Below are 57,671 nucleotides of genomic sequence, written 5' to 3'. Positions count from 1 at the left end.
CGCGCAGGCTAAAAGCCGTTCGCGGTCAGCGCCCTGCACAGCCGCGAGTGACCAGGCTTTTTTATGAACCCGAATCAATAGTACCCCCGCAAGCCACCCGCTACGCCCTTGCGCACGGCAGCCAACCGGACTCACCAATCCTGATCATCGGGTGTAACCAGGCGGAGCATCCGCAGTAGGTAGCGGATGGTGTTGTCGGCGATGGTGTTTCACACTGAAGGCGAGACCGGCCGCGGCGCACGCGGCCATCGTCCGGGCCCAGGCACGGACGCCCATCCCACAGCGTCCGGGCCGCCCAGCTTCACCCCTCATCGGGGGATCATCGGCCGGCTCGAACCTAGCCTGCCGTTGGCTTTGAACGCCTACTCTGGCGCACGTCGGCCCCTCTGTGGTGGCGCAGACCCCTCGGCATTGCCCTTGGGCGTTCGTGGCATTGCTCGCGCGCGGGTCGACCTCGGCGTACACCGCCGCCGCGAGTTGAGAATCCAGCCCGCCCCGGTGAGACCGGGCGTCGGGCAAGGGATTTCGGAGGTGCGCCATGACAGCAACCCCACGCGAACCACGCGGTGACAGGCTCGTTCGCCGGCCAGGAAAGCGGCATACGACCGCACCCACCATCACCAGCGGTTCCGATGACGATGTGCCGGTGGTGCGCTGGCCGGAGCCGAGTCGGCTCGAATCGTGGTGGCACGCCGTCATGCACCCTGCCGCCGAGCCACCCACACCTACATGAGCAGGACTCGGTACGACGAACTTCGCGATCCACGCATTCTCGGTGGCCGCCGCCTACGCCGGCAAGGAAGTGCCAGAACCGTTGTGCCACAACGGTGTCGCCGCATGGTGCCGTCGAGCCCAGCGGTTCTGTTCGTTTCGATTCCCAGCCAATCTGGGCGTCCCAGCAAATTATTTGCGTACGCTTATGCGCTGGATCGATGACGAACGAAGGCGTCGCTGAACCAACCGGCAGAGGAGACGGGGATGGACCAGCAGCAGATCATCGCCACCCGGCGGGAGTTCCACGAGATCGATACGGACCACAACGGTTTCATCACCTTCGATGAAGCCATCCAGTGGGGTATGGCCCAGGACCAGGAAGTGCGGGAGGTCATCGAGCGCCAAATTCAGCAAGACCGGGTCTGGGCGGATGGGCAGGTCTCCTTCGAGGAATTCCTGCGCTACAAGAAGCTGACCGGCTACTCATAGCCCGCGTGCGAAACGGCGGTAGCTGCCATGACGGTCCGATTGCTGCTCAGGCCGGGTGGATCAGAAATGTCTGCGGGCCGATACACCAGCCGCCGAGCACGATGCACGTGCGCGCGGGACTGGGCGGCCATCGGCAAACCACTGCTCAGAGACGAAGCCGTCGCCACGGCCGCCGGTCTGTGCCGGGGCGGAATCGCGATGTCCAGCTGGCACGGCATGCCCCGCCCCGAGTGGCCGACCAGCGTCCGTCACCCAGCCTGCGCTGCGACTGGCAGGTGCTCCGCTGAACATCGGACATCCCTGGGCGTTTGAGTTCCTCAGCTGATGCGGCGGTGGATTTTGCAGGTGGCGTCTCGGGACAAGACCCGACACCGCGCGACCCGGCGCAGGTCGGCGTCCAACCGGCCCGCGGTGAATCGATCCGGATCCAGTTTCGTCGTGGAGATGGCGGGTACGCCTCGGCTGTGAGGTGACTGGTTCATGAGCGAGGAAAGGCAACCGTCCTCTTCGGCGACGTTGGGGCAAGCATCGAAAAAGCCGTGGCAGAGAAGACCACGGTGGAGGGCGGAGACCAAACCCGTCAACCTGGCGACGGACCTCCGCACGGTCGGCCTCGACCACAATCGGCTAGCGGCTCGGCGAGGTGAGCGATGGTCCCAGGTCTGCTGACCAGGCTGCCCGAGATGGGGTTCGACCTCGCGCTGGCGGCGCCGGCCGGAGTGTTTCGCCGGGTTCTTCCGACAGCTGGTGCCCCGATCCGGGTGGCCGCTAATGCGGTGAATGTTGGTGTGCGCACGGCTGTGCGTGCAGAGGCGGCGGTCTCCGCGACCGCTGTACGTGTCGGCCGGGTCGGTGTGAATGCGGCGACGCCGAGTCGGGGGTACTGGCGGGCCGGATCGCGGGTGCAGCTGCCGTTGCGGCCCGCCGCGGGGGCCACGGTGCGGAGCATGGAGACGGCGGCCAGACGGGTGGCGACCGCCCTGGCCAAACGTCCGGACGTCCTCGCCGCGTACTGGGATGGCGGGCTGGCCCGGCTGGTCGTGCAGATGACGCAGGACGCGGTCACCGAGCAGGTGGTGGATCGCGCGACCGAGCTGGCGGCCGGGCAGAAGCTGGAACGTCCGGACGAGGATGTTCTCGAAGCCGTCCACCCCGGTCACACCGGAGGCGTCCGCTCCGGGACGCTCGCCTTGGCCTGCGACGCCGTGGGTGTCACCGCGGCGCTGGCCGCCCGGACGGTGCGGCTGCGGAGTGCGCCGCCTCTGATCACAGCCGGGGTGACGCTATTGCGCGAGGATCCGCGCATACGGAGGATGCTGCGGCGCCGGCTGGGACGGTCGGCGACCGATCTGCTGTTGGCCGCGGCCAATGCCGCAGTGCAAGCCATAGGGCAGTCGCCCACCGCTCTGGCACTCGATGCCGCGCTGCGGGCGAGCCAGTTGGCCGAGGCCGTCGCCAGGGCGGCGGCCTTCGACGCTGCGCACGACACGCTCTGCGCGCCGGAGCGATTGAGCCTTGCCGACCAGCAGGCTGCCCGCCCGGCGCTGCGTCGGTATCCGGGCGAATGGTTCCGGGAGCAGGCGGTCACCGGAACCGCATCCGGCGCGGCCGCAGCATTGCTGGTCACCCGAGATGTGCAGGAGGCGGCGGAGGCGCTGCTGGCCGGGAACCCGAAGGCTGCCCGTTACGGCCCGGCGGTCTTCGCCGCCACCGTGTACACCGAGCTGGCCCGGGAAGGCGTCCTGGTGCGCAATCTCGACCGGCTGAGACAACTGGAGCTGGTCGACACCGTGGTGCTGCACCCGGAGGCTCTGCGAAGCACCCGGCGGACGGTGCTCGATGTGAACACGAACGTTCCCGACTGGGAACACGACACGTTGTGGCAGGCCGCGACGGCGGCGTTGCAGGCGGGTGGGGAACTCGACTTGCGGCCGGTACCCGACCAGGGCCGGTTCGCCGAGACCGGTTTGATGATTGCGTCCGATCGCGGCAGAGACATCGGCTCCGTCCTCGTCGGCTGGGAGATCGACCCGCTGGCCGAGGCCGCGCTGGACGCGGCCCGCCGGGCCGGGCTGTACGTCGTGGTTCAGGACGACGGCACGCTCGGTGACTTCGGTGCGCTGGCCGACGAACTCGTGGGCGCCGGACGGCCGTTGGCCGACGTGGTGCGGGAGCTGCAGGGCAGTGGACGGGTCGTTCTGACGGTCGCTCACGTTCCCGCCGGCGAGACCGGGACGCAGCGGCAACTGGGTCCGGAGGGCGCCGATGTGCTGGCAGGCCTGATGCGCAGTGACATCGCCGTCTCGCTCACCGACGAGCGCAGCGCGGTGGTGTGGGGTGCGGACGTGCTGTTGCTGCACGGCCTCACCGGGGCGTGGCGGATTCTGGCGGCGATCCCCGCCGCGCGCAGAGTCGCGAACCACGCCAGGATCTTCGCCGAGGCGGGCGCGGCGCTCGCCGGGCTCATGGTGGTGACCCGGGGAGCCCGTTCCAAACGCCTCACCTTCCCGCTCGGTGTTCGGCTCTCTCCGGTGAATGCGGCGGCCGCCGCCGCTCTCGTCTCGGGCTGGCGCGCCGCGGTCCAGGTCAGTACCGACCGCGCACCACATCCGCCGCCGCGGATCCCGTGGCACTCTCTGCAGCCCCAGGAGGCGCTGGCACGGTTGCGAGTCGTGCGTGCCACTGAGCCTGCCGCGCTGGTTGAGGCACGCAATTTCGTCCGCCGGGTCGCGCGCCTGCCCGTGTTCACCCCGGCGCGCCTGACCATCGGCCTGATCAGCGCGATCCGCTCTGAACTGCACGATCCGCTCACGCCGTTGCTCCTGGTCGGCGCGACTGCCTCGGCACTGTTGGGGTCCACCGTGGACGCGCTGATGGTGCTCGGCGCTTTGGGGGTAACCGCCCTGATCGGCGGGGTGCAGCGGTTCCGGGCCGAGCGGGCGCTGTCCGGGCTGAAGCGGGAGCAGCGTCGGAAGGCCCGCAGAGTGGCTGACTTCGGCCAGGGCGAAACCCGCACGATCGAAGCGGAAAAGCTGACCCCCGGTGAGGTGATCGAGCTCTACACCGGCGACGTGGTACCGGCCGATGCCCGACTGCTGGCGGCCGACGATCTGGAGGTCGACGAGTCCTCGCTGACCGGGGAGTCGCTGCCGACCCCCAAGCAGGTGGACGCCACACCCCAGGTACCGGTAGCCGACCGCCACTGCATGACGTACCAGGGCACCACGGTGGTCGCCGGCCACGGCCGCGCCGTCGTGGTGGGAATCGGCGATCAGACCGAGACCGGCCGGGCCGAGCATCTGGCTTCCCGCACCCCGCCGGCACCCGGCGTGCAGGCCCGCCTGCACAAGCTGACCAGCGCCGTACTTCCGTTCACCCTGCTCGGCGGTGCAGCCGTGACCGGCTTGTCGCTGCTGCGCGGTCGGCCGATTCGCGAAGCCGTCCGGGGCGGGCTGGCAGTCGCGGTGGCTGCCGTCCCGGAGGGCCTGCCGCTGGTCGCGACCGTCGCGCAACTGGCCGCGGCCCGACGCCTCAGCCGTATCGGCATCCTGGTCCGCACCCCGCGCGCGCTGGAGGCGCTCGGCCGGATGGACACCATCTGTTTCGACAAGACCGGCACGCTCACCGAGAACCGCCTGCACGTGGTACGCCTGGCCACCCCGGACGGGATCGAGCACCCAGCCGACTCCACCGACGCGGCCATGCTGCTCCACGCCGCCGCGCTGTCCTGCCGCACCCCCGACCACGAGGCGGGCATCCACGCCCACGCCACCGACGAGGCGATCCTCGCTGCGACCCCGCCCGGATCACCTTGGACGCCCGTGGAGGTCCAGCCCTTCGAAGCCAGCCGCGGATACGCCGCCGCCGTCGCGGTCGATGTGACGGGCGCCCGGATGCTGCTGGCGAAAGGCGCGCCGGAAGTCATCCTGCCCGCCTGTGAAGACACTGCCGACGACACGAAAGCGCAGTCCCTGGCCAGCAGCGGCCTGCGAGTGCTGGCCGTGGCCGGCCGACGGCTGGCGCGCGGCAACGAGGCCGCCGATGTGCTCGCACAACCACTGGCCGACCTGGACCTGCTGGGCTTCCTCGCCCTGGCCGACACCCCGCGCCGCAGCTCCGCACCGCTGGTGACCGATCTGCGCCAGGCAGGCATCCGGCCCGTCATGCTGACCGGCGACCATCCGCAGACCGCCCGCGCGGTCGCGGTCCAGCTCGGCTGGCCAGACGATGTCACGGTGGTCACCGGCGACGAGCTGGCTGCCCAGGACCGGACCGGCCGGGCGCGACTGCTGCGAAACAGCGACGTGGTGGCCCGCGTCGCACCCGAGCAGAAGCTCCACGTGATCGAGGGACTCCGGGAAGCCGGGCGCGTGGTGGCCATGGTCGGCGACGGCGCCAACGACGCCGCCGCCATCCGCACCGCCGACATCGGTATCGGCGTCGCCGTCCACGGCTCTGCGGCGGCGCGGAACGCGGCCGACCTGGTGATCACCAGCGATGAGCTGACCGTGCTGGTCGATGCCGTCGCCGAAGGGCGGGCGCTGTGGCGCAGCGTCGCGGACGCGATCAGTGTGCTGATCGGCGGCAATGCCGGCGAGATCGGCTTCTCCGTGCTCGGCACACTGCTCTCCGGCGCGTCGCCGCTGTCCACCCGCCAGATTCTGCTGGTCAACCTGCTGACCGACATGTTCCCGGCGATGGCGCTCTCGGTCACCCCGAGAGATGAGACAGACCAGGACGAAGTCACCGTCGACAGCGGCCGCGTCGGCATCGCGGAACTCGGCGACCCCTTGACCCGTCAGATCCGCCGCCGCGGGATCACCACGACGCTCGCCGCCACGACGGCCTGGCTGATCGGCACCCTCACCCCGGGCTCTGCGCGTCGAACCAGCACGATGGCACTGTGCGGGGTCGTCGGTGCTCAGCTCATCCAGACCGCGACCGGACGACGACGCAGTCCGCTCGTCCTGATCACGGTCATCGGCTCGGCCACTGTTTTGGCCGCCCTGATCGAGACACCGCTGGTCAGCCAGTTCTTCGGCTGCACGCCGCTCGGCCCGCTCGCCTGGGCCGGGGTCACCGCCGCAATGGGCATCGCCACACTCGGACCGCGCCTGAACCCGATGTTGGAACAGCTGGCACGATCACTCACTCCGCAACAGAGCTGACCTATCGACACCAAGACAACGACCCGCCAGGAGTTCGATGCGCCACACGGATTTCCTGGATCAGGCGTGATCAGGGTTCGGTAGCAGCGGCCCGGAAGCAATGAATCTAGGTTTGACCAGCAGCGATAGTGCAATCCGCTCCGAGTTCGGTTATTACCCGTCTGTCGTTGGTGAGACGAGGGCAGTGTTCATGCAGGCCGCACACCGGTCGTCGTCGCTGCCGCAGCCGGCCGCTGGTTGCGGTTGGGCGATCTGGGCCAGGACACCTTCGATGTGGCACGGCGCGCAGTGGAGGTAGGTGGCGGCGACGGGATGCTGTCCGGGTCGAGTAGTTCCGATTCCTGGTGGCTGCTGGCGTGATCGTCGCTGTGGCCGGTGGCAGCGCTGTGGCTGTGCGCGATCTCTGCCGTCCGGTCCACACGCTCTCCGGCGTGGGCATGGCCGATCGGGAGGAACGGCAGCGGGGTCGGGTCTGCGGGCCGATGGGATTCGATGACACCGAGATAGCGGGTCAGATCGGCCAGGCTGGTGAGCTGGGGGTGCCCATGCCGGGTGCCGACGAGCAGGATTTCGACCTGGCAGTTGGAGACGGCGTCGCTCGGATGGAAGCGGTCCAAGACGACCACGATCGTGGTGGCGGGTTCCAACCCTCGGCTCAGGTTGGCGAGGCCGACTTCGGAGGGTGGGTAGCCGAAGGTGAGTTGGTGCGGGCCGGAGTGTTCCCGGATGAAGCTCCAGCCGCGAGCGCGCAGCAGAATGTCCAATCCCGCGAACGTCCGCATGTCGGCTTCGGGCACCGGATGGCCGTATTCGGTGCCCAGGGCCTGCGTGACGCTGGCTGGTGGGTAGGGGCGGTGCCAGATCTCGGCTTGCAGTGCCGTGGCGAACTCGGTTTGCGCTCCCGGCGTGGTCGGTCGGGCATCTTGCGTGGATCGCCGGACACGCCAGCGTGTCGCCTTCTTGCCTGCCTTCTTCCCTTTCCCCATGGACATGGCTGTCCATGCTCGCAGTCCGAACACACGAGCCGTGGGCTGACACGCCCAGCGGATTTGGTGAAGCTTGGTGACCGGGTGTATCGCACGTGCCACGCCTGCGACCGCCCGGCCCGGTAGGTCCGGTCAGAACTCCTACCTCATGCCGAGCGACCGAGTCCGGCGTGCGGCAGGCGAAGCACGAGGACGTGAGACACCGCAGACCCCTGACCGTCGTTGCGCTCGGCTCACCTCCGATATAGCGGGGGTTGATGCTCGGCGGCCAGCGCGCTCACGACGTCCGCGCCCAGGTGCGTGGTCCTGGGTCTGTCCGGTCGGAACATGAGCGCGGCGAGCGCCTTCCTTGATCGGCACGCCCTCGGCCCGATGCAACCGACGGTTCTCGACATAGCAATCACTCCGTAAAAGTCAACCCACTACGACGTTTCATCGGCAACACATGGGCAAAAGCCATAGGGCAGATTCCGGCAAATGTGAAGGGGTTGGGCACGATGTCACTAGGGACCCTTCTCGCGATCGTCGTCCCCCTGGTCGTGGTGGCGATCCTGATCGCGGCAGCAGCTTTGCTTCTCGTCCGCCGTCATCACCTTCGAGAACGCTTCGGCCCGGAGTACGAACGGACCGTCGAGGGCGCCGACAGCCGATTGGCCGGCGAGCGCGAGCTCAGGACCCGCGAGAAACGCCATGACTCGCTGGATATCCGGCCGCTGCAGAGCAGCGTCCGTGATCGGTACAGCCGGGACTGGACGAACGTGCAAGGGGAATTCGTGGACCGGCCGGAGGATGCCGTGCATGACGCGGACCGGCTGGTGACGTCCCTGATGCGCGAATGCGGCTACCCGACCGAGGGCTTCGAGCAACAGCTCGAGGACCTCTCGGTGGAGCACGGCCGCACGCTCGAGCACTACCGGGCCGCCCATGACATCGAGGCGCTCAGTACCCGACACAAGGCGACCACCGAACAGCTGCGGGGTGCCATGGTGCATTACCGAGCTCTGTTCGACGAGCTGCTCTCGGACGGCGGCCAAGCCCGTCACGCCCGGGCTTGAGCGGCCCAGATCCCCGACATGCCAAGGCAATCAGAGACGGAGGAGACATGCAACGCGACCACGTATCGGACTCGACCGAGGACGGTCTGTCCACCGAAGACCTTGCCCAGCCCCGCGGCCGGGCGACAGACGAAGCGTCCGAACCGCAGTCCGAGGCCCCCGCCTTCCCGGGCGAGAGCGCCCCGACGAGTGGCTCCGCTGAACCCGAATCCCAGGCAGCGGAGACAGCCGCGCCGACCGACGCGCCGACCGAGGAGGAAGCTCCGCAGCTCCTCACGACGGAGGACGAGGAAGGCTTCCGCGTGCGGTGGCAGGAGATCCAGAACAAGTTCGTCGACGACCCCCGTGACGCTGTGCACGCGGCCGACACTCTGGTCGCAAACGTCATGCAGACGCTGGCCACGACGTTCGCCGAACACAAACAAGAGCTCGAAGGGCAATGGAATCGCGGTGAGCAGGCGGACACCGAGGATCTGCGTATGGCCCTGCGTCGCTACCGATCGTTCTTCAACCGCCTGCTCACGACCTGACCCTTTCCGCAGTTCAGGCCACCCGGCCGATCTGCGGGGGAACCCCGGCAGGTCGATGCCCGGATATGGCGAGGACCTCGACCGCCGATACCGAGGCCCGGAGCGTCTATCGGAGGCCGTGGACCTCGGGCCAGGCTTGCAGCGGGTCGCGGGAGTACCAGTGCCCGTCCCATTCGCGCCCTGCGTCGCAGGCGGCGTGGAAGTCCTCATCGTCGGGCAGCTCGGGGAAATAGGCACTCAGCACGGGCCTGTCGGTGTGGAAGCGGCGGGCTCGTTCCACGCACCGTGCGGCTTGCTCGGCCTGATGTGCCCGCTTGAGGATCCGCTCCTCATCGCCGTAACCGTCGTCGAGGGGATAGTGCAGCTGAAAGTAGAACCGAGCGATCTCGGGGTTGCGGTCATGGACCCAGTGGATCCACGCCGGGACCGCCGGCGTCGCCAGGGCCCGTTCGGCGAATCCGCTGCACGTGGTCGAACCCTCCGGGTCCCGCCGCGCGGCCTCGCTGACCCGGGTCACCGAAGCACCGTCCATGGCCACTCGCTTACGCCGATTCCATTTCATAGCGAGCGACTCTAAACAGTCATGGCGTGCATGAAGCGCTGCGACACTACCGCGATGCAACCGTGCGAACACAACCGTGCGATCCTCGGCCTGTTCGTTCAGTTCCGAATCAGGAGAAGCGCCAAGGTCATTCGTCGGTATTGCGTGGTTCCGGACCGGTGAAGTCGCGTATTCGGCTGTCTCCGATTGTGGTGTATCGCCCGGGCCTCAGGAGGCCCGGTCGAGGCTGCCTTCCGAGTTCTGTCCTCGGCAGCCATCCACTCGGCGGTGCCCGATGGCGAGATCGGATCAGCCCGAGAGGTGAGCGGCCGCAGCCTGGGTCAGGGCGTGTCCAAGGCGGTTGCGGGGACGCCGTAGGGCAGGAACCGCACGCGACGGCGTTCATCGGTGTTGTCGCGATGCGCACGCAAGGCCTCGAGCTCACTCGGAAAAACCTGCTCGACCCTGGCCTCGCCGGCGTCGTCGATGCTGTAGATGACCCACACTCCGCTGCCGGTCTCGCCGGTGGTCTCGCCCTCCGGCTGCGGTGGCCGCGTCCGCCCCGGCTGACCGAACTGACCGAGCAGCGACGCCAGCGTATTCACACCTGCGCGATCGATGTACTCGCCGGCCTTTCCGAGCAGGTCGCGGAATTCGATCCCCACCTCCCGTAACGCGCGCTCGAATTCTTCTGGATCGATCCCGAAAGGCCTGTCGGCTGCCATCACATTGCTCCTGGATACGAATTCGGCGGTACGTCTTCAGTGTCCTCGCGCACCCCCGGGTTCGCCACGCCTGGCCCGACGCGGCGAACTCGTCTCACGGGATCGGCTGTGCCAGACCGCGTGTCTGCAGGGGAAGGAATGCACCGCGCCACGACCTCCGTCCAACTGGCCGCGCTCGTGGTGACGAGTGAACGGCCCGGTCGGTCGATCCGCCTGTTTTCGTTCGAATGCGCCGGGTAGGCAGAGATTGGAAGCACCCGAGCGAGGAGGTCCCATGAGCACCGTTACCGCATCGGCCGATGTGCACGTACCGCTGCACACCGCCTACAACCAGTGGACACAATTCGAATCGTTTCCCCAGTTCATGGACGGTGTCGAACGCATCGATCAACTCGACGCCACCCACACCCACTGGAAGGTGAAATTCGGCCCGGTGGAACGAGAATTCGACGCGACCATCACCGAACAACACCCCGACGAGCGCATCGCGTGGCACTCCGACAGCGGCCCGTGCCATGCCGGCGTGGTCACCTTCCACCGCATCGACGACCGCACCACCCGCATCATCACCCAGATGGACCTCGACCCTGAAGGATTCATCGAAAACGTCGGCGACAAAACCGGCCTGCTCGACCACCGAGTCAAAGGAGATTTGCGCCGATTCAAGGAATTCATCGAAAACCAGCCGCACGAGACCGGTGCCTGGCGCGGAGACGTCCCCAGACCCGGGAACTGAAACTTCTTACCGATCGGACATTGCTTCGACCCGGCGCGCGCCGGTGATCGCGGTCGTATTTCCCGGCGCGCTGTACTCGTGCCGGGTGACCTGTCCCAGCCCCAGGCCTGCCACACCGTGATCGACAGTGCGGCACGGGAATTCGGACGTATCGACATCCTCGTCAGCAACGCCGCCTTTCAGACGAACCACACCGACTTGGAAGAGATCAGCGACGAGGAGTTCGACTGCACCTTCAAGCTCAACGTCGGCGCCTACTTCACGCTGGTGAAAGCAGCCTTGCCGCACATGAGTGCGGGCGCCTCGGTCATCGGCAGCTCTTCGGTCAACTCCGATATGCCTTCGCCTACGCTTGCCCCGTACGCCGCGACCAAAGCGGCCATCGCCAATCTCTCCGCCAGCCTGGCCCAGCTGCTCGGACCGCGCGGCATCCGCGTCAACAGCGTTGCCCCGGGGCCGATCTGGACGCCACTGATCCCCTCCACCATGCCGCCGGAAAAGGTCGCCGGATTCGGCGATGACACACCGCTGGGACGTGCCGGCCAGCCGGCCGAACTCGCTCCCGCCTACGTCCTGCTGGCCGGCGACGACGGAAGCTACATCTCCGGCGCCCGCTTGGCCGTGACCGGCGGACGGCCCATCCTCTGACGCCGCGAACCTGGGCGCGCATCGAACGCCGCCTTACCCAGATTGTCTGCGCCACAACGTAACCGGGCGGGGATAGGCCGCGAATAGCCCACGTGCGCTCACCTCGTCCTCACCATCGGTACCAGTGTCTGTGGGCTTCGACGTCATCGGCGCTGGGGAAGACGAACCCGAAGATCCAGAGCACCAGGACGGCGACCGCAACCCACCACAAAGCTTTCATCGCGAAACCTGCTGCGAACAGAAGCAATGCGAGCAGGAGCACAAGCAGTGCAATAACCATTCTTTTGCCACCTCCTGCCGACCGCTTACCCGATTACACCCCTCGCTAACAATCGGGCAATCCGTCCGGGAAGCCTGTGGTCTCGAAGGTGTCACGTCTCGAGCGGCGGCCCTGGCAGACGTCGCACTGGATCTGTCCAGGAAGGTTCAGGTGCAGGTCGAGCGAATCGGATCTGGATGGTTGGCGGCACGGCCGCGCTGAGACCAGAGGATGCCTCGACCGCGGTGGGTGTTCCCGAGGCGACCTCCTGCTGGAACCGGGATCCGCGGTCGGTCGCGGCGTCGACCGGCGCGTGAGCAGGCCGGCTCTGTGTCGTGTCGATCTCGGCGTCGAAGATCGCGTGAACACGATGTGTGTTCAGCCTCAGAAGCGTTGGCATGCAAGCCATCGAGGGCATGCGCCCATAGGGCCGGCCATGGTGGGTGGGCGGAGTCGGTAACAAGTTCGCCATTGGTCGGCCACGATCGGGCACCGACCGGTTATGCCAGTGGCCTGTTGGGTGTGTGCTGAGGTGTCGGCGCAGCACGCGACCCGAGTGTCCGAGCCGATACGAGGGTCGCGCCCCACGTGCACTTCCGCGACGCTGGGGCGAGACCCTTGTCCATCTGATCGCGATGGTTGGTTATGGGGATCGAATCCAGGAGGGCTTCGCTCGTGCGTCGGTGGCGGGCGGTTTCTGGCGGCGTTCGCGTGTTGTTGGCGGCGCCGGACGACAACAGCCGCTGGAACAGCGATCGAGCCGGTCGCCCGGTCCATGACGGATGGACGCGCCGCAGCACGCACCGCCGAGAGCGGTGAGCAGGGGCTGGCGACCGGTCTGCGGGCAGAGAGTCGGTGGCGGTCTGGTCAGCCGAGGTCTCCGGCGGCGGCGCGTTCGGCACGGTAGGCCAGCAGGTGGTCGAGGAATGGGTGTGGGTGTTGTCGCCGTAGTGCTGCCAGGGACGGGGTGTCGGTGGTGTGGTCGGGGGTAGCGGGCAGGGCGAGTTCCTCGAACAGGACTTGTTGGAGTTCGCGTTCGGAGTAGAGGTCGACTTCGTGGCCGGCGAGCTGCCAGGCCGCGTGCTGATGACGGGTGCCGGTCTCGTGCTCGGGCGGTATGGGCGGCCAGGTGGAGGCTGACCGTGTCACGCTGTCGGAATCGGTCATGACCGACATCATGGTCGCGCCCGGGCCTGGCTGGGGTCTGGACACGCCGTGCGGGACCGTTTGTGCTGGTGGTCGGATCCTCGACGGGTCTAGCGTTGGCTCGATGGCGAGCAGGGACATCGTGGTGAGGGTGGGCGAGGACGACTGGCTGGCGCTCGACGATGCGGCCGAGTGTGCGGGGATGAGCGTGGAGGCCTATGTCTGCTGGGGAGTGCGGTTGCTGGCGCTGCAGGCACGGCCCGGCGGCGCGAAGCGGGAGGCCGCTGCCGGTGGCCCGAGAACGGGGCGGCGTGCATCCGTGCATCCCGAGGAATCGGAGTCGGCTGTGTGGGCCGAAAGCTTCGCGCAGCGTTTGTCGGGTCGCGCCGACCGGTGTTCCCCGGACACCGAGTTGTGGCTGTAGCGCCACCGTGCCGATGCCGGTGGTGCGTGCTGTGATCAGCTGTGGTGAGGGGCGTGGTGGGTTGCCTGTGCCAGACGCCAGCCCCGGCTTCGGCAATCGGGTGGCAACGGCGGTAGGCGGTGGCCCTCGACATCGGTGCTGAACCGGTGTCCCCGACCGCAGGCGCATTCGTAGATGCCGCTGACCGGGGTCTTCTGACCGGGGTGAAGGAGCTGCGTTTTCTCGTTCATGATCAGGGCATACCCGGGACGTACCGCTTTTACCGACCCTTGCCGCGCAGGGCTTCCCCCTCCGGGTCGAGGTACAGGGTCAACTCGGACCTACCCGCGAGTTCCCCGACAAAATACGCGCCCGCGACAGCTCGAGCGATTCCAGACCCCGCATCCCGCGCCGCATATCTGCCACGTTTGCCCGCCTCGCGCGACGTGTCGGCAAGATCGCACCGTTCAGGATGAGAGGGTGCGCTTTTCCACCGCGTCGAGCAGCATGGCGAGCGCGACCGCGACGGTGGCCTCCAGCACCGCCGTGGGCTCCCCGCCGAATTGCTCATGGCGGGCCCACTGCCCGGTGCCGGTATCGATCGCCAGCCACACCGACCCTGCCGGTTCGCCGTCCTGGGCGCCGGGACCGCCGACACCGGTCACGGCCACAGCGACGTCGGCTCCGAGCAGCGTCCGCACCGCTCCGGCCATCGCACGTGCAGCGGTCTGCGAGACGGCGGGCACCTCGGGAACTCCGAGCAACTGACGTTTGACCTGTGTGCTGTAGGCCACGACCGCGCCGCGCAACCAGCGCGCGGACTCCGGTGCCGCGCCCAACGTCGACGACAACTTGCCGCAGGTCAACGACTCCGCGATCGCCACCGTGCAGTCCGACCGGGCCGCGGCGGCGGATAGGCGTTGCACGAGGACACCGATCTCAGCCATCACCGCACCAGTTCTCTCGTGTGCAAGGCGGCCGGATCAGCGTCTGGCTCACGACGGTGGCCCAAGCCGTCGATACCGCTCACCGGGCCGCCGTGACGCAGCCTCTGACGGGTATGTTTCGGCATCGGCGCACTCCTCGGCGGCGGAATGTAGCTGTGGATCGGCTACCCGTGCAGCGCGTCGCCATAGCGACCGGCTGGGGATCCGCCGTCATAACCGCCGACGGGGCCGGTCGGTCCGACCGCGGCCTCGTGGTTGACGAGCAACCTCGCCCGTCAATGCCCTTCCGGATCAGTTGGTTTGCAGGTTCCCTGCGTTTGGTGCGCCCGCCGTGCGAACCCGTAATCAGCCGCGCCGATGCGAGCGCCACGCCAACGATGCCGAGGCCGAAAACGAATGAGACCCGGCCAGTTCCGCGAATCCACGATGGATGCACCCGGATAGGAGCGCTGTCAATTCCCCTCTTCGGTGCTTGTTCGGCGCCCTTCGTAGGGCGGTACGGCCGGTTCCGCATCTTCTGGAGGAAGGGTCCCGGTCGAGCCGACGTTTTTTTCCGTCGGGTTGTGGTCGCGTGTTGAAGTGACTTCTTCTTCGTCGATCGTGCCGGCCGGGCGATCTGCCGATCCGCCACCCGGCGTATCCGACCCGGTGTCTCGCGAGCCTTTGACTCCGGGTTCCGATTGGGGCTCTTCAGGTGGATGTTCGCTGGACATAGCTGCATCGTCTCCTTCAATGGATTCAATAGGCCGGCAGCAGAACCAGAAACAATATGGCTATCTCCACTACCTGCTGTCTGCCGCTTACCCACATGCATGAATCCCTAACGGGGCTCACGCACAAGACGGCACCCGGGCCGGTATGCCAACGGGCGTATCGGACTCGCTCTCGCTGACCGCGCCATCGAGATGCGACGCCGTTGGCCGAACGCCTCCGACTGCCCGGATCGACGAACACCGGATCGGCGCACATCACCCGACCCGGCGGGGCAGTTCATCGCCTGCGTGCGGTGGATCGGCAGTCGGGTGAATAACCGGATGGACTCCGGGTACGCGAGCCAAGTCAGGCCGGTTGTTTCGGCGCCGGTGTGATCGACGGAGCACGCGATGTGCGGAGCCGGATCGAGGAGGACGGATGAAAGCCGTGACATGGCAGGGATTTCGCAAGGTATCGGTCGAGAACGTGCCCGATCCGCGTATCGAGGAGCCGACCGACGCCGTCATCCGGGTGACGTCGACCGGTATCTGCGGCTCGGATCTGCACCTGTACGAGGTGCTCGGCAGCTACATGAGTGCCGGCGATGTTCTCGGGCACGAATCGATCGGCATCGTGGAAGAGGTCGGCTCGGCGGTCACGAATCTGGCCGCTGGGGATCGGGTGGTGATTCCTTTCCAGATCAGCTGTGGTCACTGCTTCATGTGTGACCAGGGTCTGTCCACACAGTGTGAGACCACGCAGGTTCGTGAATATGGTTGCGGTGCGGCGCTGTTCGGCTATTCGAAGCTCTACGGCCGGGTTCCCGGCGGGCAGGCCGAGTATCTGCGGGTACCGCATGCCGAGTCCACCCACATCACGGTGCCGCCCGACCCCGACGACTCCCGCTATCTGTATCTGTCGGATGTGCTGCCGACGGCGTGGCAGGCGGTGGAATACGCCGCAGTGCCCGACGGCGGCTCCGTCACCGTGCTGGGGCTGGGTCCCATAGGTGACATGGCCTGCCGGATCGCCTCGCACCGGGGGTACCGGGTGATCGGAGTCGACCGTGTGCCCGAGCGATTACGCCGGGTATCGGAGCGCGGCATCGAATGCATCGATCTCTCGACCGCGGATCGATCGGTCGGCGCGATCATCCGTGACCTCACCGACGGCCGCGGCACTGACTCGGTGATCGACGCGGTCGGTATGGAAGCACACGGGTCGCCGCTGACGGCGCTGGCACAACGTTCAGCAGCGTTCCTGCCGGATTCACTGGCGCAGAAGGTGATCGACACCGCCGGCATCGATCGGCTGGCGGCATTGCAGACCGCGATCGATGTGGTCCGGCGAGGCGGGACTATCTCGCTGGCCGGTGTGTACGGCGGCATGGTCGACCCGATTCCGATGCGGATCCTGTTCGACAAGCAGATCCAGTTGCGCATGGGCCAGGCCAATGTCCGACGCTGGGTACCGGACCTGCTGCCGTTGCTCGATGACGACGATCCGCTCGGAGTCGAAAACTTCGCTACGCATCGGCTTCCGCTGAGCGCCGCGGCCGACGCCTACCAGATGTTCCAGCACAAGTCCGATGGCGCGGTGAAGATCGTGCTCGATCCCACTTCGGCGCTGGTGTCACCTTGAACGCCGACGCGAACCCGTGCCCGCCCGGGCCAGGATCGGCACCGACCATCTCGACGGCAACACCAGGCTGTGCGCCGCGCACTGTAGCGGATAGCCCTGAATCAGTCGTTCGGCTGTGACGACCAGCCGGCTCCTATACCGATATCGCCGGCGTCACAGCCCTCGGCGGTCACGATCCCGCCGAAATCCGGAGTGTGCTCTGCTCACGCATGCTCGACCGGCTCGCCGGATCCAATTCTCCGGCGCTGATCTGGGTCGACCGCGCCTGAAACCGGTCGCGCGGGCGGCCACCGTATATCTCGCGCCGCTGGCCGGCCCGGGACTGTACAAACAAAGGGCCTGACTCACTTCCGGCGGTGACGGAGAGCCTCTGACTGCACGATATTGCGGTGGCTGAGAACCATGGAGGCGCGACCCGCTAGATCGCCTCTACCAGGGGATATTTCCGAACTTCGTTGGATTCTCGCCAATTGCTACGGGCACCCCAGATAAAGTCGGCGATCAATTGCTCGGAAGAATCTGCCGGGGTTATCGTTGTGACGATGCCTGAGCTATTCGCCGTGCCGCGGATGTATCGGCCCGTATTTCCACCGCTGATCGATAGCAGTCGACCGAGTAATCTTCCACGCACGTTGCGCGGGGATAGCCATGGGGCGATCGAGTTGAATGGACCACCAGAAGGATCAGCAATGTTCGCAATGACCAGGCAAACGGTGGCTCGGGCCGTCCTCGCCGGTGCGATCGCGGTGGCTCCGGTCACCGCCGTGACCGTGCCGGCCCAGGCCGATGTGGTCACCAACTACACCCCCACCCCTGTCGATCAGCACTGGGACCACGGCTGGGAGAGTAAGCACTTCTTCCCGCCAGGCTGGGGATTCTTCCCTCCGGGCTGGGGAATCCCTCCGGGATGGTTCCACCATCTACTGCCGTTCGAGTTCTTCGATTGGGACTAGATCGGCGGTATCGAAGGCCGCGCGCACTCGCTCGGCCAGCGGATGTATCGCGGTGGGTTCCCGACGATATCGAAACCGAACCGCGGTGTGCGCTTGTGCGCGGCGGGTGGGCCCGCAAGCATGCTGCTGGGCCCACCCGCCGCCGGAAGGGATCGTGAAAATTCGGGGGTTTTGCCGCCCGGGGTTGGCCCCGGACCGATCGAAGTCAGAGGAGCTTCAGCAGGTGCAGGTCGTCGACGTACTTGTGGACAAGCGCGGGGGAAAGGTGGGGGATGTCGGCGTCGGGGCCGAGATCGGCCTGCTGCACGGCGACACGGAAGAGGCCGGCGGGGAGGACGGAGCCTCGGGTGGGTTCGGCGGGAGTGCGGTAGGCGTCCAGCAGCGGGAGGACGGATTGCTGGCGTTGCTGCTGGGGTAGGGCCAGCAGGGCGCTCTCGAAGCGGGACAGCCATTCGCCGTAGTCGTCGAAGCGCTGGACCGGGTGACCCTCGTCGATGAGCCAGTCGACGAACTGGTCCAGGGAGATGCCGTCGTCATAGGGGTTCAGCACATCGAAGCTCTGATAGCCGCTGGTGGCGCGGCCGCCGAGGGTGACGATCGCGTCGGCGGTGAAGTCGGCGGGCAGGCCGTCGTAGTGCGCCCGCTGCCGATGGCCGCCGGAGTCGGTGCGGTAGAACGACTTCGGCGCCATGCCGGTCACCAGGATGCTGAGCAGCAGCCGGGTGAACATGTCGGTCACGTTGAGCTGCCCGGCGTAATAGCTGTGCGCGAGGATCATGTCGGAGCGGAACACCGCCACCGGCAGCCCGAACCGCTCCTGCGCGTCCCGTAGTAACACCTCGCCGGCCCACTTGCTGTTGCCGTAGCCGTTGGCGTAGCTGTTGTCGAGTATCCGTTCCGGGCTCATCTCGCGGATGTCGCCGTCCTCGGTGAACCTCCCGGGCGGCACCTGGCCGGCCACCGCCACCGAGGACAGGTACGTGACCGGCTTGCGCTTGCCGGTCAGGGCCAGCCGGATCACCTCCGCGGTGCCGACGACGTTGGGGCCGAACAGCTGGTCGTAGGGCAGCACGTGGTTCACCAGCGCGGCGGGATGCACGACCATGTCGGCGGTTTCGGCCAGCCGCTGCCAATCCTGTTCCGTCAGACCGAGATTCGGGTAGCCGATGTCGCCGGGTAGCACCTGCAGCCGGCGTTCGGACAGCTCCTGGTAGTGCCGCAACAGTGCCGGATCGCCCGAGTCGAACACCGAGTCCAGCCGCGCGTGCGCCGCGTCCGCGTCCTTGCCGCGGATGATGCAGATCAGGGAGCCGTCGACGGCGTCCAGCCGCTCCAGCCAGCGCAGGCACAGGAACCGGCCCAGGTATCCGTTGGCGCCGGTGAGCAGCACGGTCCGCGGCGTCGTGGCCGCCGCCGGCAGCGCGGGCGCCGCCTCGAGCGTGCCGGCGTCGATGAACTTCTCCAGTGTGAGGTCGGCGGCGCGGATCCGATCGCCGGTGCCGTGCACCGAGACCGCCGTCGCGCGCCGCCCCGCGGTAATCTGCTCCTCCTCGATGTATCCGGCCAGCTGTTGCAGGTCGACCGCGGGACTGACGATCACGCCGACGGGCACCTGTATCCCGAAGATCTCCTGCAGCAGGTTCGACAGCGACAGTGCCGACAGCGAATCGCCGCCGAGATCGCCGAAGTGCGAGTCGGGCCGGATATCGGCGTCGGCGCAGCCGAGTAGCGCGCGCACCGCCCGGTGCACGATCTCCGGCACCGGCCGGTCACCGATCCCGCTTCGCAACGCGGTCAATTCGTCGGTCTGCTGCCGCTCCAGCTCCCGGTAGAGTTCCTCCAGCCGGTCCCCGTAGCGCTGCTTCAGCTTGGGCCGCAACAGTTTTCCGACACCGGACAGTAGCCCTCCGGCGCGGGTGAACGGGTGCGTCTCGATGATGATGTCGCGCGGTATCTCGTAGGAGGCCAGCCCGGCATTCTGCGCGATCTTCTGCAGCGACTGCAGGACGGCGGCCTTCAGATCGTCCGGATGCGCATGCAGTGCCTCGTCGGTGGGCACCACCACCGCGAGCACGTAGGCGCGCTCGCTGGAGCCGTACACGTAGATCTGCCGGACCAGCGCGCTGATCGCGTATACGGCCTCCAGCTGGGACACGGCGACGAATTCGCCCTGCGAGAGCTTCAGCACGTTGTTCCGCCGGTCCACGTACACCAGTTCGTCGGGGCTGATCTCGGCCATGATGTCGCCGGTGCGGTAGAAGCCATCGGCGTCGAACATCTCCGCGCTGAGCTCGGGCCGCTTGTAGTACCCGGGGAACATCGTCATCGTCTTCACCAGCAACTCGCCGCGCGGATGCGGCCGGTCGTCGTGGTGGTAGCCGAGTTCGGGCACTTCAGCGAGCTTGTAGTCCAGCACCTGGGGTCGGCGAATGTGGTTGTCCCGCATGATGATTCCGGCCTCGGTGGAGCCGTACCCGTCGTGCAGCGGCAGTTCGAACACGGACTCGATGAAGGCCCGTGTCTCCGCGGACAGCGGCGCGGTCCCGCAACTCATCGCCAGCACGCGGCCACCGAACTGCCGCTCCCGCAGGTCGATTCGCACCTCACGCTCGGCGGTGGTGCGATCGGCGCCGTCCGCGACGCGCTGTTCCACGTCGCTGACGAATTCCTGGAACACCAGATCGCACACCCGCGGCACGAAGGACACCTCGGTGGGCCGCACCAGCGCGAAATCGTCGAACAGGGTGGACATGTGGCTACCGGCGGTGAAATACGCGGTGCCACCACGCATCAGCGTGCTGACCACCTGCATCCGCCCCGCCAGGTGGCTCTGCGGCATGTAGTTGAGCTCGATCGCGGGCAGCGAAATGCTATCGGTGCCGATGCGGCTACGCCACATCGCGGCCAGCATCTGCTCGGTATACATCGCGCCTTTCGGGGTGCCGGTGCTGCCGGAGGTATAGATGAGCGTGGACAGCGGATTCTCGCCGGCGGCGGGCACGAACAACGGGGCGGGAGACAGGCTGCCGCCTCGGTCGAGCACGGTGTTCAGCTCGGCCACCACGATGGGACTGCCGGCCTGCGCCAGGCGGTGGCGGGCGCCCTCCATGGCGGCACGGTCGCTGTCGTCCTCGGGGTGGTAGTCGAAGACCAGCAGTTGCTGCGGAGCGGCGGTCCCGGCGAGCACCGCGTCCACGGCCCCGTCGAGCATCTCCACGCTGCTGGCGAGCACCCGCGGGGAGGTCTCGGCGAGGATCGCCGCCCACTGCGCGGGCGTCGCGCTCACCTGCAGTGGCACCGAGACCACGCCCTGCCGGGTGCAGGCGAAGTCGACAGTGATGTAGCCGGGGCTGGTGAACCCGAGGATCGCGACGAAGTCACCGGCACGCACCGGATACTGCGGGTCTCGGTGCCATGCGGCGGCCAGCGCGCCCACCCGCGACCACAACTCCCGGTAAGTCATGGTGTCGAAGCGCGGCAACAGCCGACGGACCCGGCGCCCGGCGGCGTCGGTGCCGAGTTCGGTACCGCGCATGCCCAAGGCCGGCCTCTCGGCATACCCGGCCGCGACGGTGTCGACCATCTGGGCCAGTCGCAGGCCGGGCCACCCGGCGGCGGCGATGACCTCCTCCGACGGCATGGCATCGCGCACCTGCTGGTCGGTGAAGACCTGGTCGATGCGGTGCTGCTGTTCGGTTTCCCACGTATGCGTCGCCATGGCCGGTCTCCCTGGGTCGTTCGACGGACTACAACAAGAGAAAACCTCTGGCAAATTCGAAGTCTAGTTCCGTGCCTCCGGCGCACGCCACGATCACGGTGGACTGGGCGAATACGCGGCGACATCGCGGGCTGGTGGTAACCGATGCAATCACGGGTACGTGGCGACGCCGCACTCCGTCGGCATCACCACCCGACACCTGGGCATCGCGAGCATCAAGGCACGGTTCGCCGACGCAATTTGGGGGTCGGTTACGCAAGGCTCCGTGCGTACCCCGGACCGGACGAGCTTCAACGATCTCCCACTGAATCCGCTGCCCGCCAACGTCTTTCGAAATTGCGTTTATCCGCGGGCAGTGACCCTTGGCGGCCAAATCTATAGCGGTACAAGTCTTTTCGATGTCTCTTGACAGCAGTCCGCAGTGTCGAGCAGCGGTATTTTGTTCCAATCTCGAGGGAGAACGTTTGGTTTGCGTGCCCAACGAGCTGTTGTCTCGTTTGGCCGGGTGTCGTCTGTTGTCGTTCGTGTTCGTCATGGACTCCGTGCAGCTGTGCTTCGACTACTCGTACATCTCCGAGGACAGGCCGATCCTCACGTGCGACGTCTTTCCGATGGTCCACACGGAAAATTGCCCAACTTCTGGAGGGCGAGGTCGGTTACGGGGACGCGCTGCGGTCGTTCATTTCCGAGCAAGTTGTCGCGACGGCCGAAGCGTTCGAAGCCGGTCTGCGAGTGGTATTTCCGCGTGGGGCGATGACGCTGCGGCCGACCTACGACGAACTTGCCGGCCCGGAGATCGCCACTCTATCCGGGTTCGTCGACAGAGCCCGGATGTGTTGGCGACCGGGCGAGGATGCCTTCGAGTACTTTCGCTGAAGCACATGGATTGCCCCAACGGGTGAGTTGAGGGCCCGTCCCCTTCGGAATGGCTTTCGGGTTGCGGAAAGCAGCCACAAGGCGATCGGATCGACAGGCAGACAAGACTTTTCGATCGCGCGTGACAGTGATCCGGAGCGAATCGAACATGCGATCCAGGCATTAGAACAGAGCAGCGCCGACCGACGCAACTGCCGCTACTCGGTCGCCCTGGCTGCGCACCAGGACTAAAATTTGGCAGGAGGCGGAGGGATATGACTCAATACCCACCTGATATCGAGATGATCGCCGCGATGCCTCGTGGCGGTCCGGATGCGTCTTGGCTCGACCGGCGACTACAGACCGGAAGGCTCGAGTACCTCGACAGATATGACGTGCCCGAGCAGCGCAAGCGCAGGATCGTTACGTTCCTCGATCGAGTCGGCAACGTGTTCGGCGACCACGATCACAACGCGCAACTGGTCGTCGGACGGCTCGACGGCCTCCGCAATCCGCGGGTGCTCGAATTGGGCGCCGGCCATGGCGAGCTGGCGGCACGAGTGCTCGACCTGCACGACACCGCGACGGTGACAGTGACCGACCTGGACCCGAAATCGGTTGCCGCGATCGAAGCAGGTCCCCTCGGCACCCACCCTCGTGCCACCGCCAGGGTCGCCGACGCGACCGCCATCGACGCACCCGACCGTAGCTACGACCTGGTCGTGTTGGTGGCTTCCCTGCATCACTTCCCGCCGGGCCTCGCGTACCGGGCCATCGCCGAGGCCACCCGTGTCGGGAGGAGATTCCTCGTCCTGGACGTGATGCGGCCGCCGGCGATTACCTTGGCCGTGGTGCCCGTGCTCACCCTCATCCCCGTGATCTTGATCGTGATGGCCTGCTCCTCGCCGTTCGCGGTCGCCCCGGTCCTGCACGACGCGTACATCAGCCTGTTGCGCTCCTACAGCACCTCGGCGTTCATCGCACTCGGCAGCGCGGCCGACCCCGCGATCACTGTCAAGTTCCTGCCGACGACCAAGGGGCAAGCAGCCGTGCTCTACACCAAGCCGTCGAACCCTCACTTCACCGGCCGCATGCTTCCGGTGACCAACCGCCACCGGCTTGCCGTCGGTGATGGCGCAGGTCCACGCCGTGCCAGGTGATCGTGCGGATTCAGGTGCACGATCGGGCTTCGGACAGCGCAACCAGGGGGCGAACCCGCACAACAATGGTTGCGTCGCGTAATTCGCTGGGAACTGCTGCAGCACATACACTTCCGCGTCCCGACAGAACCAGCAGCGGTTGCGCACCTCCGCTGACCGCGCGCTCAGAGAGGGTGACCTCGGCCTGGGAACCCATGACCTTGCGTGTCGCGCCGGCGCACATGGCGTCGCGTGCAAGTCGGCACGGTCCCGGCCTCGGCGGGTCGTTCGGCGAGCGCGGCAGATCCGCATTGAGACACTCAACCGTTGGTGCACAACATCTTTCACCTTTCGCCCTCGCATTCACGGGTCCGAAGCTGCGGCGACGGTTGTGCGTTCTCCCCGATTCAGTTGCAACCGAACCTTTCTCGCGCCATAGAAGATGGCTGGTTGGAAGGTGACGTTACCGGCCATCCGAGCCGAGATCGGGTGGGGCGTCCGGGGTTACGACGAGTCGGTCGGACATGGCGGTGGCGATGAACTTCGGGATGGCGGGGGCGAAGATCTTGAGGTAGAAGTTCATCCATTCGTGGCGGGAGCTGAGGAATGGGAAGTCGGTGGGGGCCATGTAGCGGATGGCGAGCATGGGGAGGGGGGCGTCCAGGGCGGGGAAGAACGGGTTGTGGAGGCCCGGGACGGTGCAGCCGGGGTAGAACTGGCCGAGCATCAGGCCCTGTTCGACGAATTTGGTTTTCTGGTCGTGCTGGACGGTGTCGATGTCGGTGTATTCGGTGAGGTCGGGGAAGACCGCGATGACGGCTTTGAGTTTGGAATCGGGTTCGGTCCGGGGTGGCAGGGTGGGAAACAGGTCGTAGAGGTCGGCGACCATTGCGGTGATGCGCGAGCGGTCGATGTCACGACCGGGGATGAATGCGGCCCACAGGGATCGCAGTGCGATGGCGTGGCTGGTGTAGGGGCAGACATGGCCGGGCCGGCCCAGGTCGGGGTGGGATTGGCACAGGTATTCGACCATCCACCGGCGCAGTTCGGCAAGGTGAGGTTGCAGGCCGTTACCGGCTGCCACATCAAGGTCGAACAGGTTGACTGGCTCGACGCCGGAACGTGTTCCGACGATTCGGTCGGTGTTCATGATCGGCTTGTCCTTGCTGGGGTTTGTGACTCCGTGGGGGCGGCGTGGATGGACCGGAAGTGCTCGGTGAGAACGAAACCGATGGCGCGGAGCGCATCCTGATCGGTCATCCGTTCGTGCTGGACGGGAATCCGGTGCTCGGTGATACGACCGGTGATGTGGTCGTTCCAGGCATGAGCGGGAGAGGACCCGTCGACGTGGTGGTCGGCGGCGCTGAAGTAGATCAGATCACCGTCGAACAGTCCCGGCCGATGGTTCCAGGTGAGGTCGATGAGCCGGGTGTAGTCGCGTTGCAGGCTCACGAGATGCTCGGAGGTCACCTCGGTGAAAAGTCCGCCTTGCCGGTGCAGCAACTCGGTCGCGGTCTCGACGGTCAGCTCCGTGTCGCCGTCCGGAACGGAGAAACCGCCGAACTCGGCGAGCATCGTCGACACGGAGGGGGTGGGACCCCGGAAGCTGTCGGCCGTGACGACGCGGGTGTCCATCATGGCCAGGGTGGCGACGGAGTCGCCGTCGCGGCGGAGCTGGACCGCGATCGCGTGCGCGATGGTGCCGCCGAGCGAGTAGCCGAGCAGATGGTAGGGGCCGTGCGGTTGGACGGACCGGATCTCCTGCACATAGCGGGCGGCGAGTTCGTCGAGGGTGTCGAAACTGACGGTGGGGTCGGACAGCGCGGGAGATTGCAGCCCTCGGACGGGACGGTCGGGATCGAGGTACTGCACGAGTCCGGTGAAGCCCCAAGCCAATCCGACCGCCGGGTGAATACAGAACAGCGGCGGATCGGTTCCGGCAGCGCGCAGCGGCAGCATCACGGCGAGCGCCCCTGCGAGATCATGTCCGTCGACGTCCTGCCCTGCGAGGCCGTCGCGGCGACCCTCGATGCGGCGGGCCAGCGATTGCGGCGTCGGATCGGTGAACAGCCACGGCAGCGGCACGGTGACACCGGTGGACTCCGCGAGCCGCGCCACCAGTTGGGTGGCGGCCAGCGAGTTGCCGCCGAGAGCGAAGAAGCCATCGTCGACTCCGATTCGCTCGACGCCGAGGGTGTGGCCGAAGGCTTCGCACACGATGGCCTCGAGCGGGGTGGACGGCGCCCGGAACCGGGCCCGACCGCGCAGGTCGGGTGCGGGCAGGGCGTTGTGATCGAGTTTGCCGGTGGTCGTGAGCGGTATCCGGTCGAGCGTCACGATGGCGGTCGGGATCATGTGGGTGGGCAATCGGGTAGCGAGATGCCTGGTCAGCGCCGCGACATCCGGTGTGCTGTGCGGGGCGGGCACCACATAGCCCGTGAGCTGGTCGACACCGTCGGGCCGGGTGTGGACGGCGACGGCGGCACGCGAGACGTCGGGATGGCTGCACAACGCGGTTTCGATGTCGCCTGGTTCGATGCGATGACCGTTGACCTTGATCTGCAGATCGCTACGGCCCAGGTACTGCAGTCTCCGGTCGTCGGTCCAGGTGACCAGATCGCCGGTGCGATACATGCGGGTCCCGGCCGGCCCCCACGGGTCGGGAACGAATCGTGCTGCCGTGAGCGCGGATTGCCCGTGGTAGCCGCGGGCGATGCCCGGTCCGGACAGATACAGTTCGCCGACCACTCCGGGCGGGACCGGGCGCAGTCTGCGGTCGAGCACGACGGCGGAGAACCCGCGGGCCGGGCCGCCGATCGGCGGCGGACCGTCGGCGGTCGTGGTCAGGAGGACGTCGGTGCAGCTCTGGATGGTGGTCTCGGTCGTCCCGTAAGCGTTGATCAGCGTGCGGTCCGGGGCCCATCGGGTTGCCAGATCCGGTGAGCATGTCTCGCCGCCGAGGAACAGGGTGCGGAGGGTATCGAGTCCGTCCGGGCGCAGCGATGCGAGCACAGTCGGAGTGACGGCCGCATGGGTGACCTGTGCGGCCTCGATCAGCTCGGCCAGTTCGGCGCCGGCGACCACACGCTCCGGTGCGAGCACCAGGGTGGCTCCGGCGGCGACGGCGCTGAGCCATTCGAGGATCGATACGTCGAAGGTCGGCGAGGCCGCGGCCAGCATTCGAGAGGACGAGGTGAGGCCGAACTGCTCCCGCGCCTCGGCGGCCAGATTCGCAATCCCGGTATGGGTGACCACGACGCCCTTGGGGGTCCCGGTCGAGCCCGAGGTGTAGATCAGGTAGGCGGGATGCTCCGGCCGGAGTGTGGCCGTGCGCTCGGAGTCGTCGATCGCGTTGGCGGACAACGACATTGCCTTCGCGGCGAATCCGGGACTGTCGAGGCTGAGCCACGTGGTGGTGTCCGGCAGCCGATCTCGATGGGTCTCGGCGGTCAGCCCGGCGATGGCACCGGCATCGGCGAGAATGCCGCTGATCCGGTCTTCGGGATGGGTGGGGTCGATCTGCACGAACGCGGCGCCGGTCTTGGCGACCGCCCAGACGGCGATCATGGCGTCGATGGAGCGCGGTAACGCCACGGCCACAAACGATTCCGGTCCTGCTCCGGCGTCGATCAGTATCCGCGCCCACCGGTTCGAGACTTCGTCGAGTTCGCGGTAGGACATCCGTTCACCGTCACAGACCAACGCGTCCGCATCGGACGTCGCTGCGGCCGCGAACACCTGCGGCAACGTCGATGTCGCCACGCTGGGCCCGCCGCGAACGGGTGCGAAGGCGGCCAGTTCATCCGACGACAGCAGTTGGACACGCAGCAGCGAGAGATCGATGTCATCGGTGATGGCGTCGAGCACGCGCAGCACCCGGCCGGCGAGGGCGTCGATCTCGGCTGGCGAGAACAGTCCGGGCTGGTATTCGAAGATCAGCTCCAGCCGGGTGCCGAGATGGACGATCAGGCCGAGCGGGTAGTGCGCGGCGTCTCGTCCCTGCACGTCGAGGACATGCATCCCGGCGATGTCGGTGTCCTCGGACAACCCGGCCGTGTCGACCGGGTAGGACTCGAAGACGGTCACGGTGTCGAAGATCGCGCCGAACCCGGTCACCCGCTGGATCCGGGCGAGTCCGAGGTGGTCGTGGTCGAGCAGCGCGGCTTGTTCGGCCTGGATTCGCCGAAGCAGCTGAGCGAGACTCTCGCCGTAGTCGAGCCGGACCCGGACGGGCACGGTGTTGACGAACAGGCCGATCATCGATTCGATGCCGGGGAGCTGCGGGGGGCGTCCTGAGATGGTGGTCCCGAAGACGACGTCCTCGCGCGCGGTCGCGTTCGCGAGCACGATCGCCCAGGCGGCTTGGACGATGGTGTTGAGGGTGCTCTCCTGCCGGTGAGCCACCGCGACCAGGGCCGCGGTGCGGTGCTCGCTCAGCCCCACCCGGATTTCGCGCGCGGCGGTGTGCTGGCGGCCGCGGTCCGCATGCGCCAGCAGGGTCGGCTCGGTGACGCCCTCGAGTGTCCGTGCCCACGCCGCTTCGGCCGCATCCTGATCCTGGGCCTGCAGCCACATCAGGTAGTCGCGGTAGGGACGCACCGGGGGCAGTGCACCGGGGTCGCTGTCGCCGGCGTAGAGGATCAGCAGGTCCCGGATCAGCAGTGGAGTGGACCAGCCGTCGATCAGAATGTGATGCATGCTCAGCAGCAGCGTGTACCGCTGGGGGGCCGTGCTGATCAGCGTCAGTCGCAGCAGCGGCGCCTCGGTCATGTCGAAGTGCCGGTCGGCGGCCATGAGCTGATCGAGCACCGCCGCGGTGTCGGCGCCTTCCGCGAGGTCGATCCGGGTGAACGGCACGTCGACACGGCGGTGCACCACCTGGACCGGCTCACCGGCACCGTCCTGAACGAACGCGGTCCGCAGGTTCGGATGCCGTCCGATGAGAGTCTGTGCGGCGCGGCGTAACCGGTCCGCGTCGACGCGCCCACCGAGTTCCATCCGGAGTTGCACGATGTAGTCGTCGCGGGCGCCGTCGGCGAGCTGGGCGTGGAACAACAGGCCCGCCTGCAGCGGCGTGAGCGGCCAGATATCGTCCAGCTCCGGGTACCGGGCCTCGATCCGGTCGATCGCGGCCTGGTCGAGGTCGACGAGTCCGACGTCGGAGGGCGTCAGCCCGCCCGCGCCCGGCCGGGACGCGTGGGCCGCGAGCGCCGTCACCGCGTCGCGCCACAGTTCCGCGAGGTCGGTGACCTCGGCGGCGGTGATCAGCCCGGCAGGGTAGTCCCAGGTCGCGGTGAGGGCAGGGCCGTCCGGCGTGTCCTCGGTGGCCGCGTTGATGCCGAGCACGGCTGCCGCGGATGCGTCGGGGTGCTGAGCGCCGCCGGCGGCATCCTCACCGGCGGGCATCCACCCGGTGTCGCGCAATGCGTCGGGAATCGTGTCGAATCGGCCGAGATAGTTGAAACTCACCTGGGGGTCGGGCAGCGCGCCCAGGATGCGGGCGGTATCGGTGTTGAGGTAGCGCAGCAGCCCGTAGCCGATCCCGTGGCCGGGGACCCGCCGGAGTTGTTCCTTGACCGATTTGACGAGCGCCCCCGCGGCGGCGCCGGCGGCGAACGCGTCATCGATGTCGATATCGGACAGGTCGAGCCGCACCGGGGAGGTGGTGGTGAACCATCCGACAGTGCGGGTGAGGTCGGCACCGGGGAGAACCATGTCGTCGCGCCCGTGGCCTTCGAGAGTGAGCAGCGTGTCGGTGACGTCGTCGCCGTGGCGGCGCCGCCACCGGGTCAGCGCCAGTGCGAGCCCCGCGATGAGGGCATCGTCCACACTGCCGCGGAACGCCCGGGGCAGGGTGGTGAGTACAGCGCGGGTCACCACGGTCGGCAGCGTCACCCGGACGGTGGCAACGGTGGCCTGCCGGTCCACGACCGGGTCGAGCGGGCGGGTCCCGATCGGCGGATCAGCGGCGGCGAGTGTGGAACGCCACCGGTCGAGTTCATCGAGGTTCGCGGCAGCGGTCTCGAGAGCGTGCGCCCAGCGACGCATCGACGTACCGACGGGCATGAGCTGCGGCTGTTGACCCGCGCTCACCTGGGCTCCGGCGACCGCGAGGTCGGGAACGAGGATTCGCCACGACACTCCGTCCACCACCAGGTGGTGTGCGACGACCAGCAGCCGGCCCGGCCCGCCGGCGCAGTCGAACCAGACCAGTTGGAGCATGACTCCCGCGGCGGGATCGAGGCGTTCGACGGCCGCGCGTGCCTCGGCGTCGGCAATCGCGGCGAACGCGCTGCTGTCCGGCGCCGCATCGACCGGCACCCGCCGGATCAGTCCGGCGGCGGATAGCCCGGTCGGCTGCACCTGCACTGCCCAGCCCGATGGGTGTGCGGGGTCGGGTTGTAGCCGGGCCCGCAGCATGTCGTGGTGGTCGATCACCGCTTGCACGGTCGCCTCGATGGCAAATTGCTCGATGCCGGCCGGCAGCGTGAGCATCACCCACTGGCAGAAGCGGTCGAATTCGCCACGCTCGAACATCCAGCACATGATCGGCGTCAACGGCATCGGCCCCACGCCCCCGCCGGGCAGTTCTGCCGGGAGGGAGGCTGCCGCGGCGCTGTCGCGGACCGCGATCTGGGCCAGTCCGGCGACCGTTCTGCGCTCGAACACCTCACGCACGGACAGCACCAGACCGGCCGCCTTGGCCCGGGTCACCAGCTGGATCGACATGATGCTGTCGCCGCCGAGGGCGAAGAACGAGTCATCGAGTCCGATCGTGCCGACTCCCAGTACCTCGGCGAACAGGCCCGCGAGCGTCGTCTCCATCTCGGTGACCGGCGCCCTGAATTCGGTTCGGCCCGTGCTGAAGTCGGGTTCGGGCAGCGCGAGGCGGTCGATCTTGCCCGTCTCCGTCGTGGGTAGCGTGTCGAGCACCATCACGGTCGCCGGCACCATGTGCGGGGCCGATCGCTGCCCGGCGAACGCGAGGATCGCGACCGGATCGAGGTCGGCGCCGGGCTCGGGCACCACGTACCCGATCAACCGATCGCTGGTGCCGGAGCCGCGGTGCACGGTCGCCACCGCGGCAGCCACTCCCGGGTAGGCCAGCAGGCCCGCTTCGACCTCGCCGAGTTCGATACGGAAGCCACGGATCTTGACCTGGAAGTCCGTCCGGCCGACATAGTCGAGGGTCAGACCTCCTTCCGGTAGCCGCAGCCATCGCACCAGGTCCCCGGTCCGATACATGCGCTGCCCGCGACCCGCGAACGGGTCGGCGACGAACCGCGACGCTGTCAGACCCGTCCGGTTGCGGTAGCCGCGAGCCAGTCCCGGACCGGTGAGGTACAACTCGCCGACGACGCCGAGCGGCACCGGACGCAACCACGCGTCGAGCACGACCTCACCGACACCGCGGATCGGTCCGCCGATCGTCGCCGTCTCACCCGGCACCATCGGCGCACCGGCATCGGTCTGGATCGTGGCCTCCGCCGGACCGTAGGTGTTGAACAGTTTCCGGCCCGGCGCCCACCGTGACACCAGTTGCGGTGGGGGCTCCTCGCCTCCGATCACGACGGTCCCGAGGTTCCGCAGCCCGGCCGGGTCGACCGTGCTCAGGGCCGTGGGTGTCAGCGCGGCGTGGGTCACCGAGTTCTGCGAAATGATCTGCGCCAGTTCGATTCCGCCGAGAACGGTCGGCGGCGCGATCACCAGCCGCCCGCCGGACGCGAACGCCCAGAGCAGTTCCAGGACCGCCGCGTCGAAACTGGGCGACGCGGCATGCAGCACCCGCGCGCCCGGCCCGAGGTCGAACCGCGTGCACTGCTCGGCCACCAGGTTCGCCAGCCCCCGGTGCGAGACCACCACGCCCTTCGGCACGCCCGTCGAGCCGGACGTGTAGATCACGTACGCGGCGTGATCGACCCGGACCGGCCGAATTCGCTCGGCATCGGTCACCGGCACGGTGGGAGACTCCGCCGCCTCCGCTTCGAGCGCCGGCTCGTCGAGGACCAGCCACCGCACCGATCCGGGCAGTCGATTCCTCCACTCCGACAGCGTGATTCCTGTCGCGACGCCCGAATCGCCGAGCATGTGCTGGATCCGGTCCCCGGGATTGCGCGGATCCACCGGGACGAATGCCGCCCCCGACTTCGCCACCGCCCACACTGCGAGCACCGACTCGTAGGAGCGCGGCAACGCAACCGCGACACTCGTCTCCGGCCCGGCACCTCGGCCGATCAGCAAGCGCGCCAGCCGATTCGACTCGGCATCGAGCTCGCCATAGGTCCACTGCCGGTCCCCGCACACCACCGCCACCGCCCCCGGATCCCGGGCCACCGTCGCCGCGAAGAGCTCCGGCAGTGTCCGCTCCGGCATCGCGGGATCACCTGATACCGGCGCCAATTCGCGGTATTCCTGCGGCGACAGCAGATTCAGCCGGGTCAGCGGCAGATCCGGGTCGGCGGCAATGTCGCCCAGCACGCCCACGAACCGCCGCAGGGTCGCCACGATGGTGTCGTGGTCGAAGAGCTCGGGCAGGTACTTGATCTCGAGGTGCAGTCGCGAGTCGACGCGCCCGACCACGCCCAGCGGATAGTGCGCCGCGTCGGCGCCGGTCACGTCGACCAGCCGCATGCCGGCGATGTCGGTGTCCGCGGTCAACCCGTGACGATCGACCGGGAACGACTCGAACACCGTCACCGTGTCGAATACCGCCCCCGGCCCGGCCGTCCGCTCGATGTCGGCCAGACCGATGAACTGATGATCGAGCAGAGCGGCCTGCTCCGCCTGGATGCGGTCGAGCAGTTGCCCGAGGGTCTCGGTGACGTCGAGGCGGACGCGCACCGGGACCGTGTTGATGAACAGCCCGATCATCGATTCGATACCCGCGATCTGCGGGGTCCGTCCGGAGACCACCGCACCGAACGTCACGTCCTGCCGGGATGTCAACGTGCCCAGCACGATTGCCCATGCCGCCTGGATCATGGTGTTGAGCGTGATTCCGCGGGATCGTGCGCGGCCGGTCAACTCCGCGGTCTGCGCCTCGGTGAGTTCGCCGAGCACCTCACGCGATTCGGTGTAGTGACGGCGAGGATCGGCCGCAGCCACCAGGGTCGGCTCGTCGGCGCCGTCGAACGCCCGGGCCCAGGCGTCGAGCGACGGGGCCGGGTCCTGCCGGGCGACCCAGGTCAGGAAGTCCCGGTAGGGGCGCACCTGCGGCAGCATCGTGGCGTCGCAGTCGATGGCGTAGAGCACCAGCAGCTCCTGCAGGAGCAGCGGCGTCGACCAGCCGTCGAGCAGCAGATGGTGATTGGTCAGCACCAGCCGGTACTGCTCCGGCCCGGTGGTGACCAGCATCCAGCGGAGCAGCGGGGCACGCGCCGGGTCGAACCGGGTGGTGCGGTCCGTGGCCATGAGCCGCGTCCACTCGCGTTCGCGTGCACCGTCATCCAGCCCGGACAGGTCCAGCTCCGTCCACGGCGCCTCGGCGTCGTCGTCGACCACCTGTACCGGTCCGGCGTCGATGACGAAGGCGGCGCGTAGATTCGCATGCCGGTCGAGCAGCACGTGCGCGGCTCGGCGCAGGCGCCGTGGATCGACCCGGCCGCGCAGCTCGAGGACCAGCTGTGTGATGTAGGCATCCACCGACTGCTCGGACACCAGCGCATGGAACAGCAGCCCCTGTTGCAGTGGGGCCAAGAGCCAGACGTCGCTCAAGGCCGGATACCGATCCTCGAGCCGCTCGATCTCGGATTGTCCGAGCCCGGCCAGCGCCAGATCCGACGGCGTCCGTCCCCCGCTCCCGGCACGGCGGACATGCGCCGCCAGCGCGGTCAGTACCGAGCGCCACGACTCCGCCACCTCGCGCACGGCGTCAGCGGTGAGAACCCCGGAGGGATACGACCAGATCGCTTGCAGCCGTGGCCCGTTCGCGTCGTCCATGACGAGGGCATTGATGTCGAGCACCGCCGGCACCGGCATATCCGGAGGCTGTGTACCGGCGAGCTCTGCCGCACCCGAGGCATCGCCGACGTCCACCGGCACCCATCCGACTGCCGGAATCGCTTCGGCGCCAAGATAGTTGAACGCGATCTGCGGCGGCGCGGTGGCGAGGATCGCTCCGGCGTCCTCGTCGAGATACCGCAGCAGGCCGTAGCCGATCCCGTGGTCCGGGACCGCGAGGAGCTGTTCCTTGACGGATTTGACCGCTGCCCCCAGCGCCGGTCCGCCCGCGTACGCATCGTCGAGATCGATGCCCGAAAGATCCAGGCGCATCGGGAAACTCGTGGCGAACCAGCCGACCGTCCGTGCCGGATCCGAGCCCGGGACAATGCCTTCCGCACGGCCGTTTCCTTCGAGACGGATCGTCACGTCCGCGGGAGTCGCCGTCTCGTGCTCGCGCCGCCACCTCGCGATCGTCACCGCCAAGGCGGCCAGCAGCCCGTCGTCCACACTGCCGTGGAAAGCCGCGGGCACCGCGGTCAGCAGGGCCTCGGTCGTCTCGGGATCGACGTCGACCTGGACCGTGCGGGTGGTCGCTACCACGTCGATCGCGGGGTCGAGGGACCGTGACCCGAGCGTCGGATCGTTCCCGGCGGTCATCGCCTGCCACAATTCGAGCTCGGCGGCGCGCTCCGGGCGTCGGGCCGCCTCGACCAGCCCGCGCGCCCAGCTGCGCATCGATGTCCCGGTCGGGACCGAATCGGGTAGCTCGCCGGAGGTGGTCCGCGTCCACGCCTCCGTGAGATCCGGGAGCAGCACGCGCCAGGAGACGCGATCGATCGCCGAACGATGCACCACCACCAGCACCGTGCCCGGCTCCGCGGTGTGCACCGGGTCGAACCAGACCACCTGCGTCACGATCCCGGCTCCAGGGTCGAGCCGGTCCGCGGCGGCATCCAGCTCGGCCGCCGCCAACACGCGGAACTCGCCGCGCCCCGCTTCCATCGGCACCCGCACGAGAACGTCGTCGGCGCGAATCGTTCCGGCCGGCAGCACCTCCCACGTCCACCGCCCGTCGGTGCCCGGGGTCAGTTGCGCACGCAGCATGTCGTGCCGATCGAGTATCGCCTGCACGGCGTCGGCCAGCTGCCGCCGGTCGATCCCCGCCGGCAGGCCCACCATCATCGCCTGCGAGTAGCGGCCGCAGGTCGGCCCCGCCCGCTCGAGCAACTCTCGCATGACCGGTGTCAGCGGTAGCGGGCCCACGCCTGCGCCGGGCGGTTCCGCCGGCAGGGATGTCTCCGCAGCGCCCTCCTGAATGGCGACCTGGGCGAGACCGGCGACCGTTTTGCGCTCGAACACGTCGCGTGGGGAGAACACCACGCCGGCGGCTCTGGCCCGATTCACCAGCTGGATCGACATGATGCTGTCCCCGCCGAGGGCGAAGAAGGAGTCGTCGATACCGATGGTGTCGAGGTGGAGCACACCGGCGAATGCCTCGGCGATGAGGTGCTCGATCGAAGTTCGGGGCGCCCGATACGGTTTGTTGTCGGCGAACACCGGTTCGGGCAGCGCCTTGCGATCGATCTTGCCCGCCGGTGTCAACGGGATCCGGTCCAGCACCACGATCGAGGACGGAACCATATACGACGGCACCCGATCGGCGACATACTCCGCCAAAAGCACGGTATCGATCGAATGCCCCGGCGCGGCAACAACATACGAGACCAGAGACTGAGCTCCCGAATCGGCGCGATAGCCGATCGTGACGGCATGACCAACGCTCTCGTGTGCCGCCAGCGCCGAATCGATCTCACCCAGCTCGATACGAAGACCCCGGATCTTCACCTGGAAATCGGACCGGCCCAGATACTCGATCGCACCGTCGGTCGACCACCGGACCACATCACCGGTCCGATACATGCGCTCACCCGGCAACCACGGACACGCCACGAACCGCTCCGCCGTCAAACCCGCGCGGCGCAGATACCCGCGCGCCAATAGACCACCGGCGATATACAACTCACCCGCCACACCGACCGGCACCGGCTGCAATCGCTGATCCAGTATCCATGTCGAGGCGCCCGGCACCGGTCCACCGATCGTGACCGACTCCTCCGCTACCAGCGAGGAACTCATCGTCGCGGTGATGGTGGTCTCGGTGGGCCCGTAGTCGATCGTCAGCTGACGATTCCCACCCCACCGCTCGACCAGTTCGGTGCGGCAGCTCTCGCCACCGACGATCAGATGCCCCAAATCCGGCAATGGCCAGCGGGTGTGGTCGATCGTGGACAAGACAGAGGGGGTGAGCAGGACGTGGCTGACGTGTTCGCGGTCGAGGAGCCCGGCGAGTTCGTCGCCGCCCACGGCGTCGCCGGGTGCGATGATCAGCGCCGCGCCCGAACCCAACGCCAACAGCAGCTCGAGAACCGCGACATCGAAGCTCGGGGAGGCCAGATGCAGTATGCGGCTATGGGTTTCGATACCGAGGGCGGCGCGACGTTCAGTGGTGGAGTTGTTCAGTCCCCGATGGGTGACAGCGACGCCCTTGGGCAGCCCGGTCGATCCGGAGGTGTAGATGACGTACGCGATATCGTCGACGCGAACCGGACGCACCCGATCACCGTCGGTGACCGGCCGATCATCGCCCTCATCGAGGAAATCCGCTGTCAGCCAATCGATGTCATCCGGTAACCGTGTGCGCGCGGATGCCACGGTCAGGCCGACAGCGGCTCTCGAATCGGTCACCAAATGGGCGACGCGCTCGACGGGATTGCTCGGATCGATCGGCAGGAAAGCGGCTCCTGTTTTGGCGACCGCCCACACCGCCAGCACCGATTCCGCGGAACGCGGCATACCGATCGCGACAACATCTTCCGGACCGATACCCTGGCGAATGAGCTGCCGGGCCCACCGATTCGAACGCTCGTCCACCTCCCGGTAACTCAGCCGCCGCCCCCCGGCCACGATCGCTGTCGCATCAGGATCCAATCCGACTGCGGCGGCGAACAGGTCGGGCATGGTGACGGGCGCGGCCGGAGGTGCACCGTGACGGGCCAGCAAGTCGGCGCGCTCGGCGGGCTCGAGCACGTCGATCGCCCCGACCGGAACCGTCGGATCGGCGGCCACGGACTCCAGAATCCGGATCCACCGACGGGTCAGAGAATCGATCGTCGCGGTATCGAACACATCCATGGCGAAGGTGAGCGCGACGGCCATGTCGCCGCTGTCGTGGTCCTGCGAGAGGATGAATTGCAGGTCGAAGCGGGAGACGTTGTTGGGCAGGTCGACCACCGACAGTTCGAGATCGGGCAGCTTCAGCTTCACCGGTTCCAGGTTCTGGAATGCCAGCATCACCTGGAACAGCGGATGGCGAGCCTGGGATCGGTGCGTGACCAACTGATCCACCACTTGCTCGAACGGGACATCGGCATGGTCGAAGGCATCCAGGTCGACCCGCCGCACCCGGCCGAGCAGATCGGCGAACGACTCCCCCGGATCGATCTGGGTCCGCAGTACCAACGTATTGACGAACATCCCGACCATATCGTCGAGCTCCGCCACACCACGACCCGCAACCGGCGTACCGACCGGAATATCGGCGGACCCGCTCATCCGGGCGATCAACACCGCCAACGCACCATGAATCACCATGAACAGCGAAGAATTGTGCTGCCGCGCAGCATCTTCCAACGCGCGAACCAATCCCGCACGCAACGAGAAGTTCGCCGTGGCACCCTGATTCGACATCACCGCCGGCCGCGGCCTGTCGAACGGCAGACAGAGCTCGTCGGGAACTCCGTCCAGTGCTTCTGTCCAGTATCGAATCTGCCGCGCGCACAGCGATTCCGGTTCATCCGGCGAGCCGAGGGTGGCTCGCTGCCACAGGGCATAGTCCGCGTACTGGACGGGCAGCGGTGTCCACGACGGGGCCTCACCACGGATCCGGGCGGCATACGCGGTCGTCACGTCACGAGCCAGCGGTGCCATCGAGAAGCCGTCCGCGGCAATGTGATGCACCACGACGGCCAGCACGTATTCCGGTTCCTCCGCATCGGCCACGCGGAACAGCCGGGCGCGCACCGGCGCCCGGGTGCTCACGTCGAAGCCTTCGGTCACTAATTCGGTTATCGCCGGGACCAATTGGCTGAACGAGACCGTTGTCAGAGTGGGTTCCCGGTCGACGTGGTCGACGGATTCGATGACCTGGATCAGCATTCCGTCGTGATCCGGGTACCGCGTTCGCAAGGATTCGTGTCTGGCCAGCACGTCGATCAGGGCCAGCCGCAGGGCGTCGACGTTCAATTCGCCACGCAGCCGCAGGGCGATCGGCATGTTGTATGCCCCGGAGGCGGTGTCGTATTGGTTGAAGAACCACATTCGTTGTTGCGCAGGCGCCAACGGCACGAGATCGGGGCGCGGACCGGCGATCAGTGGCGGGCGGGGCCGCCGCCCCGTCAGCGCCTCCTGCTCCATCCGGGTGGCCAGTTCCGCGGTCGTGGACGCATCGAACAGCAGCCGCACCGGAATTTCGATATTCAGTGCGGCTCCCAGGCGCGCGGCGACCCGGGTCGCGACCAAACTGTCTGCGCCCAGGGCGAAGAAGGAGTCGTCGATACCGATGGCGTCCAGGTGGAGCACATCGGCGAGTGTCTCGGCGATGAGGTGCTCGATCGGTGTTCGCGGCGCCCGGTACGGTTTGTTGTCGGTGAACACAGGTTCGGGCAGCGCCTTGCGATCGATCTTGCCTGTGGGTGTCAACGGGATCCGGTCCAGCGCCACGATCGAGGACGGAACCATATACGACGGCACCCGATCGGCGACATACTCCGCCAAAAGCACGGTATCGATCGAATGCCCCGGCGCGGCAACAACATACGAGACCAGAGACTGAGCTCCCGATGCGGCGCGATAGCCGATCGTGGCGGCATGACCGACACTCGCGTGACTCGTGAGCATGGAATCGATCTCACCGAGCTCGATCCGAAGACCGCGAATCTTGACCTGGAAGTCGGACCGGCCGAGATGCTGGATCGCACCATCGGGCGTCCACCGGACCACATCACCGGTCCGATACATGCGCTCACCCGGCAACCACGGACAGGCCACGAACCGCTCCGCCGTCAAACCGGCCCGGCGGTAATACCCACGCGCCAATAGGCCACCGGCGACATACAACTCACCCGCCACACCGACCGGCACCGGCTGCAATCGCTGATCGAGGATCCATGTCGAAACGCCGCGGATCGGGCGGCCGATCGTGACCAGCTCCCCTGCCGCCAGCGAGGTCAGCGTGACCGCGATCGTCGTCTCGGTGGGCCCGTATTCGTTGAACAGTTCACGATCACCACTCCACCGATCGACCAGGTCGGTGCCGACGCCTTCGCCGCCGACGATCAGATGCCCCAAATCCGGTAACAGCCAACGGGTGTGGTCGATGGTCGACAGTGCCGAGGGTGTAATACACACGTGGCTCACATGTTCGCGGTCGAGGAGTTCGGCGAGTTCGTCGCCGCCGAAGCTGTCGCCGGGTGCGACAACCATCGTCGCGCCCGCGCACAGCGACAACAGCAGTTCCAGGACCGAGACATCGAAACCCGGTGAAGCCAGATGCAGTGTGCGGGACAGGTTTCCGACGCTGATGGCATCGCGGTGCGTGGTGGCGCAGTTGTTCAGTCCCCGATGGGTGACAGCAACGCCCTTGGGCAGCCCCGTCGATCCGGAGGTGTAGATGACATACGCGATATCGTCGACACGAACCGGACGCACCCGATCACCGTCGGTGACCGGCCGATCATCGCCCTCATCGAGGAAATCCGCTGTCAGCCAATCGATCTCATCCGGTAACCGTGCACGCACGGAGGCCACCGTCAGGCCGACCGCCGCCCTCGAATCGGTCACCAAATGGGCGACGCGCTCGACCGGATAGCCCGGATCGATCGGCAGGAAGGCAGCCCCCGACTTGGCAACCGCCCACACCGCCAGCACCGAATCCGCGGAACGCGGCATACCGATCGCGACAACATCTTCCGGACCGACACCCCGCTCGATCAGCTGCCGGGCCCACCGATTCGAACGCTCGTCCACCTCCCGGTAACTCAATTCCCGGCCGCCGGACACGATCGCCACCGCATCGGGATCCACACCGACAGCGGTGGCCAGCAGCCCGGGCAGGGTGACCGGTGCCAGCGCAGGCGCGCCATGACGTGCCAGCAGATCGGCGCGCTCGGCGGGCTCGAGCACGTCGATCGCCCCGACCGGAACCGTCGGATCGGCGGCCACCGACTCCAGAATCCGGATCCACCGACGGGTCAGAGAATCGATCGTCGCGGCATCGAACACATCCGTGGCGAACGTGACCGCGGCGGTCATGCCGCCGCCGCTGTGGCCCGACAGGATGAATTGCAGGTCGAAGCAGGATATTTCGCTGGAGAGGCCGGCCGCCGGCAGTTCGAGGTCGAGTTGTTCCGGTTCGACAGGTTTCGGGTTCCGGAATGCCAGCATCACTTGGCACAAGGGACGTCGCGACCGAGACGGCTGGTCCACCCCGTGCTCGAACGGGACATCGGCATGATCGAACGCATCCCGATCGACCTTCCGGACCCGCCCGAGCAGATCGGCGAACGACTCCCCCGGATCGATCTCGGTCCGCAACACCAGGGTATCGGCGAACATCCCGATCGCATCGTCGACCGCTGTGCCGACCGGAATATCGTTGCCACCACTCATCCGCGCGAGCAATACCGCCAGCGCACCGTGAACCACCGTGAACAACGAAGAATCATGCCGCCGCGCATAATCCTCCAACCCCCGAACCAACCCCGCATCCAACGAAAAATCCTCAGTCGCACCACGATTCGACATCACCACCGGCCGGGGCCTGTCGAACGGCAGACCAAGTTCCTCGGGAAGATCCGCGAGGGTGTCGCGCCAGAACGCCAGGTTCTCGCGGCGGCGGCGGATCCCGGCGCTTTCGGCGGCGCTGCCGGGGTGGACCCGTCCGAGCTCGGTGTCCGATGCGGCGGCGGCGAATTCGTCGATGAACTCCGCGAATGCGGTGCTGTGCGCCGACAGTTCGGAGTCGGTGTACAGGTTGGGATTGGCCAGGAACTGGAGGAGCGTCCGCGGCGGATCCCCGGTCCGATACACGTCGACCAGCACATCCTCGACCGGGCCGGAGCTGAGGATATGGAATTCGCCGGTCACCGACCCGAGTTGGAGCTTCTGGTCGAAGAGCATGACATTCACGACCGGGCCCGCGAAGCGGCGCTCGGCGCCGCGCGTCCCGGTGGCGGTGCGAATGTCGGGGAGGCCGCACCGCTGGTGCCGCAACACACCCACCAGATCGGACTGCACCCGCAGCGCCAGTGCCGCGACGGTGTCCCGTGGATCGAGGACGATCGGAAGCGGCGCCACATTGACGAAGACCCCTGCGGATCGCCGCAGCACGGCGGTCGTGCGACCCGATACGGGAATGTTGACCAGAACGTCGTCGCGGCCGGTCTTCCGGCCCAGATAACAGCCGAATGCGGCGATCACCACCGCGGCCGGGCTCGCCCCCACCACTTCCGCCAAGTGTTCGATCCGCTCCACCGTCGCCGCCGGCAGTTCGGTGATTGCCACAACACTGTCCGCGCACGCGGGCGCCTGCCCGGCGGCCAGGCTGGACTCCTCGCCGACATCGGCGAGCCTGTTCACCCAATATGCCTGGTCATCGGTGAACCGCTTCGACTCCCGGTAGCTGCGCTCGGCCTCGTAGAGGGCACGGATGTCTGCCGGCCGATTGGGCTCTGGGGTACGGCCCTGCACCACCGCCGTGTACAACTCGGCAATCCGGTTCACGATCATCATCGCGCCGTAGCCGTCCAGTGCGACGTGATGACTCCGGCAGTACAGCAGATAATGCCGATCCCCCACCTGCACAATCGCCGTTGCGACCAACAGATCCCGGGTCATATCCAGCGGCGCTGTGTACTCCCGGCGCATCCATTCCAAGCCGGCTGCGACGGGATCCGGTGCACCACGGACATCGATCACCGGTCCCGTCATGTTCAGCGACGGGTCGTACCGCTGATACGGCTCACCGTCGATCTCGACCAGTCGCAGATACCCCGACTGGAACTCATGGCCGGCTCGAATCGCCGCCTCGCGCAGCAGGTCACCGTCGAAGTCGCCATGCAACTCGACATACTGCGCCTCGGATATCGGCACATCCGGAGTCAATTTCTGCGCCAGCCACAACCCCTGCTGCCCGGCAGACAGCGGTATCAACTGTGTGGCTGACGCGCCCGGCTCGGCATTTCCGCTCGATCCTCGGCCAGGGTCGGGCTGCGGTCGCGGTGCAGTCATTACATCCCTCTAACCTGGACCGCGCTGTATTCGCGCCTTAATTTCCTGCAACCCCGACCGCGGCCAGTATAAGCCGATCGGTACGTTCGTGTACACCGCCGCACGCTGGGATAGTTTCCATATCCACTAGGAAGGTGCGCAGTGCACTGGGCATTCCCCGAGGACTTCACGGGAACATCCGCTGCGTTCGAACAGCAACGATTCAGTGACTTCTCACGTTCGATTCCATGACCAAATGTCTCTCCATTCCTGCATTTGCGCCGGTCGGCCTTCGAACTTGTCCGACGCGATGCAATGGCTATACCTTTGCCATAAGAATGTCGCCGAAAAGTAATGGCGACGACACGCTCGCGCGGCCCGCCGCGGTCCGGTCTTCAGCGGTTGAACCTGCGTTCCATCAAGCGCTGGACCTGGTCGCGGTGGACGGCGGACCAGGCTTGGACCCGGACTGCCCACCACGGGGCGACGTCGCGGGGTTTGGCGGTGACGGCGTGCGTGACGAGGTCGGAGGCTTCGTCGACGGTCAGGCCGGGCATCCGGCCGAAGTCGGTGGGGGCGCTCATTCTGGTGTGCACCAGTGGCATGTAGACCGAGGTGGTGGTGACGTCGTCACCGGCGATTTCGGCGGCGACGCTGCGCAGCCAGACGTCGAAGGCCGCCTTCGAGGCACCGTAGGCCGACCAGCGCGGACTCGGCGGCATGAGCACCCCCCAGGTGGAGACGTTCACGATGTGCCCCTGCCCGCGTGCGCGCATATCGGGCAGCAGAGTCAGCAGCAGCCGCACCGGGCCGAGATAGTTGATGTCGATGGTGCGGGTGAAATCGTGGAAGCGGTCGTAGGATTCGGCGATAGGACGTCGAATCGACTTGCCGGCGTTGCTGATCACCACATCGATGTGTCCGTACTCGGCCAGTAGCGTCCGGCCGAGCCGGTCGACGGCATCCATGTCGGTCAGGTCGGCCGGGCAGGCGTGGGCTACGCCGCCGGCGGCCGTGATGTCGGCGGCCAGCCGTTCCAATTCGGTCCGGGAACGCGCCACCAGCAGCACCACCGCCCCCGCCGCGGCCAGCTTCCGGGCGCTGGCCTTGCCGATACCGTGCGAGGCCCCGGTCACCAGCACCACCTTGCCCGCGACGGCCTCCCGCAAGGACTCCGCGGTGGGCCGGAATGTCGGGTACAGCAGCCGGATCGCCACCCGCTCGGCGAGCGACCGCCGACGGTGTGCGACCGGAGTCTCGTCCACAGCTCTCGACTGTATCGCTGGACTATTCCACTACCCGCCGGAACGAATGATCTGTTCGATATTGCGCTCGGCCAGCGCGCTGATCGTCAACGCGGGGTTCACGGTTCCGGTGCTCCCGGGTACCGCCGCCCCGTCCATCACATAGAGGTTCCGGTAACCACGCACCCGGCCGTACTCGTCCGTCGCGCGCCCGATCACTGCGCCGCCCAACGGATGGGCGGTGAACGACGCATCCGCATCCAGGCCCGATCGAGCAAAAAGCTGACCGCTCTTACTGATCATGGTGTTGTTGACTTCGCGTGCTCGCGCGAGATATCTGGCGGCGCCGCCGGTTGGCCACAGCAGGTCCACGCGCCCGTCCGCCGGATCGCAGACGAACCGGCCGCGGGTGTCGTCGAGCACGATGCCCAGCGATCCGAGCAGCCCGATGTCGAAAGGCGTCGTGCCGGGGATGAACCAGTTCTCCAGCGTCACGGGTGCGCCCGCCTCGTCCAGAATCCGGCTCGCTGACGGCGCACCCTGCGTGCCCATATCGAGCGCGGTGAGTGGCCGGGCCAGGGCGACGTCACCGTTGCTGCCCCAGCCCTCGCCGATGTGCTCGTTCAGGTTCGGCAGCGCGCCGGTCGCCCTCGCGCGCACCAACAGCTCGGAGGTGCCCAGGGAGCCCGCGGCCAGGAACAGCATGTCGCAGGTCAGGGTCCGGGTGTGGAGCACCTCGCCGGTCGGGGCGAGTTTGGTCACGGCGACGGCATAGCGACCCGGCGCTCCCGGCACCTCGGCGATGGTGTCCACGCGATGGCCCGGGTAGATCCGGGCGCGGCCGGTGGCCTCGGCACCGAGCAGGTAGTTCTGGTTCAGATCGAACTTCGCGCCGTTGGAATTGCCGAGGTCCGAACAGCCCACCGTCGCCGACGCCGTCGATCGCCCGGCCAGCTCGTCGCGGATGACGTCCCACTTCCAGATGCCGTCGATGGGCTGCGGCGTGTATCCGGCCGCGCGGACCTGTTCGTCCCAGGCGCGGGAGTGCGTGAACGCGGAGGAGTTGTAGATGTCGTCCGGTATCGGGCTGAGCCGCAGCATCTTTCGGACGCTGGGGTAGTAGACGTCATGCATCTCGCGATAGTCGACCACCCCGCGGAATACGTGATCGAAGAACCGCTGCTCCGGCTCGATCATCACCCCGGTGAACACGACCGAGCCACCGCCGACACACGCGGCGCGCCACACGTCGATGCCCGGGTAGCTGCAGACATCGAGGACCCCGCCGAACGGATCGAAAGCAAGCGGGATCCTGTTCACCCCGGTGAAGGTGGTGCGATGCCAGAAGCCGCGGCCATCCGGAATCGTGTCGACGGTGAAGATGGTGCGCCACGGATCATTCGGCCAGCGCGATCCGCGCTCGAGCACTGCGACGTCCATCCCGGACTGCGCCAGGCGCAGCGCGGTGACCGACGCCCCGAACCCTGATCCGACGACGATCGCCGGTACATGATCGGCGGGATCCGGCAGGGGTTCGAAGATCTCCGGCACCAGCGTGCGATATTCCGGCGTCTTCGAGCTCTGGTCGAAATCGTCGGCTCGTGCGACAGATTTGGCCGCGCCTGCGCTCGCGAAGCCCAGCGTCGCCGCAGCCGCGCCGACGCCCTGTATGAACCTGCGCCTGTCCATGGTGGGCCCCTCGCCCGATCCGAACGTCACTCCATCACCTTCGAGCAGCTGCGACAGCCCATAGCGAATCACTATCATAGGGAGCGGGTCGGGGGTGAGAGGTGACGATGTTGACTCGCACATGGACTCGGTGGCTGCTCATGCACGGCTTCCTGCGGACCTACCTCCGGTGGTCGGCGCGTCGTGGTGAGCCGCTGGGGAATCTCGCCCTCCACCCGGACAGCTTGCTCGGCTCATCGCCGTATATCGAGGACATCCGGCGGCAGGGCCGGATTCCCCGGATGTCGGGGGTGTACATCACCGCGGATTACGAAATCTGCCGGCTCGTCCTCCGAGACCGGCGCTTCGGCGTGGTCTCGCCCAATCATCCAGCCCTGCCGAAGCCGATCCGCTGGATGCTGGCCAAGACGGATCCGGGACTTCCCAACATCGGAGAACCGCCCTCGATGCTGGTGACCGATCCGCCGGATCACACCCGGTACCGGCGCATGGTCGGGCACGCATTCGGGCCGAAGGCGATCGCGACGCTGGAGGAACGAGTCGCCGCAGTGGCCGATGACCTGATCGACCGCCTGGATTCGAATCCCCGACCCGATCTGATCAGCGATTTTTCCGCGCAGATGCCGGTCACGATCATCGCCGAAATTCTCGGGTTGCCGGAGGACATGCATTCGACCCTGCTGAAATGGGGAGACTCGGGTGCGCCGCTGCTCGAACGAGGCCTGGACTGGGCCACCTATCGCGACGCCGTCAAAGACCTGGCCGAAGTCAAACAGTACTTCGACCAGCACCTCGATCGGCTCACCGCCGAGCCGCGCGATGACGTGCTCAGCATGCTGGTCGCGAATGACGAACTCACCCGCCGCGAGCAGGTGGCCAATGCGGCCCTGCTCCTGGATGCCGGATTCTTGACGACGGTGAACATGCTCGGCAACGGGATCGCCTTGCTGACAAGCCATCCGGACCAGTTGGAACTGCTGGCCGAGAGGCCGGAGCTGTGGCCGAACGCGGTCGAGGAAGTTCTGCGCTACGACGGTCCCGTGCGGATGACCGGCCGGGTCGCGAACTGTGACGTCGATATCGATCAACAGCACATCAGATCGGGTTCCCTGGTCCTGCTGTCATTGGCCGGAGCAAACCACGATCCCACCGTCTTCCCCGACCCCGAGCAATTCGATGTGACCAGGGACAACGCCGCGGAGCATCTCGCGTTCAGCAGCGGGATACACGGCTGTCTGGGAGCCCGGCTCGCCCGGCTGGAAGGCGCCATCGCGCTGCGAGCCCTTTTCGAGCGGTATCCGGATCTGCGCCTGGACGGCCCGCCGATCCCGCATCCCCTGCGAAACCTGCACGCCTACCGCTCCATGCCCGCCAGGGTATCTGCCGCCTAACAAGGCCCCTCCGGCGGGAATGTGGCCCGGGGGGTGAAGGTGGTCTCCACCTTTGGTGGCTATTCGGCGCAACCGCCGACCCGGAAGATTCTTTTCCAAGTGGTGCGACAAATGCCAGCAAATCTGTCGCATCTGGTACACGAATCAAATCCCGGGAGTTCACGAATGCAGTCCACCTTCGTCGCGCACATTCGCGAGCAGGCCGCTACCTATGGCGACACTCGGCGCTACACGTATCTGCGCGAGCAGGGCCGCGAATTGATCGAGCAGCCGGCGAGCTATCGCGAACTCGACCGCGATGCCCGGGCGATGGCGGTCTGGCTGTCACAACGCCCGGAGGCCGACCGGCCGGTGCTGCTGCTTTATCCCCCCGGACTCGAATTCCTGCGGGCCTTCCTCGGCTGCCTCTACGCGGGCGTGATCGCGGTACCTGCCCCGGTTCCGCACGATGCGCGCAGCATGCAGCGCGTGGCGGGGATATTCGCCGACACCGGGACCGGTCTGGTGCTCACGACCGGTGAGATTCGGGATCCGCTCGCCGCCTGGACTCGCGAGGCGGGCGTGCAGGTGTCGGTGGCCGCGACCGACACCGCCGAGCTCGGTGATCCGGAGACCTGGGCGATGCCCGAGATCGATTCCGGCACAGTCGCATTCCTGCAGTACACCTCAGGCTCCACCAGTGAGCCCAAGGGTGTGGTGGTCACCCACCGCAATCTCGTGCACAATGCGGCCGCCACCAGCACGGCCCTCGGCGCCACCGATCTCGACACCACGGTCGGATGGCTGCCGCACTTCCACGACATGGGATTGATCGGCATGCTGCTGCAGCCGATCTACCACGGCGCGAACTTGGCGTTCATGTCACCGATGACGTTCCTCAAGCGACCGGTGAGCATGCTCGAGGCCATCCACCGCTACCGCGCCCGCGCCACTGTCGCGCCGAACTTCGCCTATGACCTGATCGCCCGGCGCGTGAGCGACGCGCAGTTGGCGGAGCTCGACCTGTCGTCGCTGTGGGGGGCGCTCGTCGGTGCCGAACCGATCCGGCCACGGACCCTCGAGACGGTGATCGAGCGGCTGGCTCCGGCGGGATTCGCCGCCGACATCTTCACCCCCGGCTACGGCATGGCCGAGGCGACGCTGATCGGGTCCATCCGCCCGCCCGGGCGCCCGCTCGAGTATCTGACCGTCGATCCAGCTCAGCTCGAAGCCCACCGGCTGGTGCCGGCCGAGCATGGAACCCGCCTGGTCGGTAACGGGCCGGCGGTACCGGGAATGGAGATCCGGATCGTGGATCCGCACACCCTGCAGGCGCTGCCCGATGGTCGGGTCGGCGAGATCTGGATCGCCGGAGACAGTGTGGCACAGGGCTATTGGAACCGACCGGAAGAGACTCGCGAGACGTTCGGTGCGCGCATCGCCGGGCAGGGACCGTACCTGCGCACCGGCGACCTCGGCGCGATCCATGACGGCGAAGTCTTCGTGACCGGCCGGCTGAAGGACGTGATCATCGTCAACGGCCGCAATCTGTACCCCCACGACATCGAGGAAGCCGTCCGCGCGGAGCACCCGGCACTCACCGACTCACTGGGAGTCGCGCTGGCCGTGGAAACCGGCCGGCAGGAGCGGTTGCTGCTGATCCAGGGCGTGCGGACCACCGCATTGGGCGAATCGACCCCCGCCGAACTGGCAACCCGCATCCGCGCCACCGTGGCGGCGGCGTTCGACCTGCCGGCGCCGAATGTGGTGCTGGTGGAGCACCGCAGCGTGCACCGCACGACCAGCGGCAAGGTGCAGCGCAGCTCCATGCGAGCGGCCTTCTTCGACAGCACCATCGACTCGGTGCTGCACGAACAGATCGAACCGTCCGTCCAACAGCTGCGCACCAGCGCCCTGGCCACCCTCGGCTGATCCGACAGCCGAAACCACAAGGGGATCACCACGATGCACACGCACACGGCTGCCGGCGCGGCAGCCCCGATCATCGAGTGGCTCGTCGAGCGGGTCGCCGGCTATCTGGACCAGCCCGCCTACAGCGTCGACACCACGCTGCCGCTGGCCGAACTCGGCCTGGACTCCGTATCCGCGGTGAGCCTGTGCGGCGAGGTCGAGGACGAATGGGATCTCGAACTCGACGCCACCGTCGTGTTCGACCATCCGACGATCGCCGAACTGGCCGGATTCATCGCGAACGAGGCTGTCCTGCACCGTGAGTCGGCGGCATGAGCGGTCAAGGCTCGGAGGCGCCGCTCCGCCTCCCCGCGCTTGCGCAGCGTGACCACGCAGAGCCGCCGCGCATGCCCGATGGACACAGCATGAGCGATATCGCGATCGTCGGCCTCGACTGCCGGTTCCCGCAGGCGCCGAATGCCGAAGCGTTGTGGGCGTTGCTGATGACCGGCGCCGATGCCGTCACCGAGGTGCCCGAGCAACGCTGGCGAGCAGGCGAATTCCACGATCCGGCGGGCGGACCGGGATCGGTCAACAACCTCAATGGCGGATTCCTTTGCGATGCCGACGCATTCGACCTCGAGTTCTTCGGCATCGCGCCGCGCGAGGCGCAGGCGATGGATCCGCAGCAGCGGCTGCTGCTGCAGGCCGCCTGGCGGGCGTTCGAGGACGCCACCCTCGACCCCCGCCGCCAGTCCGGGTCGAATACCGGTGTCTTCGTCGGCGTCATGGCCAACGAATGGGCGACCGTGCACATGCGCGACTACACGCGCATCACGCCCCAAATGGGTTCGGGTAACGGCTATTTCATGACCGCGAATCGGATCTCCTATCAGCTGGACCTGAAGGGCCCGAGTCTGGCCATCGACACCGCCTGCTCGTCCTCGCTGGTCGCGGTGCACCAGGCGTGCGTCGCCCTGTCGGCAGGGGAATGCGATCAGGCTCTCGCCGCCGGGGTGAACATCACCGTCACGCCCGCGCTCAATGTCTTCTACACCCAGGCCGGCCTGTCGGCCCCGGACGGGCGGTGCAAGCCGTTCAGCGGCAAGGCCGACGGCATCGGCCGCGGCGAGGGTGTCGCGGTGGTGGTGCTGCGGCGGCTCGCCGACGCCCTGGCCGAGGGTCTGCCGATCCACGCGGTGATCAAGGGCAGTGCGGTGAACAACGACGGGCGCAGCAACGGCATCACCGCGCCCAATCGCTGGGCACAGCAGCAGGTGATCGCCGAGGCCTACCGGCGCGCCGGCGTGTCCGCGGAGCAGGTCGCCTTCGTCGAGGCACACGGCACGGGAACGGTTCTCGGCGACATGATCGAGGCCAAGGCGCTGGGCACGGTGCACGCGGTCGAGCGGCCGCAGCCGTGCGCGATCGGGTCGATCAAGGGCAACCTCGGCCACACCGAGGGCGCGGCCGGCATCGCGGGCCTGATCAAGGTGGTCCTCAGCCTGCGCCACCGCGTCGTCCCGCCCACCAGGTTCGCCGCCGACGAGAATCCGCGGCTGCGGCTGGCCGCCCACGGGCTGCGACTGCTGCACGAGCCGATGCCGTTGCCGGACGGCCCGATTCACGGCGCCGTCAGCAGCTTCGGCATGGGCGGGACCAATGCGCACATGCTGCTGGCCGGCGCTCCCGCGACCAGCGTTCCGGCGGCGACCGACGGCGGCGGCGTGCTCACCGTCTCCTCGAACGATCGGGATGGTCTGCGGCGCAATGCCGCCCGGCTCGCCGAGCACATCGACCACGATCCCGCCGCCCTGAATCGGCTGTGCTGGTCGAGCAATCTCGTGAAGTCCTCCGGCCGGCATCGGCTGGCGTTCGCGGTCGGCGACCGGACGGAGGCGGTGTCGGCGCTGCGGGCGTTCGCCTCGGGCACGGGACCCGATTCCGGTGTCGCGCAGCCATTGTCGATCGGCTGGCTGTTCACCGGCCAGGGCTCGCAGTATCCCGGGATGTCGCGCGCACTGCACGAGCGCAGTCCTGCCTACCGGCGGGCGCTCGCCGAGGTGGACGCACAGCTGGCACCGCACCTGCACCGTTCGGTGACCGAACTGCTGCTCAGCGGAAGCGATCTCGTGCACCGGACCGAGTTCGCGCAGCCGGCGATCTTCGCGGTCGAGTACGCGCTGGCCCGGGTGCTCACCGACCTCGGCGTCGAGCCGGCCTGGCTGCTCGGCCACAGTGTCGGCGAATACGCGGCCGCCGCGGTCGCCGGAGTCTTCGGCCTGGCCGACGCATGCCGGCTGGTCTGCGCTCGCGGCCGGTTCATGCAGCAGCTGCCCGACGGTGGAACGATGCTCGCGGTCCGCGGCACGACCTCCGAGCTCGCCGAGTTGATCGCCGCCGAGCCCCGTGTCGCGGTGGCCGCGGTGAACGGTCCACGGGAGCTGGTGCTGTCCGGTGCCGCCGACGGCGTCGGACGGATCGGTGCGGTGCTCACCGACCTCGGGATCACCGCGCGTCCGCTCACTGTCTCGCACGGATTCCACTCGCCGCTGATGCAGCCGATGCTCGACGCCTTCGCCGAGGTGGCCGGCGAATGCCACTACCGCCGGCCCGAAATCCCGATCTATTCGAGCGTGCGCGGACGCCTGCTCGACGCCGACGAGCCGATGGACGCCGCCTACTGGGTGGACCACGTCGAGGCCACGGTGCGGTTCGCCGATGCCGCGGCGGCTGCGTTGCGGGCCGAGCCCACCCACCTCGTGGAAGTGGGTCCCCGGCGCACGCTGGCCCCGATGGTCCGGCGCGCCCACGCCGGGCTCGACCTGCCGACCCAGGTGCCCTGCCCGGGACCGGATGCGACCGGTCACGAGCTCGACTCGACGGTCGCGGCGCTGTATCGCGACGGTCTGAACCCGGACTGGGACGTCCTCTACGAGCCCGCCGCCCGGGTGCGGCACCGCATCGGCGGCTACGAGTTCGCCACCAACCACCGCTTCTGGACGCAGGTGGATGCTCCCGCGCCCAGCACCGAAACACCCACTCCGACAACACGACACACGACGGACACCACCATGGATCACCTGATCGAGCTCTTCCGGGAGCAGGCCGCCGTCCTCGCGGCCGCGGCCCGGAACACTTCGGCCACACCGGAAATGCGAGTACAGCCCACCCCCGTGGAGCAGGGTCCGGCCATCTCGGCCGCCGTCCGCGCCGAAGTCGCTCGGGTCAGCGGATTTCCGGCAGACACGGTGAGCACCATCCAAACCCTCAGCGGCGACCTGGGATTCGATTCGATCATGATCGCCGATCTGTTCGGCGGCCTCGCCAGGAAGTTCCCGGGACTGGTCATCGAGCCGAATTGGTACACCCCCGCAACGACTCTCGGCGATGTGGCCGCACTCGTCGCCCGTCACCGTGGAGAGCAATACCTACCCGAACCGGTTGCCGAGCCACGACCGGCCGTCGAACCCCAGCATCGCATCGCGGATTTCCCCGAGGTCAAGGCGATCTCGGAGCGTATCGCGCTGGCCGAGTCCCTGGGCATGTCCAACCCCTACTTCCTCGTCAACGACGGAATCACCCAGGACACGTCGGTGATCGAAGGCCGCGAGGTGCTGAACTTCTCCAGCTACAACTACCTCGGCCTGTCGGGACATCCCGCCGTCGTGTCGGCGGTCCAGGATGCGGTCGCGCGGTACGGCAGCTCGTGCTCGGCCAGCCGGCTGCTGTCCGGCGAGAAACCGATTCATGCCGAACTCGAGCGAGAACTCGCCGCCCTGCTGGGCACCGAGGATGCGCTCGCGATGGTCAGCGGGCACGCCACCAATGTCACGGTGATCGGGCACATCGTCGGGGAGGGTGACCTGATCGTGCACGACAGCCTGGCGCACGACAGTATTCTGCAGGGCTGCAAGCTCTCCGGCGCCACCCGGCGGCCCTTCCCGCACAACGACCACGAGGCACTCGACCGCCTGCTCACCGAGATACGGCATCAATACCGGCGAGTGCTCGTCGTCATCGAGGGCATCTACAGCCAGGACGGTGACATCCCGGATCTGCCCGCGCTCATCGCGGTGAAGAAGAAGCACCGCGCGCTGCTCATGATCGACGAGGCGCACAGCATCGGAGTGCTCGGAGCGACCGGCGCCGGCATCGGCGAGCATTTCGGCGTCGACCGTGCCGATGTGGAGCTGTGGTCGGGCACCATGTCCAAGGCGCTCGCCGGGTGCGGTGGGTACGTGGCGGGTAGCGCCGAGCTCATCCGATTCCTCAAATACACCACGCCCGGCTTCATCTACAGCGTCGGCATCACCCCGCCCAACGCCGCGGCATCGCTGGCGGCGCTTCGGCAGCTGCGGTCCCAGCCCGCACTGCTCGAGCAGCTGCGGAGCCGGTCGGAGCTGTTCCTGAAACTCGCCAGGAAGGCCGGCATCGACACCGGCGACAGCTTCGCCACGCCCGTGATCCCGTGCATCGTCGGTGATTCGATGAAGACGCTGGCACTGTCGAATGCGCTGCTGCGGCGCGGAATCAACGTCAATCCGATCCTGTACCCGGCCGTGCCCGAGAACCTGGCCCGGCTGCGGTTCTTCGTCACGGTGTGCCACACCGAGGCGCAGATCCGGCACACCGTACGGGTACTGGCCGAGGAATTGGCCGCATTGCCATGAGCCGGTATCTGATTCGGCCCGCCGACGAGCAGGGCCTGAGGTTGTTCTGTTTCCATCACGCCGGCGGCGGCGCCTCGCTGTTCCACGGATGGCAGCGCGCGCTGCACCCGCACGCGACGGTCTGGCCGGTGCTGCTGCCCGGCCGCGAGCGCCGCGCCGCAGAAGCCCGCTTCACCGATATCGAGGCACTGCTCGCGGAGCTCGACGATCAGCTGGACGAGTTCCTCACCGAACCGCACCTGTTCTTCGGGCACAGCATGGGCGCTCTGATCGCCTACCGGTTGGCCTGCCGCCGCCGGCACAGCGGGCGAACCACTCCCCGGGCGCTGCTGCTGTCCGGGTATGCCGCTCCCCCGCTGCCGATGGCGTTGTCGCTGACCGACCCCCTCGACGACCCGGCATTGATCCGGCTGCTCACCGACCTCGGCGGCCTGCCCGCAGAACTGCTCGAATTTCCCGCGCTGCTGGGCGATCTGGTCGCGACGACCCGTGACGATCTGCGTCTGTGCGCAAGCGACCCCCAGGCCGCCGGGCCACCGTTGCCCTGCCCGATCCACGTCTTCGGTGGCGACGCCGATCCGCTGGCCGGCGAACTCGACCTGGCCGCCTGGGCAGGATGCACCACCGGCTTCCACGAGGTGCGGATTCTTCCGGGCGATCACTTCTACCTCACCGAACACAAGGAACTTCTGTTCCGGCACCTACGGCAGTTGCTGCGCCGGTACACCCGATCCGAAGCGAGCCTGCCATGTTGAGACGCCTTGCCACCGCCACCGTCGCCCACCCCCGGCTGGTCCTCGCCCTCACCACCGTCGTCCTCGTGCTCGCGGGCCTGATGGGAGCCGGGGTGTCCCAGCATTTGAAGGTCGGCGGATTCGACGATCCGCACTCGGAGTCCGCCCATGTCCAGAACGTCCTCGACACCCGGTTCGGCGGCTCCCCCGATCTGATCCTGCAGGTGACCGCGCGGGACGGCAATGTCGGCAGCCCCGAAGTGGCAACGGCCGCACAGCGATTGACACAGAAGATCGCCGCGGAACCGGACGTGGCGGTCGTGGGCTCGTACTGGTCCACCGGTACGCCGGAGTTGCGCAGCGCGGACGGCCGGTCCGGATTGGTACTGCTGCACCCGAACGGCAGCCCGGAAGCGGCGGCCCAGATCACCAAACGGGTCGTCGACGACCTGCCCGCCGACGACCCGGCGATCGAGGTGCGGGCCGGCGGCAAGCTCGGCCTGACCAACGATATCGAGAGCCGGGTGCACCGCGATCTCGTCCTCTCCGAATCGATCGCACTGCCCGCGACCCTGCTCCTGCTGATCGTGGTGTTCGGCGGTGTGATGGCCGCGCTGCTGCCGCTGACGGTGGGCGTCGTCTCGATCGTGTCCACGACCGGGGTGCTCTTCTGGCTGGCCCACGTCACCGAGGTGTCGGTGTACGCGCTCACCGTCGCCACCGCCTTCGGACTCGGGCTGGCCATCGATTTCGGCCTGCTGACGGTGTCGAGATTCCGCGAGGAACGACAACGCGGTCACGAGCCGGAACAGGCTGTCGTGGAGGCTGTCACGACAGCCGGGCGCACGATCCTGTTCAGCGCGGCCACCGTCACCGTCGCCATGGCCGGGATGCTGGTGTTTCCCACGTCTTTCCTGCGGTCGGTCGGTATCGCCGCGATCGTGGTGGTGCTGCTGGCCGCGCTGGCCGCGGTCGTCGTCCTGCCGGCGCTGATGAGCCTGCTCGGAACCCGCGTCGATGCTCTGGCATTGCGCCGCCGCCGGGATCGGCTGGCGCAGCCGTCGCGATTCTGGCGGCGCACCGCGATGGCCGTCACGCGCCGGCCGCTGCGGGCCGCGCTGGGAGTCATGGCGCTGCTGCTCCTGATGGGAATCCCGTTCGCGCACGCACAGTTCGCGACATCGGACGAGCGGGCGCTGCCGGCCGACTCCGCTGCCCGGCAGGTCACGGCATCGATCCGCGACGACTACCCGGCCGACATGTCCAACGCCGTCACCGTGCTGTCCGAGCACGACCCGCAAGCGCTGGAACCGCTCGCCCGGCAGGTCTCGACCCTGCCCGGCGTCCGCCACGTCGACGGCGCCTTCGGGCGGTACGAGGGTGGCGTGCTGGTGACCGCACCCGGGCCGGCCGCCGCCCGATTCCTTTCAGGGACAACCGGATTCGTAGAGGTGCAGCCGTCGACGACCGTCCAGAGCCCGGCTTCGCAGGCTGTGGTGCGCGCGATTCGCGCACTACCGGGGGACCATTCGGTGGGCGGGCCGACGGCGTCGCTGATCGACAGCCGCGCCGCGATCACCGGCCGGCTGGCTCCGGCGCTGGCCATCATGGCGGGAGCGACGCTGGTGTTGCTGTTCCTGTTCACCGGGAGCATCGTGGTGCCCATCAAGGCGCTGATACTGAACATCTTCATGCTCTCGGCCGTGCTGGGCGCCCTGGTCTGGGTGTTCCAGGACGGTCACCTGGCCGGGCTGCTCGGTTTCACTCCGGCACCGCTCAACATCGCGATGGTGGTGCTGCTGTGCTGCATCGCTTTCAGCCTCTCGGTGGACTACGAGATCTTTCTGCTCGGCCGCATCAAGGAGGCCCACGACGCCGGCGCGGACACCACTACGGCCACCATCGAGGGCCTCGGCCGCGTCGGCCGCATCGTCAGCAGCGCGGCGGCCCTGCTCACCGTGACACTGCTGTCGTTCGCGACCGGCCTGTCGTTCATGCAGATGTTCGGTATCGGCACCGCACTGGCCGTCCTCGTCGACGCCACTTTGATCCGCGGCGTCCTGGTCCCGGCCTTCATGCGCATCGCCGGCGACCTGAACTGGTGGGCGCCACGACCATTGCGCCGGCTGCACGCCCGCATCGGGTGCAAGGAATCGTCGACGGTCCCCAGCCCGCGGGCGCGGACACCGATGGTCGCCGAAGTGATCGTCATCGACAGGCGGTCGAGCGCCGGCACGGCGACTGGTCCGATCGCAGGACAACTCGCGGGATGATGCCCCTTCGCACGGCACTCCGGCAGAGGTCGTGCGGCCGCACTCCCGGCAAGTTGGTGTCGGCGGCCGAAACACCCACGGTTTCGCTCACACTGACGCCGCATCGATCACCGCCCGCGATCATTCGATAGATCTTGCAGCTCAGGCAGATTCCGAAGGCCGCGTTGGTTGGTTCGTCGAGCACCACCGGGCGGCGCGACAACTCGTCGATCACGGCCGGACATCGTGCCGCGCAACCGGATCCGGCACGCGGCGAACGAAGCACGGCGACATGAGGAGACACCGTCCGAGCCCGCTGCTACAAGGAAGTTCGATAGTCAGAGATCGTTCGGATCGTGGTGTTCTGCGCGTCGCGGCACCGCGAAGAATCCCGCGAAGACGGCGGCGAGAATTCCTACGCCCCACCACAGCGTGAGCCCGAACGTGCGGGAGAAGTTCTCGGCGCTGGCCTTTTTGCCTGCGTCGCTGAGGATTTCGGCGACCCGATCGGGCTTTCCGGGCTGGGTGGACGGACCCTGAATCGCCTGGCAGCTCGCAGGGGTCTCGGTGGGGTTGGTACCGGCCGATCTGTCGTGCACGCATGCCCGGAAGCCGGAGAGGACCTGCGCCTGCGCTTGTGTGTTCAGGCCGGCCGCGGTGAATTCGGTGCGGACCCGGGGTGCGACCACGTCGACGCCGCGGCCGGAACCACTGTCGAGCTGGGCGAAGAAGACCACGCCGGCGAGTGCGACCCCGAGTGCGATGCCGAGCTGCTGAGCGGTGTTCAGCAGACCCGACGCCGAACCAGCGTCGTCCTTGGGGACCTCGGCCAGCACGAAATCGATGGTCGGCGAGACGACCAGGCCGAAGCCGAGACCCGAAATGGCCAGCGGCGCAATCATTTCCCACGAGGTGATCGCGGTACCATACTGCCACGCGGCCCACACGTAGCCGGCGAAGCCCGTCGCATTGAGCAGTGCTCCCGCCATCAGCACTCGCCGCCCGTACCGGGGTACGAGCACCTCCACGGAGATGCCTGCCGCCGCCGCAGCGCCGACAGCGAACACGCCGAAGGTCAGACCGGCCCGCAGCGGCGACCAGCCGAGGCCGACCTGCATGTAGAGCGTCCAGACGAGGAAGAAGCCACCGAGCGCGATCCAGAAGATCAGCCAGAGCGCACTGCCGATCGAGAACGACCGCCGCCGGAACAATCCGAGCACGATCAGCGGTGAACCGATCGTCCGGGTTCGCCGGTTCTCGTGGACGACAAGGACCGCAAGCATCGCGACCGCGCCGGCCATCATGACGAAAGTCCAGGCCGGCCAGCCGAATCGGCGCCCCTCGGTGAGCGGGTACACAAGCATCGCGATCGCGGCCGTGGCGAGGGTGGCGCCGACGAGGTTGAGCTTCGGAGCGGTCGCGGACCTCGATTCGCGCACCACGAACAGGGCCGCCACGACGGCCGCGATACCGACCGGGACGTTGACCAGAAAGATCGGCCGCCACTGGAGGTCGAACACATTCCAGTCGACGAGCACACCACCGACGGTCGGCCCGACCACTGCCGCCGATCCGACCACGGCGCCGAAGATGCCCAACACCCGGCCGCGCTCTTCGCGCGGGAATGTGACGTGGATGATGGCGAGGATCTGCGGCACCATCAGCCCCGCGCTTGCGCCCTGGAGAAACCGCGAGACGATGAGCATGCCGGGGCTGACGGCGATGCCGCACAGCGCCGAGGCGATGGTGAACCCCGCAACGCCCGTCAGGAACACCCGGCGGCGGCCGTAGATGTCGCCGAGCCTGCCACCGGTGATGAGGACTGCCGCGAACGCCAGCACATAACCCGCCACGATCCATTCGAGCTGCGCGTATTGCGCCCCGAGGTCACGCTGGATGCTCGGCACCGCGACATTGACGATGGTGGAATCCAGCAGATCGATGAACCCCGCGACGAGGACCACGGCGAGCGCGATCCAACGTCTGCGGTCCGGCGGCGTGCTGGGTGCGGAGTGGTCGTGGTCGGGCGAATCCGCATCGTCACGGTTGTGTTGTATGGCGGCACACCTGCCGTCCGGTCGGGCTTGCGGCATCGCCACGTGGGTTATTTCCGTACGGTGGCGAGACTCATCAGGGACGGGTCGAAATGCCCCACCGGCCCCTTCCCAGCAGGCACCGCACGCCC

Annotated in this window: 28 protein-coding genes and 2 pseudogenes; 17 read left to right on the top strand and 13 right to left on the bottom strand. The window is 67.5% G+C overall.

The window, feature by feature from the left end; genetic code table 11:
* The first annotated feature begins 978 nt into the window (after positions 1-978).
* A complete protein-coding gene (locus ABZV44_RS37210) occupies positions 979-1,203 on the top strand; it encodes an EF-hand domain-containing protein (RefSeq protein ID WP_354847257.1) in 225 nt (74 codons plus the stop codon).
* Between the two features lie 902 nt (positions 1,204-2,105).
* Complete coding sequence (locus ABZV44_RS37205; RefSeq protein ID WP_354847254.1) at positions 2,106-6,371, top strand: cation-translocating P-type ATPase; 4,266 nt, start codon at positions 2,106-2,108, stop codon at positions 6,369-6,371.
* A 188-nt stretch (positions 6,372-6,559) separates the two neighbouring features.
* Here ABZV44_RS37205 and ABZV44_RS37200 read toward each other — a convergent pair whose 3' ends face one another.
* Positions 6,560-7,363: a hypothetical protein gene (locus ABZV44_RS37200; protein WP_354847251.1), complete on the bottom strand. Its 804-nt coding sequence runs from the start codon at positions 7,361-7,363 to the stop codon at positions 6,560-6,562.
* 536 nt (positions 7,364-7,899) lie between these two features.
* Between ABZV44_RS37200 and ABZV44_RS37195 the strand changes: the two genes are divergently transcribed.
* Positions 7,900-8,412 carry a hypothetical protein gene (locus ABZV44_RS37195; protein WP_354847248.1) on the top strand — a complete coding sequence of 171 codons (513 nt, stop codon included), beginning with the start codon at positions 7,900-7,902 and terminating at the stop codon, positions 8,410-8,412.
* Between the two features lie 47 nt (positions 8,413-8,459).
* Entirely contained in the window at positions 8,460-8,942 is a 483-nt protein-coding gene (locus tag ABZV44_RS37190; RefSeq protein ID WP_354847245.1) for a hypothetical protein, read from the top strand.
* Between the two features lie 106 nt (positions 8,943-9,048).
* Here ABZV44_RS37190 and ABZV44_RS37185 read toward each other — a convergent pair whose 3' ends face one another.
* Both ABZV44_RS37185 and ABZV44_RS37180 read right to left on the bottom strand, forming a co-directional pair.
* Entirely contained in the window at positions 9,049-9,504 is a 456-nt protein-coding gene (locus tag ABZV44_RS37185; protein ID WP_354847243.1) for a hypothetical protein, read from the bottom strand.
* Positions 9,505-9,824: 320 nt separating this feature from the next.
* Entirely contained in the window at positions 9,825-10,208 is a 384-nt protein-coding gene (locus tag ABZV44_RS37180) for a hypothetical protein (protein WP_354847240.1), read from the bottom strand.
* A 274-nt stretch (positions 10,209-10,482) separates the two neighbouring features.
* Between ABZV44_RS37180 and ABZV44_RS37175 the strand changes: the two genes are divergently transcribed.
* Positions 10,483-10,944: an SRPBCC family protein gene (locus ABZV44_RS37175; RefSeq protein ID WP_354847237.1), complete on the top strand. Its 462-nt coding sequence runs from the start codon at positions 10,483-10,485 to the stop codon at positions 10,942-10,944.
* 63 nt (positions 10,945-11,007) lie between these two features.
* Positions 11,008-11,592 (top strand): annotated as a pseudogene (locus tag ABZV44_RS37170) (SDR family oxidoreductase); the annotation flags it as partial.
* A gap of 109 nt (positions 11,593-11,701) precedes the next feature.
* On the opposite strand, the gene ABZV44_RS37165 reads toward ABZV44_RS37170, so the two are convergent.
* Both ABZV44_RS37165 and ABZV44_RS37160 read right to left on the bottom strand, forming a co-directional pair.
* Complete coding sequence (locus ABZV44_RS37165; RefSeq protein WP_354847234.1) at positions 11,702-11,872, bottom strand: hypothetical protein; 171 nt, start codon at positions 11,870-11,872, stop codon at positions 11,702-11,704.
* An 846-nt stretch (positions 11,873-12,718) separates the two neighbouring features.
* Positions 12,719-13,018: a hypothetical protein gene (locus ABZV44_RS37160; RefSeq protein WP_354847231.1), complete on the bottom strand. Its 300-nt coding sequence runs from the start codon at positions 13,016-13,018 to the stop codon at positions 12,719-12,721.
* Between the two features lie 103 nt (positions 13,019-13,121).
* Here ABZV44_RS37160 and ABZV44_RS37155 point away from each other — a divergent pair, with 103 nt between their 5' ends.
* Positions 13,122-13,421 (top strand): hypothetical protein, encoded by a 300-nt coding sequence (locus ABZV44_RS37155; RefSeq protein WP_354847229.1) that lies wholly within the window; start codon positions 13,122-13,124, stop codon positions 13,419-13,421.
* 446 nt (positions 13,422-13,867) lie between these two features.
* On the opposite strand, the gene ABZV44_RS37150 is transcribed toward ABZV44_RS37155, so the two are convergent.
* Entirely contained in the window at positions 13,868-14,347 is a 480-nt protein-coding gene (locus ABZV44_RS37150) for a CinA family protein (protein WP_354847227.1), read from the bottom strand.
* A 452-nt stretch (positions 14,348-14,799) separates the two neighbouring features.
* Positions 14,800-15,060 carry a hypothetical protein gene (locus tag ABZV44_RS37145; protein ID WP_354847224.1) on the bottom strand — a complete coding sequence of 87 codons (261 nt, stop codon included), beginning with the start codon at positions 15,058-15,060 and terminating at the stop codon, positions 14,800-14,802.
* A gap of 418 nt (positions 15,061-15,478) precedes the next feature.
* On the opposite strand from ABZV44_RS37145, the gene ABZV44_RS37140 reads away from it, so the two are divergent.
* From ABZV44_RS37140 to ABZV44_RS37130, 3 genes and pseudogenes are all read left to right on the top strand, one after another.
* Positions 15,479-16,681 carry an alcohol dehydrogenase catalytic domain-containing protein gene (locus ABZV44_RS37140; protein ID WP_354847221.1) on the top strand — a complete coding sequence of 401 codons (1,203 nt, stop codon included), beginning with the start codon at positions 15,479-15,481 and terminating at the stop codon, positions 16,679-16,681.
* Positions 16,682-16,715: 34 nt separating this feature from the next.
* A pseudogene (locus tag ABZV44_RS37135) lies at positions 16,716-16,997 on the top strand (nitrate reductase); the annotation flags it as partial.
* Positions 16,998-17,379: 382 nt separating this feature from the next.
* Complete coding sequence (locus ABZV44_RS37130; RefSeq protein ID WP_354847219.1) at positions 17,380-17,634, top strand: hypothetical protein; 255 nt, start codon at positions 17,380-17,382, stop codon at positions 17,632-17,634.
* A 205-nt stretch (positions 17,635-17,839) separates the two neighbouring features.
* Here ABZV44_RS37130 and car read toward each other — a convergent pair whose 3' ends face one another.
* Positions 17,840-21,352, bottom strand: a complete 3,513-nt coding sequence (gene car / locus ABZV44_RS37125) for a carboxylic acid reductase (RefSeq protein WP_354847217.1) — start codon at positions 21,350-21,352, stop codon at positions 17,840-17,842.
* Between the two features lie 1,130 nt (positions 21,353-22,482).
* Here car and ABZV44_RS37120 point away from each other — a divergent pair.
* A complete protein-coding gene (locus tag ABZV44_RS37120; protein ID WP_354847215.1) occupies positions 22,483-23,367 on the top strand; it encodes a class I SAM-dependent methyltransferase in 885 nt (294 codons plus the stop codon).
* Positions 23,368-23,809: 442 nt separating this feature from the next.
* On the opposite strand, the gene ABZV44_RS37115 is transcribed toward ABZV44_RS37120, so the two are convergent.
* From ABZV44_RS37115 to ABZV44_RS37100, 4 genes are all read right to left on the bottom strand, one after another.
* Positions 23,810-24,496, bottom strand: a complete 687-nt coding sequence (locus tag ABZV44_RS37115) for a DUF6875 domain-containing protein (protein WP_354847213.1) — start codon at positions 24,494-24,496, stop codon at positions 23,810-23,812.
* Entirely contained in the window at positions 24,493-41,634 is a 17,142-nt protein-coding gene (locus ABZV44_RS37110; RefSeq protein ID WP_354847210.1) for an amino acid adenylation domain-containing protein, read from the bottom strand. The genes ABZV44_RS37115 and ABZV44_RS37110 overlap by 4 nt, the downstream gene beginning before the upstream one ends.
* A 374-nt stretch (positions 41,635-42,008) precedes the next feature.
* Positions 42,009-42,878 (bottom strand): SDR family NAD(P)-dependent oxidoreductase, encoded by an 870-nt coding sequence (locus ABZV44_RS37105; protein ID WP_354847207.1) that lies wholly within the window; start codon positions 42,876-42,878, stop codon positions 42,009-42,011.
* Positions 42,879-42,908: 30 nt separating this feature from the next.
* Positions 42,909-44,546, bottom strand: a complete 1,638-nt coding sequence (locus ABZV44_RS37100; RefSeq protein WP_354847362.1) for a GMC oxidoreductase — start codon at positions 44,544-44,546, stop codon at positions 42,909-42,911.
* A 110-nt stretch (positions 44,547-44,656) separates the two neighbouring features.
* On the opposite strand from ABZV44_RS37100, the gene ABZV44_RS37095 reads away from it, so the two are divergent.
* From ABZV44_RS37095 to ABZV44_RS37070, 6 genes are all read left to right on the top strand, one after another.
* A complete protein-coding gene (locus ABZV44_RS37095; RefSeq protein ID WP_354847204.1) occupies positions 44,657-45,937 on the top strand; it encodes a cytochrome P450 in 1,281 nt (426 codons plus the stop codon).
* A 165-nt stretch (positions 45,938-46,102) separates the two neighbouring features.
* Positions 46,103-47,848, top strand: a complete 1,746-nt coding sequence (locus ABZV44_RS37090; RefSeq protein WP_354847202.1) for a fatty acyl-AMP ligase — start codon at positions 46,103-46,105, stop codon at positions 47,846-47,848.
* A 33-nt stretch (positions 47,849-47,881) separates the two neighbouring features.
* Complete coding sequence (locus ABZV44_RS37085; protein WP_354847200.1) at positions 47,882-48,163, top strand: acyl carrier protein; 282 nt, start codon at positions 47,882-47,884, stop codon at positions 48,161-48,163.
* A gap of 89 nt (positions 48,164-48,252) precedes the next feature.
* The gene (locus tag ABZV44_RS37080) at positions 48,253-52,500 is read left to right on the top strand and encodes an aminotransferase class I/II-fold pyridoxal phosphate-dependent enzyme (RefSeq protein WP_354847197.1); all 4,248 of its coding nucleotides are present in this window, start codon (positions 48,253-48,255) and stop codon (positions 52,498-52,500) included.
* Entirely contained in the window at positions 52,497-53,255 is a 759-nt protein-coding gene (locus tag ABZV44_RS37075; RefSeq protein ID WP_354847194.1) for an alpha/beta fold hydrolase, read from the top strand. Before ABZV44_RS37080 ends, ABZV44_RS37075 begins: the two co-directional genes overlap by 4 nt.
* The gene (locus ABZV44_RS37070; protein ID WP_354847191.1) at positions 53,249-55,507 is read left to right on the top strand and encodes an MMPL family transporter; all 2,259 of its coding nucleotides are present in this window, start codon (positions 53,249-53,251) and stop codon (positions 55,505-55,507) included. Before ABZV44_RS37075 ends, ABZV44_RS37070 begins: the two co-directional genes overlap by 7 nt.
* Before the next feature lie 317 nt (positions 55,508-55,824).
* On the opposite strand, the gene ABZV44_RS37065 is transcribed toward ABZV44_RS37070, so the two are convergent.
* Positions 55,825-57,579 (bottom strand): MFS transporter, encoded by a 1,755-nt coding sequence (locus tag ABZV44_RS37065; protein WP_354847188.1) that lies wholly within the window; start codon positions 57,577-57,579, stop codon positions 55,825-55,827.
* Between the last annotated feature and the right edge of the window lie 92 nt (positions 57,580-57,671).

Source organism: Nocardia sp. NPDC004860 (assembly GCF_040609015.1).
Classification (GTDB): Bacteria; Actinomycetota; Actinomycetes; order Mycobacteriales; family Mycobacteriaceae; genus Nocardia.
Note: the sequence above shows the minus strand (reverse complement) of the source record. Positions and strands in the feature narration are given on the sequence as shown.

Coding starts and splice junctions, on each gene's coding strand:
- ABZV44_RS37210 (WP_354847257.1), top strand. CDS start 979: ATGGACCAGCAGCAGATCATCGCCACCCGGCGGGAGTTCCACGAGATC.
- ABZV44_RS37200 (WP_354847251.1), bottom strand. CDS start 7,363: ATGTCCATGGGGAAAGGGAAGAAGGCAGGCAAGAAGGCGACACGCTGG.
- ABZV44_RS37190 (WP_354847245.1), top strand. CDS start 8,460: ATGCAACGCGACCACGTATCGGACTCGACCGAGGACGGTCTGTCCACC.
- ABZV44_RS37185 (WP_354847243.1), bottom strand. CDS start 9,504: ATGAAATGGAATCGGCGTAAGCGAGTGGCCATGGACGGTGCTTCGGTG.
- ABZV44_RS37180 (WP_354847240.1), bottom strand. CDS start 10,208: ATGGCAGCCGACAGGCCTTTCGGGATCGATCCAGAAGAATTCGAGCGC.
- ABZV44_RS37175 (WP_354847237.1), top strand. CDS start 10,483: ATGAGCACCGTTACCGCATCGGCCGATGTGCACGTACCGCTGCACACC.
- ABZV44_RS37165 (WP_354847234.1), bottom strand. CDS start 11,872: ATGGTTATTGCACTGCTTGTGCTCCTGCTCGCATTGCTTCTGTTCGCA.
- ABZV44_RS37160 (WP_354847231.1), bottom strand. CDS start 13,018: ATGACCGATTCCGACAGCGTGACACGGTCAGCCTCCACCTGGCCGCCC.
- ABZV44_RS37155 (WP_354847229.1), top strand. CDS start 13,122: ATGGCGAGCAGGGACATCGTGGTGAGGGTGGGCGAGGACGACTGGCTG.
- ABZV44_RS37150 (WP_354847227.1), bottom strand. CDS start 14,347: ATGGCTGAGATCGGTGTCCTCGTGCAACGCCTATCCGCCGCCGCGGCC.
- ABZV44_RS37145 (WP_354847224.1), bottom strand. CDS start 15,060: ATGTCCAGCGAACATCCACCTGAAGAGCCCCAATCGGAACCCGGAGTC.
- ABZV44_RS37140 (WP_354847221.1), top strand. CDS start 15,479: ATGAAAGCCGTGACATGGCAGGGATTTCGCAAGGTATCGGTCGAGAAC.
- ABZV44_RS37130 (WP_354847219.1), top strand. CDS start 17,380: ATGACCAGGCAAACGGTGGCTCGGGCCGTCCTCGCCGGTGCGATCGCG.
- car (WP_354847217.1), bottom strand. CDS start 21,352: ATGGCGACGCATACGTGGGAAACCGAACAGCAGCACCGCATCGACCAG.
- ABZV44_RS37120 (WP_354847215.1), top strand. CDS start 22,483: ATGACTCAATACCCACCTGATATCGAGATGATCGCCGCGATGCCTCGT.
- ABZV44_RS37115 (WP_354847213.1), bottom strand. CDS start 24,496: ATGAACACCGACCGAATCGTCGGAACACGTTCCGGCGTCGAGCCAGTC.
- ABZV44_RS37110 (WP_354847210.1), bottom strand. CDS start 41,634: ATGACTGCACCGCGACCGCAGCCCGACCCTGGCCGAGGATCGAGCGGA.
- ABZV44_RS37100 (WP_354847362.1), bottom strand. CDS start 44,546: ATGGACAGGCGCAGGTTCATACAGGGCGTCGGCGCGGCTGCGGCGACG.
- ABZV44_RS37090 (WP_354847202.1), top strand. CDS start 46,103: ATGCAGTCCACCTTCGTCGCGCACATTCGCGAGCAGGCCGCTACCTAT.
- ABZV44_RS37085 (WP_354847200.1), top strand. CDS start 47,882: ATGCACACGCACACGGCTGCCGGCGCGGCAGCCCCGATCATCGAGTGG.
- ABZV44_RS37080 (WP_354847197.1), top strand. CDS start 48,253: ATGAGCGATATCGCGATCGTCGGCCTCGACTGCCGGTTCCCGCAGGCG.
- ABZV44_RS37075 (WP_354847194.1), top strand. CDS start 52,497: ATGAGCCGGTATCTGATTCGGCCCGCCGACGAGCAGGGCCTGAGGTTG.
- ABZV44_RS37070 (WP_354847191.1), top strand. CDS start 53,249: ATGTTGAGACGCCTTGCCACCGCCACCGTCGCCCACCCCCGGCTGGTC.
- ABZV44_RS37065 (WP_354847188.1), bottom strand. CDS start 57,579: ATGCCGCAAGCCCGACCGGACGGCAGGTGTGCCGCCATACAACACAAC.